This window comes from Prosthecobacter sp. (assembly GCF_034366625.1).
In the GTDB taxonomy this organism is placed as follows: domain Bacteria; phylum Verrucomicrobiota; class Verrucomicrobiia; order Verrucomicrobiales; family Verrucomicrobiaceae; genus Prosthecobacter.
The window spans coordinates 517,983-575,653 of record NZ_JAXMIH010000023.1 but is presented as its reverse complement, the minus strand read 5'-3'; the positions used below and the strand labels follow the sequence as shown (position 1 = coordinate 575,653).

Genomic DNA, 57,671 nt, shown 5'->3' with positions numbered 1-57,671 from the left:
ACCACGAACCTGCCATTGCTGACCAGCGGCTACAATCGCGAACGTTCGGTCATCCTGGTCCGGGCGTCTGAACTTGGCACGGCGGGCATGTTGTCTTCCATGTCGCTACATTTCCTCTCGCCGCCACCCGCGCTGACTCGTTTCATGATTCGTTTGAAGCCCACCGCCCTCACTGCGGTGTCGTCTGCCAGTGCGTGGGACAACAGCGGGTGGCAGACCGTGTATGACGCCCCGCTGAACGTCGGCAGCCCCGGCTGGGTGGATTTCGCCTTCTCCAGTTCCTTTCCATTCGATGGGAACTCCAATGTGCTGATGGAGATCATCCACTCCAACACGGCCAACTCGAACTGGAGTCCATCCCTCACGGCGATCAACGCCGCATATACTTGCGTGGCCTATGCGGCGGTGAGCAGCAGCAGCACGGTGAACGCCGATCCGACGCTGTGGACCAGCACCACCCCGTCGAAGTCTTCCAGCGCCACACGTCCGCTGCTGCGCTTCAATTCCCGCACCATCCGTGACGCCTCCCCCGCAACGCTGACGTCGTTTGCCTCAGGTGTGTTCAGCGGGCCGGTAAGCGCGCCTTACGGCGGCACCGGCCAGACGCTCGGTGTGTGGGATATGGCGGCGAATGTACTGACTGAGACGAGCTCATTCAATGTGACGAGCGCCGCCCTCCGTGGTGTTGCGGGCATCACTGGCACCGTCACTGCGAATGCGGCGCCTGCGGCAGACCTAACCGTGAACCTCACGGCGATGGATGCCGCAGATGTGACGCTACCGGCCAGTGTGACGATCCTAGCAGGCAGCAACACAGCCACTTTTGCGGTCACTACCGTCGATGATCCGCTGATCGAGCCGACGGAGACGGTCACAGTGACGGCCGCAGGCGCGGGCTATGATGCCGGCGGCGGCAGTTTCACGATCACGGACAACGATGGGGCGACACTGACCGTGACCTTGCCCGCAAGCGTGACGGAAGGCGGCGCCAGTGACACGGGCACTGTGACCGCGAGTTCCGCGCCGCTATATCCCGTGACCATCAACCTGACTGCCACTCCCTCGGGGCTGGTAACTGTGCCTGCCAGCGTGACGCTGCCCGCCGGGCAGACCAGCGTGACGTTCAGCGTCTCTGCCGTAAACAACACCGCCATCGACGGCACGCGGAATGCCACCGTCACCGCGAGCACCTCCGGTTGGACGAACGGCAGCGCGACGGTAGACGTGCTGGACAACGAAACGCTGAATCTTGCCTTGAGCCTGTCCACCACCACGCCACGCGAAGGCGCGGGGACGATCTCCGGCACCGTGGCGCTCAGCGGCACGACTTCGTCGGCCATGACGGTGAACCTCACGAGTGACGACACGAGCGAGGCCACCGTGCCCGCGACGGTGACGATCCCGGCAGGCGCGAGCAGCGCGGGCTTCACGCTCACAATTGTGGACGATGCGCTGACGGACGGCACACAGCCGGTAACGCTCACGGCTTCTGCTTTGGACTTCACGAACGGCACGCTGGCGCTCCAGGTGCTCGACAATGATGTGGCGGGCTTCGCTTCCGCCACAGTGCCGAATCCGCAGATTCGCAACGCGCCGTTCTCCATCACCGTGAACGCGGTGGACGTGAACGGAGCCCTGATCCCAGGTTTCGCCGGCACAGTGGCGCTCAGTGCTGCCAATGGCGTCGGGGCCATTGCGATGACTCCGGCCACCAGCGGCAGTTTCGTGAATGGCACATGGACGGGCAACGTCACCGCGACGCAGGCCGGCACGGGCGTGGTGATCACGGCGGACGGTGGTGGCGGGCTCACCGGCATGTCGAACAGCTTCGACGTGCTCGCGGCGGGCTCGATGACACAGTTTGCGGTCTCCACGATCAGCAGTCCGCAGATGTCAGGCACGGAGGTGCCGCTGACGATCACGGCACAGGACGCCGCCGGCAACACGATCACAGGCTACAACGGCAACGTGAGCTTCTCCGCCGCCGGACCGTCGGGAGCAGACGTGGTGACCGGCACCGGCACATTCACGACGACCACAGTGCTGGGATCCACCAGCCACGACTCGCGCAATCAAAGCATCTTCACGCCGGCGGAAGTTGGTGCCGCACGCACGCTGCGATCCATGGCCTTCGAAGTCGTCACGCTGCCGGACCGGGTGCTCAGCAACTTCACCCTCCGCCTGAAGCACACGACGAAGACGGATTATTCCGCCGCCGGGTCAGGCGTGTTCGAGACGACGGGCTGGACCACGGTTTACCAGGCGAACCAGAGCCTCGTGTCCGGCTGGAACACCTTCACCTTCCCAAACGGCTTCTCCTACGATGGTGTGAGCAACCTGATGGTGGACATCAGCTACGACAACCCGGCCGCTGGCACCATCAGCGGAACAGTTCGTTACACCTCCGCCGCCGCCTCGAAGGCCCTATATGCGACATCGAGCAGCACGAACGGTGATCCGCTCACGTGGAATGGCAGCACCAGCCCCTTATCAAGCTCGACCACGACCCGCCTGAACCTGCGCTTCTCCGGCCACACTCCGGTCACCGTCACTCCGGCGGCTTCGGGATCATTCGCGGGAGGTGTGTGGAACGGAAGTGTTACCTTTGCCAGCAGCGGCCCAAGCGTGATGCTCAAGGCGGTGAATGGTGCGGGCATCCAAGGCCAGAGCGGCTCGTTCACGCTCAATGGCAGTGTGCCGGATCACTTCGAATTCGCATCCATCGCCTCGCCACAGACCGTGGGAACTGCGGTGCCAGTGACCGTCACGGCCAAAGATGCCAACAACATGCCGGTGACTGGCTTCACCGGCCCGGCGGTGCTCAGCGGCGCGGAGCAGGCACTCAAGGCGCAGGTTGGCACCGGTTCAAACACCACCAGCACCCCGCTCGGCTCGCAGAACAAAGCCCAGCGCATGCAGGTCATCTACACAGCGGCGGAATTGGGCGCGGCGCGGCGGACACTCACCGGCCTGGACCTCAACGCCACCACCGCGCCGGGCAGCACGCTGACAGGCTTCACCATCCGCGTGAAACACACCACAAAGGCAGACTTCACCGCCGCAGGCACGGCGGTGTGGGAAAGCACGGGCTGGACGACCGTGTTCCAGAGCGATGTGACGATCCCAGCGGCGGGCTGGACCAGCTTCCCCTTCACCACGCCCTTTGAGTATGATGGTTCGCGGAACGTGATGGTGGATTTCAGCTACAACAACGCCGCCACCGGCACGGTACAGGGATTCGTGCAGTACACCACCGCCGCCGCCAACCGCACGATCCTGCGGCAAACAAACGCCGATGAAGGGAGCCCGCTGGCCTGGCACGAATGGAGCGCGCCCGTTCCAACCGCGAGCACCGCAGTGCCCAACGCCCGCTTCTCCAGCAGCAGCACTGTCAGCATCACGCCGGTGGTCACGGACGGTTTCACGCAGGGCGTGTGGTCCGGCAGTGTGACGGTGAACCAGCCGAAGCCGGGCGTGCAACTCACCGCAAACACCGCCGGATTCTCGGGAACGAGCCATGCCTTCAATGTAAACCCTCTCGGCGCTCTCTCGATCACGCTGGCAGCGGCGGCGGAGGAGGGAGCCGCTCCATTGACCGGCACGATCACACGCACGGGCGCGACGACGGATGCGCTGACAGTCGATCTGGCCTCCTCCGACACCACGGAAGCCGAGGTGGTCATGACGAGCGTCTCCATTCCCTCCGGCGCGGCATCGGCGGACTTCACCGTGAACGTGATTGACGACGCAATCGCCGACGGACCGCAAAATGCCGTCATCACGGCCTCCGCGGCCAATTACACCGCCAGCACGGCCACCGTGAGCGTCACGGACAACGAGGCGCTGACACTGGCGGTGAGCTTGCCGGCGAATTTGAGCGAAAGCACCACCGCGCCCGGCAATGCCTACGTCACGATCAACCAGCCAGCCGCCTCGGCGCTCACAGTCACGCTCAGTTCCAACGACACCACCGAGCTGACCGTGCCGGCCAGCGTGACGATCGCCGCCGGGGCCACCTCGGCCACGTTTGCGATGACGGTGGTCAATGACACGCTCATCGACGGCCCGCAGCCGGTGACGGCCACGGCCACGGCCGCCGGTTATGCCACCGGCAGCGCCTCCACCACGGTGCAGGACAACGAGACGCTGTCATACACATTGAACTCCTCCGCGGCGGGTGAGAGCGCGGTTCCTTATTCCGTCACCCTGACGCTCGGCGGCACCACCAGCGTGGATGTGCCGGTCACGCTCAGCGTGAACGACACCTCCGAGCTGCTCCTGGCTCCAAACACATCAACCGCAGGCGGCAATAGCGTCACAGTGACCGTTCCGGCGAACTCCAGTATCACCACCCTGGCCTTTGTGCCACAGGATGACGCCGTGAAGGATGGCAACCAGTCCGTGACCCTCACCTTGAGCGCGCCCGGCTATCCGACCCTCACACGTTTTGTTTCCGTGGTGGATGACGAGGTGGACCGCTACTTCTTCGGCCCCGTCAGCAGCCCGCAGACGGCGAACGCGTCCTTCAGCGTGAGTGTGACGGCACGAAACATCGACGACAGCATCATCTCCACGAACAACCAGACGCTCAGCCTCGCGGCGGCGAATGCGGCTGGCACCATCGCCATGACACCCGCGTCGGTGACGCTTGTGAACGGCACGGGAACGTTCAACGCACTGTTCACCGCGAGTGCCGCCGACGTCAACATCACTGCCACGGACGCGCAGAACGTCACCGCGCAAAGCGCCGCGTTCGACGTGCTGGGCACGGGTGGTTTGTCGCGCTTCGACTGGTCCGCGTTGAGCGGTCCGCAGTTGGTCGAGAGTCCGGTCACTGCCACGGTGACAGCCAAGGATGCCGCCAGCAACACGCTGGCGTCCTACACCGGCCCGGCGAACCTCAAGGCCTTCAACACAACCGCAGATCTGACCATCGGCGCCGGCACCTTGAGCTGGAGCACGCCGCTGGGCAGCTCGGCGCATGCGCGCACGCAGAGTCTCTATCTCCAGTCAGAGATGGGCGCGGCGCGGCGGCTCACCGGCCTGGCGCTGAACATCCTGACCAGCAGCAGCACGGTGCTGAACAACTTCACCATCCGCATGAAGCACAGCTCCGCCACGTCCTTTTCCAGCACCACCTGGGACAGCAGCGGCTGGACCACGGTCTTCAGCGGCACACGAACTTTCAACACCACAGGCTGGCAGAACACCGTCTTCACCCGCCCGTTCGACTATGATGGGGTGAGCAACGTGATGGTCGATGTCAGCTTTGGTAACACCGCCACTGGCACGGCCTCCACCTGCCAGTACACCACGGCTGCCGCCACGCGTTCCCTGTCATTGAACACCAGCACCACCTCCTCCGGTCTGCCCACGACTTGGGGATCCTCGCCCCTTGGCTCGCTCACGACCAACCTGCTCAATGTCCGCTTCACCAATGCCACGCCGCTGGTGGTCTCTTCCACCAGCTCCGTGCAGAACACTTCGGGCACCGGGACCGTGACGGCAAACTTCCCGCTTGGCACTTTTTACCACGATGAGCGCAGCCAAATGATCTACACGCCCGCCGAGGTTGGCGGCGCGATGACGATCAACTCCGTGGCGCTCGATGTCAGCACCATTCCCGGCCAGGTGATGAATACCTTCACCATCCGCATGAAACACACTGCAACGGCGGACTACAACTCCAGCGCCTCGTGGGATTCCACCGGCTGGACCACTGTTTATTCGACGACACAGACGGTTTCCACCACCGGCTGGAACACCTTCACGTTGACCACGCCCTTCGTGTACAACGGCAGCAGTAACCTCATGGTGGACATCTGTTTCAATAACTCAAACTACACCAGCGAGGGGTATTGTCGCTCCAGCACCACCACGACTCCCCGCTCGATCTGGTATCAAACCGACAGCGGCTATGGCGATCCGTTGCTGTGGAGTGGTACCACCACCCCCACCCCCATCACCTCGACCAACCTGCCCAACATGCGCTTCAGCGGCACCGGCAGCGTCCAGACAGCGGCGATCTCGCCGACCGCCACAGGAAGTTTTGCCAATGGGTCTTGGACCGGTGGCATCGCCGTGCAACAAGCGGGGGCATCCGTCTTCCTCGCTGCGGACGATCCAGCCACCGGGATCTCCGGCTACTCGAATGCCATCGCATTCAACTCCAGCGGCGCGCTCGCCCTGACCTTCCTCGGCACCTTGGCGGAAGGAAACGGCACCGTGGCCAATGGCGGCACTCTCACGCTTCCCGCCGCGCCCGTCTCCGCCGTCACCGTGAGCCTTGGCAACGCGAACTCGGCCCAAATGACCGTACCAGCCACTGTCACAGTACCCGCAGGACAGACCAGCGTGTCCGTTCCCGTCACCATCATTGATGACAGTGTCATCGAAGGCACGCAAACCGTCGCCGTGACCGCCGTCGCGCCCGGATACACCCGCGTGACGACCAGTGCCTCCATCGCCGACAATGACGGCGGCACCTTTACCCTCACCACGCCCGCCAGCGTGGCGGAAGGTTCCTCCAGTTTCACCGCCACGCTCAATGCCAGCGCCACCTCGCCCGTGACCGTCACCGTGTCGCTCAGTTCGAACGACACGACCGAGCTGACCGTCCCCGCCACCGTCACCCTGCCTGCCAATGCCAGCAGCGTGAATTTCACCGTCACTGTCGTGAATGACACCCTCGTCGATGGCCCCCAGAACGCCGTCATCACCGCCAGCGCCTCGGGCTGGACATCTGGCACCGCCACGGTCAGCGTCACCGACAACGATGCGCTGCCCGCGCTCTCCATTTACACCTACGGTTTGTCGGAAGGCGGCACCTACAGCAGTAACTACGTTTACATCAGCACCGCGCCTGCTTCGGCGGTCACTGTCAGTCTTTCCTCTGACTCCAGCTTCTTGACCGTGCCGGCCACCGTCACTGTGTCCGCAGGGTCAAACTACGGCTACTTTACCGCCACCGCCCCGGAGGACTCAGTCTCCACTGGGACGCGCTACGCCACCGTTTCTGCCTCGGCGGCCAGTTACCGCCCGGCCGGAACAATCGTCGCTGTTGCTGACAATGATGTCAGCGCTTACCGCATCTCCACCATCAGCGGCACGCCAGTGGCGGGGGCGCCGGTCAGCGTCACCATCACCGCGATCGCAGCGGATGGCGGCACCGTCACCGCCTATACCGGCACGGTTAATCTCAGCGCCACAGGCAGCAGCGGTGTTGTGCCCGTCACGCCTGCAATCAGCGGCAGCTTCAGCTCCGGTGTTTGGACCGGCAATGTGGCCTTCAACCAGGTCACCACCGGCATCGTGCTCACCGCCACCGATGCGCTGAGCCGCACCGGCAGCAGCAACGCCTTCAACACGACCCACAGCACGCTGGATCACTTCACCTGGGCCGCCGTGCCATCACCGCAGGCCGCCAGCACACCCTTCAGCGCTACGGTGACAGCCAAAGACTTTTATGAGAACATTGTGGCAGATTATGCAGGACCGGCCACGCTCCAGGCCGCCAAGGATTACACCACTGCGACTGCGGGGACGGGCACAAGTTCCGATTGGTATCCTTTCGGCGGCTACTACCCGCAAAACCGCTGCCAGATGATTTATACTGCGGCGGTCGTCGGCGCCAGCGCCCGCAAGCTACAGGGGCTGGCTTTCGACATGACCACCCCCAGCGCCAGCTATCCTGCGGTCACACTGACCAACCTGATCATCCGCCTGAAGCACACGTCTTTAACCAGCACCAGCAGTTGGGACAGCACTGGCTGGACGACTGTGTTCCAAGGCACCGTCAACATGAACAAGACTGGCTGGCGTGAGTTTGTTTTCAGCACGCCGTTCGACTACAACGGCACCAACAACCTGATGGTGGACATCAGCAGCAACAAAGCAGGCTTCCACAACCGGATTGAGGCTAGATACACGTTCAGCGGTGGTTCGGCCCTTTATGGATTTACATCGGGAAATCTGCCACCGGACACTTGGAGTGGCTCAACTCCATTGGGAACATCGAGTTCGCAGATGCCCAACCTGCGATTGATCTCCTACAGCCCCATCAACCTGAGTCCGCAGCAGGCCTCGCCGTTCACGACAGGAGCTTGGAGCGGCCAGTTGTCCTATGGCGCCTCTGGCAGCAACGTCGTGGCCATCGCCACCGACACCTCCTCGGGATCGCGTGGTGTCACCAACACAGTGAGCGTCACCACCACTGGCATATTAACTCTCACCATGGCGCCCACCGCCACCGAAGGCACCGCGCCGCTCACCGCCACAGTCGGCATCGCTTCCGCGCCTGCTGCCGATCTTGCCGTGACGCTAAACTCGACCAATACGGCCGCCGCCACCGTGCCTGCCACGATTACCATCCCGGCCGGGCAGACCAGCGTGACCTTCCCGGTCACGGTCGTCGATGACGCCCTGCTGGACGGCACGCAGAGCGCCGTCATCACGGCCTCCGTGATGGGTTACGACGCCGGTGTGAGCACATTGAGCGTGCTGGACGACGAAACGACGACGATCACGCTCAGCCTGCCCGCCACGCTCGCGGAAAACGCTGCCGCCACCACGGGAACGGTCACTCTCAGCACTGCCGCCGGCTCTGATGTCACCCTGCCGCTGACTTCCAGCGACACCACCGAGCTTGGCGTGCCAGCCAGCGTCACCATTCCCGCCGGAAGCACCAGCGCCACTTTCCCCATCACGCCCGTCGATGACTCCTTCATCGACTTCGCCCAAAACGTCACCGTGAGCGCCAGCATGGCGGGGTGGACAGGCGGCAGCACCGCCATCTCCATCACCGACAACGAAACCACTGTGCTCAGCCTCAGTTTCACCAGCAGCGTGGCGGAAGGTAGCGGCACTCTGACCGCCACACTCACGTCCTCCAATCCGGTGCAGGACGCCACCACGGTCACGCTCGCCTCCGCCGACACCACCGAGGCCACCGTTCCAGCCACCGCCACCATCGCCGCTGGGTCCAGCAGCACGACCTTTGCCATCACCATCATCAATGACACCGGCAAAGACGGCTTGCAGACCTTTGCCATCACGGCCGCGGCATCCGGCTTCACCGCCGGCACGCGCAACCTGACGGTGACCGACAATGACGTTCACAACTTCCTCATCTCGGCCATTGGCGCCACGCAGATTCGCAACGCCCCCTTCAATGTCACCTTCACCGCCCGCGACGTGAACAACGTCACGATCACGAACTACAGCGGCACACCCTCGCTTTCTGCGATGGATGGAGCCACCTCACTGGTGGTCACGCCAGCATCTTTGTCCGGCTTTTCCGGTGGTGTGAAGACTCAGGGCATCAGCATCGGCAGTTTTGCCACGAACGCGGTGATCACTGTCACGGATGCGGCCGCCGCGGCCTCAAGCAACAGCAACGCGTTTGGCGTGACGTATGGGATCCACACCAAATTCGGCTTCAGCACCATTGCCTCGCCGCAAACCACCACCGTGCCGTTTTCCACCACCATCGTGGCGCAGGATGCCCAGGGGAACACGGTGCCCACTTACACCGGCACGGCGACGCTTGCCGTGCCAAACCTAGTCAGTTTGGGCACTGCGGGCACCACCTTCAGCTCCCCGCTCGACACATATTACGACGACGTCCGCACCCAAGTCATTTACACCGCCGCGGAGGCGGGCGCCGCGCGCAACATCACCTCCATCGCGCTGGACGTGACCAGCCTGCCGCCGGTGGCGATGAGCAATTTCACCATCCGCATGCGCCACATCACCAAGTCAGACTACGGTTCCGGCGGTGTGTCATGGGAGTCCGGCGGCTGGACCACATGCCATCAGTCAAATCAGACCCTTTCCAGCACCGGCTGGAACACCTTCACGTTTACCACCCCCTTCGCCTACAACGGGGTGCAAAACGTCATGGTGGACATCAGCTTCAACAACGCCAGCTCCTCCTATGCCACGGGAGGCTACGTACGCGCCACCACCGGCTCCTTGGCGCGCACCATGTACTACTCGGGGGCTGCCGTCGGCGATCCGCTCGCCTGGACGGGAACTTCGCCTTGGTATTACACCACGACCACCCGCCCGGACATCCGCTTTGGAGCGGCTTCCACCATCATTCCTTCTCCGACTGGAACAGGTTCCTTCACGGCAGGCGTCTGGACCGGCAACGTGACGATTCCATCCGCCGCCTCGAACATCCAGTTGCAAGCTGCGGGAGGCGCTCTTTCCGGCCTCTCGAACACCTTCTCCGTCATTCCGCCTCTCACTTTAGGAGTCACGCTTCCTGCTTCCGCGGCCGAGTCCGCCGGCAGCGTCTCCGGCACCGTCACCATCTCAGCGGCCCAAGGCGCTGCCACCACGGTGAACCTGGCCTCCAACGACACTACCGAGGCCTCGCCCACCACCGCCACAGTTACCATTCCCGCGGGATCAACCTCCGTCGGCTTCACGCTCAGCCTGATGGACGACACACTCAAAGACGGCACGCAAAGCGTGACCATCACGGCCAGTGCCGCCGGTGCCGCCAGCGGCGAGACAAACATCTCCATCACGGATGACGATGTTCACAACTTCCTGGTTTCCACAGTTGGCGGCACGCAGGTGCGAAATGCCCCGTTCAACGTCACCTTCACGGCGCGTGATGTGAACAACGTCACCATCACCGGCTACAACGGCAGTCCTGTTTTGACTGCATCGGATGGCGGCACCTCGCTTGCCGCCTCGCCGGGCACGATCTCCGGCTTCAGCTCAGGAGTGAAATCACAGCCTGTGACGGTCGGAAGCTTCGCCAGCAACGCCGTGCTGACGCTCACGGATCCCGTCACCGGCGGCAGCGGCAGCAGCAACGCTTTTGCCGTCACCGTTGGCGCGATGTCCAGGTTCGCCTGGGACACGATCTCCCCGCCTCAGGTGGCGAACGACGCTTTCCCGGTCACCATCACTGCCCAGGATGCTGTGGGGAACACCGTGACTTCCTACTCTGGTTCAGCGGCGCTTTACGCCCCTCTCAGCACCTCCACCCGCACTATCGGCACCGGATCAGTCACCGACCTTGCCATTCCATTCAACACGCTCTTCACCAAGTGCCGCAGCCAGCAAGTGCATCTCTCCAGTGAGATCGGCGTGACGGAAGGACCAATCACCTCAGTGGCCCTCAATGTCACCGCCGCGCCGACGGCGGTAACCTTCACGGACTTCACCATTCGGTTGAAACACACCGCCCGCACTGGTTACAGCCTAAACTTGAACGACCTGATCTGGGAAACCGACGGTTTCACCACCGTGTATCAAGGTAATATCACGGTCAGCACGACAGGATACCGCACGTTCACCTTCACCACTCCTTTCACCTATGACGGCGTGAGCAACCTCATGGTGGATTACAGTTACCGCGTGGCATCCCCCACTACCTTAAACCGGCCCACGGTGTACGGCACCGACCGAGGCAGCAGACGTTCCATCAACTACTACACCAGCACCACCACCTATGGCGAACCCCTGACCTGGAGCGGCATCACGCCACCCGCGTTCGGTGATTCACGGATCGCCGACATTCAACTGGGCATGACAACCTACCACCCGCTCAGTCCGGCGACCACCTCGGCCTTCACCAACGGTGTCTGGACCGGAAACCTCACCCTCGGCTCCACGGCGGACTCAGTAACGGTGACCGCGACCGACGCCGCCTTGACGGGAACCTCGAACAGTTTCGAAGTCATCCCCACCGCTTTCGTGCTCACGGCTGAACCCGCCTTCACTGGCGGGCTGGCAAACACGCTTGCATGGAATCTGCCCGCAGCAGGTCTGGAGTATGAACTGGAGCGCTCCGCCACGCCGGACTTCGCCGCCCCGGTCTCCAGCGGCTTCCTGGTCGGCTCCACCACCACCTTTGGAGGCCTGGTGGACGGGCAGACCTATCACTACCGCGCACGCATGCGCCGCCAGGGGGTGCAGCCTTGGACGAGCGCCTGGTTTCCGACGACCTCCTCCACCCAGGACGCCAGTCCGCCGGTGCTCAGCATTCCTGATCTCACCACCGCAAACGCCAGTGCCACACTCACCGGCACCGCGACGGACGCCACCAGCGGAGTCTCCACGGTGACTGTCGCAGGAAACGCTGCCACCACCGCCAATGCTTTCGCCAACTGGACGCGCAATGTCACCGGCCTTGTGGACGGCAGCAATTCCATCACCGTGACTGCCAGCGACAATGCCGTGCCGCCGAACACCGCAAATGTGACAGCCATCGTCTATCGCATCACCACGCCGGCAGGCGATCCAAACAACAATGGCATCAATTCTCTCGTCGAGCATGCTCTCGGCATCCCTGCCGGGGCTCCCAATGCGCACTCCATGCTTCCTGCCGCAACTGTGCAGACAGATTCAGGAACCAACGCCAAATACCTCAGCATGCAGTTCCGCCGCCGCATCCAGCGCTCCGGCCTGGCTTACACGGTGGAAACCAGCACCAACCTCACGAACTGGGATGACACAGGGGCCAGCGTTCAGGAAATGTCCATCGCGCCGACGGGTGACGGCGTCACTGAAACCGTTACCGTGCGGGTCACTCCGGCGATGAGCGCCTCCAACACGAAGGGTTACGTCAGGTTGCGCATCGCCACATACTGAAGCCTTGCGGAAAAAAGAACCCGACTTGATCACGCCCTACAACAGCCGCCATTCGCGACCGTCGGCGCGGAGCAGGTCGTCGGCCTCCTTCGGTCCCCAGCTTCCGGCGGGGTATTCGTGCATCGGCGGCGGCGTGGCGGACTTGTGCCAGGCGTGTTCGATCTCGTCGATGAACTTCCAGGCGTTCTCCACTTCATCGCGGCGAGCAAAGAGCGTGGCGTCGCCAGCCATCGCATCGAGCAGAAGGCGTTCGTAGGCCTCGGGGCTGGCCTTGCCGAAGCTGGAGGAGTAACGGAAGTCCATCTTCACCTGCTGCACATTCTGCGCCTGACCAGGTTGCTTGCACAGGATGCGCAGGGCGATGCCCTCGTCCGGTTGAATGCGGATGACGAGGGTGTTTTCGCTGTTCTTGAGCATGTTGCTGGTGGCAAAGGGCACCTGTGGCGGCTTTTTGAAATGCACGCTGATCTCAGTGGCCTTTTTCGGCAGTTGCTTGCCCACACGGATGTAAAACGGCACGCCCTGCCAGCGCCAGGTGTCGATCATGACTCGCAATGCGACATACGGCTCGGTCTTGGACTCGGGATTGACGCGATCTTCCTGCCGGTAACCGACGCGCGGCACGCCATCGACGCTGCCGGCGGTGTACTGGGCGCGGATCACGTTCTTGCCGACGGCCTCGGGGCCGACGAGCGGGCGCAGGGCGCGGATGACCTTCACTTTTTCATCGCGCACGGAGTCGGCGCTCAAATCGGTCGGCGGTTCCATCGCCACGAGGGTGAGCAATTGGAACAAGTGGTTCTGCACCATGTCACGCAGCGCCCCGGCGGTGTCGTAGTAGCCGCCGCGGCCGCCTTCCATGCCGAGGTTTTCGGCGCAGGTGATCTGCACATGATCGATGTAACGGCTGTTCCAGTTAGGCTCGAAAATGGAGTTCGCAAAACGCAGCACCATGATGTTCTGCGCGGTTTCTTTGCCGAGATAGTGGTCGATGCGGTAAGTGTCCTTTTCCTCGAAAGTCTCGGCGACCACGGCGTTCAGGCCGCGCGCGGTGGCGAGATCCTTACCGAAGGGTTTTTCACACACGACACGCGCCCATTTGCCGCCCACGCCCTCGTTCAAACCGGCAGCACGAAGCATTTCGAGGATAGGCTTGAAAGCCTCGGGAGCGGAAGCGAGGTAGAAAAGACGGTTGGCAGGGGTGCCGCGCTCCACATCGAACTGATCCAGCAGACGGCCGAGAGACTTGTACCCTTCGAGGTCTTCGAACTCACTGCGGTGGTAGTGGATGCACTGTGCGTAACTATTCCACAGCTCGTCGTTGTGGCCCTGGCGGCTGTTTTTGCGGTTCCCCTCCTCCAACTCGGCACGGAAGCCCTCGTCGGTTTTGTCCCGGCGGGCAAAGCCCACCACCTTGAACTGCGGCGGCAGATCGCCACAGGCGGCGATGTTGTAGATGGCTGGGATGAGCTTACGGTGCGTGAGGTCGCCAGTGGCACCAAAAATGACCACGGTGCAGGGTTCCGCACGATGACGTGAGAGCAGGGTCTCTTGAAAGGGATTTTCCAGTTCAGGCATGGTTTTAAAGCAAGGACTACGCCACAAAGCCGGGCGCAGGACGGCCAGACTAACCCGCCCCTCCCTGATGGCAACCCGCGATGCTTTGTCCCGCTGGCTGGGAGGATGAAATGACTTCATGAGTGATATGAACGCAGGTGATCAACCGCCCGAATGGCAAACCTGACGGCGATGCAGGTGACGGCGCACAAGGCCGTGCAGGCGCTCAAGTAAAGACCGGCAGCTTCAGGCCGGTGCGAAAATGCTGTGCAGCACTGCGGCGAGCTGGTCTTCAGCACAGGGTTTGTCCAGAAACGCGTTCACCCCCAGCGCTTGGAATTTCTTGCGCATGTCATCTTCCAGACGCCCGCTGGAAACAATGACCGGAATGTCCGGCAGAATTTTCTTGAGGATGCTCACGAAGACCAGGCCGTCCTGGTTGGGCATGTGCTGGTCGGTGATGACGGCACGCAGGATGGACTGATGCTCGTTGAGCCACATCAGGGCCTCGATGCCATCGCTGGCCAGCACCACGCGGAAATTCATGCGTTGCAGCACTTCGCGTGCGACTTCGCGCACCGCAGGCTCATCATCCACAAACAGGATGGTTTCTCCCTGCCCTTGAAAGGACATTTTCCATTTGGTTTGGGGCGCGGCCTCGGCGGCGGAGATTGCGGCGGGCAGGTAGGCGGTGAAGGCCGTGCCCTGGCCGGGTGCGGAATCCACTTTCAGAAAGCCGTCGTGGCCCTTGACGATGCCCATGACGGTGGAGAGGCCCAGTCCGGTGCCTTTGTCAGCGGCTTTGGTGCTGAAAAAGGGGTCGAAAATGCGCTCGCGGATTTCCAGCGGGATGCCGGTGCCGGTGTCCCGCACACTCACTGCCACATGGCAGCCAGTCTTGGCGTTGGGGGGCATGCCCGCCTGCACGACACTGACTTCCACTTTTGTTGCCGCGAGGGTGAGCGTGCCGCCTGTGGGCATGGCGTCACGGGCGTTGACACACAGGTTCAGCAGCACCTGATGCAGTTGGGTGGCATCCGCCAGCACGGTTGGCAGGTTGCTGTCAGCATGAACCTGGACGGTGATGTTTTTGGGAAAGGTGCTTTCGATGATGCCCTGCATTTCCATGATGAGGTAGCTGAGCTGGACCGGGCTTCGTTCCCCCGCCGTGCCTTTGGCGAAGGTCAGCAACTGCCGGATCATGGCCGCTGCGCGTCTGACGCTGGAATCAAACAGATCCACGATGCCGGGCGCGCCGGGATACTTCGCTTTGAGCAGCTCCACGCCCATGAGAATGGGGGCCAGGGCGTTGTTCAAATCGTGAGCGATGCCGCCGGCCAGGGCACCGAGGGTTTCCTGCCGCTGGGAGCGCAGGAGCTGCTGTTCGAGGGCTTTGGTTTCGGTGAGGTCATGGTTGACGGCGAGCATGCCGCTGGGCAGGCCGTGGGCGTCCGTCAGCAACGTGAGACGGCTGAGAACGGTCAGCGCACGTCCGTCCTTGGTCTGGTGACGTATCTCACCATTCCAGTGGCCGACGCGGAAGACCTCTTGGATGAAGGCTTCGCGCTTTTCAGCAGGCTCGCGGCAGATGCTGTCCATGATCGGGCGTCCAAAGACTTCTTCCGTGGCAAAACCATACAGGCGCACCGCTCCTGGATTCCAGAAGGTGACGCGTGACTCCAAATCAAAGACACAGATGGCATCGTTGGCCTGGTCAATGAGCGCGGCCTGGTGGCGGATGTGCTCATCGGCCTGCCGCTGCGTGGTCACGTCATTTTCCACGCCGATGAAATGCGTCAACTGGCCGGAGGCGTCCCGCACAGGGGAGATGGTCACTTCACACCAGAAGGGCGTGCCGTCTTTGCGGTAGTTGCGCAGCGTGACCTGGCAGTCGCGGCCGGCCTGGACGGCGTCCCGCATCACGCGGACGCTCTCCGGGTCCGATTCCGGCCCCTGGAGGAAGCGCGGGTTTCTGCCGATGATTTCGGCCTCAGAATAACCCGAGATGCGTTCAAAGGCCGCGTTGCAGGAGATGATGGGAAGGTCTGGCTGGGACGCGTCGGTGACGAGCATGCCCACTGTGGTGGCGGAGATGGCCCGCTGGTAGAGCCGCTGCCGTGCGTCGGTCTGGTGCCGGTAGGTGGCCATCTCGATGGTGGTGAGCAGCTCGCGTTCCTCGAAGGGCTTGACCAGATAGCCATAGGGCAGGACGCTCCTGGCGCGCTGGATGGTGGCCATGTCGGAGTGCGCGGTGAGAAACACCACCGGAATGTCATGCCGAGTGCGCAGCTCGAGTGCGGTGGCGATGCCGTCGCGATCCCCTTGGATGATGATGTCCATCAGGGCGAGATCCGGCGGATTTTCCACTGCCAGACGCAGGGCATCCACCGCATTGTCCGCGATGCCGGAGATCTCAAAGCCCTGCTTTTCCAGGCGGCGTTTCAGGTCACGGGCGACGATGCCCTCGTCTTCGACAATAAGCACTTTGGTCCTGGCTTGCGGCGGGGGGGCGTTAATTGCGGTCAACATAGAGCAATTCGGTGAAATCGAGACGGAAGCTGGCACCCGCTGTGCTGGCGATGGTCAGCCGGCCCTTGATCTGGGTGGTGAGGGTCTCCACCAGTTCCATGCCCAAGGACTCGGTCTTCCGGGTTTCAAAGCCCGCAGGCAGCCCCGGCCCGTCATCAGCGACGGTCAGGCTGACGCCTGCGTCCGTTTGTTTCAGCAGCACGGAGAGTTCGTGGGGCTGCCCGTCGTTGAAGGCGTGCTTGAAGGCGTTGGAAACCAGCTCGTTGAGGATGAGTCCGGCCGGGATGGCGGTGTCAATGTTCAGCATCACTTCTTCGTCCGCATCCACCAGCAGCCGCACGAGGCCGCTGGTGGCGTAGTTGCGGTGGAGGAAGGTGGCGAGCTGGCTCACATAGTCGCTGAAGTCCACCCTGGCCAGTGAGTCAGACTGGTAAAGCCGTTCATGGATCATCGACATGGCACGCACCCTGTGCTGGCTCTCGATCAGCAGAGCGCGGGCGCTGGCATCCGCCACGGTGTCCGTCCGCATGGCCAGCAGGCTGGAGATGACCTGGAGGTTGTTCTTCACGCGGTGGTGGATTTCTTTGAGCAGCGTTTCTTTCTCCTGCAAGGATTGCTGCACTGCGGACTCCGCCTTGACACGTTCGGAGATGTCACGCACGGCGGCAGCCACCATCATGCCTGCGTCCGTCTGCATGGGGCTGAGGCTGATGTCCACCGGGAAGACGGAGCCGTCTTTGCGCAGTCCCTGCAGGTTGCTGCGGCCGCCGCCCATGTGCCGGGGCATGGCGGTCTCCAGGTATTGCTGGCGCAGGCTCACGTGACTCCCCCCTGTGACCGGTGGCATCAGAATTTCCGCTGGCTGCCCGACGAGCTCGGCACGCGTGTAGCCAAACAGCTGCTCCGCCTGCCGGTTGACGAGGGTGATGATCCCATCCCGGTTGGTCATGAGGATGGCATCCGGGGCGAACTCAAAGAGATCGTGAAAGCGCTGCTCGCTCTGCTGCCGTTCCATTTCAGCCGAAAGACGCACGCCAAAGAGCTGCAGAATGGACAGCAGTTGCGGCGAGGCTGGCAAAGGCTTGCGACTCATCACCCCCAGATGCGCCTTGTGGCCGCCCTTGGAATCGACCACGGGCAGGGCGGCATACGCTTCCACGCCCATCTCCGCCAGCATGCGGTCCGCCGGGTAGCGCCGCGCCGCGCCGCTGGGCACCACATGGGGTTTGCCGTCGCCGACTTCCGCGCAAGGCGTCCCTTCCGCCAAATATTCGACGTTGGGCAGCGGCACCCCATCTACCGCAAACGCCAGGGTTCGAAAACGAGTGCGTTCTTCATCCAGTGGCACGCAAACAAACGCCGATTCAACCTCCAGAATAGCAGCCAGCTTTAGCGCCGCCTGAACAAAAAACTCTTCGCCAACCAGACTGGAAAGCTCCGAGGAGAGGACGCGCAGCGCCGCCTCCGTCTGCTTGCGCTCGGTGATGTCGGTGATCACCGCCAGACCGTAGGTGTCGCCGCCGGCGCCTTCATCCACCACCGAACCGCGGAGATGGACCCACACAATGGTGCCGTCCTTGCGCGCATAGCGCTTCTCCAGCGTGTAGGAATCAATCACGCCGCTGAACAACTGCCCGGCCTGTTCCAGATCCCGAGCGAGGTCGTCCGGATGCGTGATTTCTTGAAACGTTTTCCTGACCAGCTCCGCGTGCGGATGGCCCACGATCTTGCAGAACTGCGAGTTGAACCGCAGGAACGTCCCGTCTCGTGCCACATGGGCGATGCCCACCGCCGCACTCTCAAAGGTGGCGCGGAAACGACGCTCATTGGCCGCCAGACTTGCCGTGCGGTCGGCCACGAGCTGTTCCAAGTGCAGGTTCATCTCGCGCAGGGCCGTCTCCGCCTTGCGCCGCCGCTCCTGCTCGATCTCCATCATCACAAAACAGGCGGCAGACACGGCAAACTTGCATTCCTCCCCCGTCCACTGCCGGGCCGGGCCGGTGTGCTCGCAGCAGAGCACGCCGACCACCTCTCCCTCGCGGACGGGCACATCCAGCATGGAGGTGATGCCCAGCGGATCGAGGTAGCCTGCGGTGAACTCATGGGTGGCCGGGTGGGTGCGGGCCTCAGAGGCCACGATGGCGTCCAGCCGCTGGAGGGCGGCAAAATAGTCCGGATAATCTGCTGCCGCCAGCCGCGCACCGCTTTCATGGCACCCCGTCGAACGGTGCACCAAATCCCGGCACTCGATGGCGGCCTGCGCCTCGTCAAACAGCCACAGGCTCACCCGCTCCACTCGCAAAGCCTCGGCGATCTGGGCGGTGGCATGGCGGAAAAACGCCTGCGCATCCTCGCCCTCATGATCCCGCATGGCCAGCAGCGCGGTCTGGAACCGGGCGGTCCGCTCCCGCTGCTCGCGCTCGAAGCGCTCCACCTGGCGCGCATCAGTCACGTCACGAAAGACCAGCACCACGCCACGGATGCGCCCGGTCAGGTCCCGGATGGGAGCGGCGCTGTCCTCGATGGCCCGCTCGGTGCCATCACGCGAGATGATCACGGTATGGTTGGCCAAGCCGTGGATTTCTCCGGTGGCCAGCACATCATCCACCGGAATGACCGCAGGCTGGCGTGTTGCCTCATTGATGATGCGGAAGACTTCCTCGATGGGCCGCCCCAACGCCTCGGCCTGCGTCCAGCCGGTGAGTGTTTCCGCCACGGGGTTCATCCGTGTGACCTTGCGCTGCGGATCAGTGGCCAGCACGGCGTCGCCAATGGAGTGCAGCAAGACGGCCAGGCTTTCCTCACTGTGCCGCAGGGCCGCCGCCGCCGCCCTCTCCGCCGTCACATCACGCGCAGTGGCGTAGAGAGTGCCGTCCTGCTGCGGCATGGTCCGCCACGCCAGTGTCCGCCACGAACCATCCTGGCACTGATAGCGGTTTTCAAAATGCAGCGTTGGCTGGCCGGTGCTGAGTTTGCCCACTTCGGCCAGCGTGGCGGCCTGGTCGTCAGGATGCACGAAGTCGAGGAATGGCCGCGCCATCAGCTCCGCCGCGCTCCAGCCCAGCGCCGCTGTGAAGGCGGGGTTGAGGCGTTTGAAATAACCGTCCGTTTTGGCAATGCAGAGCAGATCCAGCGAGAGGTCGAAGAAGCGGTCGCGCTCCGCCGCCGCGCGCTTTCGCTCCGTGATGTCCCGGACGACGCCAAGGAAACCGGTGATGCCACCTGTCTCATCACGCATGGCGGTGATGGTGAGCAGGACGGGGAATTGCGAACCGTCTTTGCGCACATAAGTCCACTCGCGCGTTTCCGCCTGCCCCAGCCGGGCCTTCGCCACAAAGACCTCGAAGCCTGGAGTGACCACCTGGTTCAATTCCTGGGACACTTCCGCCGCCCGCGCCACCACCTCCGCCTCGACGTGAAAGATGCCGGGGCTGAGTTTGCCCAGCAACTCGTCCGCTGTGTAGCCCAGCATTCGCCCGGCCTCTGGATTGAACAGGCTGATGACACCCTCCGGCGTGGTGGAGATGATGCCAGCGCCCGCGCTGCTGAGCACCGCCTGCTGGAAAGCGGCGAGACGTTCAAGTTCATTTTGCGGCACAGAAGTAGAAGTCACGCAGGGAGGGGGATGGCCATTTACGGCCTCTTTAATAAAGTTCTTGCCCGGAAGTCAGGCGCGCGTCAGCGGCTGCGTCCGGCTGGCAAATGTCACCGTCATTTCCAGATCCGACCCGTTGCCGGTAAGGATCTTCACCTCCGTGATGCTCACAAAGTCGTCTCCCAGCTTCAGGAAGCCGGCCTGGGATTTCAGTTCCATCAGCTTCGGCAGGCCCGGTTTCGCCCGGCCCGCCAGTCGGAACGCGCAGCGCCGCCGCTGGGCATCCGGCGTGGGGAAGAAAAACACACTTCCCTCGGCGATGAGCTTCCGGTCCCGGCCAAACACGGCCGCCGGCCATTCCTTCATCTCATGGATGTTCTTCAGGTAGCGCTGTTCAAATTTGCGGATGGTCATCGGGGTGCTGCACACAACGGCGCGGGGGCACAAACGCAACTAAGCCTGTCCTTATTCCTGCCTTCCATCATTCCACATTCGTCATTCTCAAAGTCTCAAAGTCACCCCGTCTCCGCCCTCCTCCTCTCCCCTGTCACGCATCGTCACCTGCCTCTTTCCTGTCAGCCAGTTGCAGCCTGACATCGTTTCTCACTTTTGAGGCCAATCAGGCGCTCCAAGAGCATTTCCAGGGGTGAAAACCGAATTTCCATACCTGGTTCTGGCCGTACCATGCATGGTACTGACGCTACCATGGATGGTACCGGCGCTACTTTGCATGGTACTGGCGTTTCCATGGATGGTATCGGCGCTGCCTTGCATGGTTCTAGCGTTTCCATGGATGGCTCTAGCGCGACCAAAGATGGTGCTGGTCTCACCCTCTTTTGTTTTTGGCCGAGCACAGACGGCGCGCAGAAATAGTTGCCTCTGTAATGCGCAGGCATTCAATGAATTAGGCAAAAGAGCCGAGGATGGCAAAATATATTTGTTGTTTCCTAGTCAATAATTGAATTAAAACACGGCCCGACTGGCAACGAATGTCACCTAGTGTGGCTCGGCCCTTCCGGGTGCCACGCCACATCCAACGACCAACCCACGGGACGACGGCAATGGCGTATTTCGGGCAAGCGCAGTTCGATAGTTCAGCGCGCTTCGATGAAGCTCCGGTGCCACCTGCTCCCACCAAACGAAAGCATACCATGGCCAGAGCTAAACTCGGAATTGACGGTAAAAACCCGGAGCAACTCTTTGCTTACTCCACGAACCTCATCGCCACCATCGCCTTGCCTGCGGGGGTGGCCATCTACGCCACGCCGGAGCCCAGCGTGGTGGATTTCAACCTGACGCACAATGCGCTGGGGACGGGCATCAACCTGATCGCCTCATTGGAGTCAGCACTGGAAGCCGCGCGGGCGAATCTGCCAGTGCTGGTGGAGAATCACGAGGACAGCATCCGCGACCGCGCCGCCTACGTGGATGAAACGAGCGAGGGTGATCCGACCAAGATCCCGCTGAGCGGCTTTGCCGTGGCAGGCACCCCCGGCACGCCCATCGGCCCGCTGACCGCGCCGGAAAACGTGACGGCGGTGATGAGCAACTTCCCCGGCGTGGTCAAAACCGCCTGCAAGCCAAAGGACGGTGCCAAAACCTACCTCACGGAGTGCCGCGAACACATCGACGGCACGGCATGGGTGCAATGCAGCGTCGGCCCGCGCAAATCAGACAACGGCGGCCTGACCAGCGGCAAGAAGTACGCCTTCCGCATGGCCGCCGTGGGCGCGGCAGGCACAAGCCCCTGGAGCAGCGAAATCGTCTGCATGGCACCGTGAGTTAAGAGAGACTTGGAGAAACGCTGCGCGGGAGACTTGGAGACTCGCTTCGCTCGGGAGAAGTTCTCCTCTCCAAGTCTCCCAGTCTCCACGTCCCCCTAGTCTTCAACCATCATGCCCTACGACCCCAACTTTCCTGCCGATCATGCGCTGATCGAAGCCCCGCCATTTCGCGGCCAGTTCAACGGCCTCAAAGACCTCATCGACGCGATCCAGACAATCACGGCGGCTCAAGTCGATGCCACCAACACGCTGCCTGCGGGAGAACCGGCGGCGGTGACGCTCAGCGTGGTGGGTGGCACGATCCAATTCACGTTTAGCATCCCAACTGGGCCGCAGGGCAGCAGCGGCAGCGATGGCGGCCAGGGTCAGCAGGGAATCCAGGGTGAGCCAGGCCTGCCGGGCGCTCCCGGTGAGGTCTCGCTCCAGCAGCTCACCTACGCCATCTCCACCACCAGCAGCAACAGCAACAACGTGGCCACGCTCGGGATAACAGTGAGCGATCCACCCACGCAGAGCGAGGTACAGCAGATCGCGGACAAGATGGATGAGCTGATCGTGATGCTGCGGCGCTGATGCATGCCTGAAGCCGTCCCCCGCCATGCGAGGCATTTCTCTTTCGTCAAAATTCTCTGCGCCTGTTGAGTTCCTAAGGTTTGACAGGGCGGCTCATCCGCTGAGAATCAGCGCGCAATGAGCAAGCCGGAGCCAGAACCAGACATTCCGATCCCGGAAGACGTGAAGAAAGAGAAAGGCCTGTGGGAGAAAACCCGCAAGAGCCTGATCGAGCGTCTGAACAACTGGGAGGACCAGAAGACGTGGAATGAGTTCTACCAGACCTACTGGCGCCTGATTTTCAGCGTCGGCACCAAGGCGGGCCTCACCCGCGAGGAAGCATTCGACGTGGTGCAGGAAACCGTCATCGCCATCGCCCGTCAGGTGCAGAAGGGGCAGTACGATCCGCGCGCCGGCTCGTTCAAGGCCTGGCTGCTGCAGATGACGCGCTGGCGCATTCTCGATGTGTTCCGCGCCCGCAAGCGCCAGCCCTCCCTCGCGGACCAGGGCAATGCCGACAGCGAGGACACCAGCGGGCAGGTGATCGACCGCCTCTCCCAGGACAAGGACAACATGCTGGAGAAAATCTGGGACCGCGAATGGCGTGACAACATCACCGCCGCCGCGCTCGAACGCGTGAAGGCCAAGGTTTCCCCACGGCAATTTCAAATTTTCGACTGCTACGTGATGAAGGGCTGGGGTGTGAAGAAGACCTCCGAAGCCCTCGGCATCAACGCCGCCCAGGTCTATCTGGCCAAGCACCGCGTCGGGGCTCTGGTAAAGAAAGAAGTTCAGGGGCTTGAGAACACGATGCTTTAGTGGGAGACTTCCGGGCGCTTGCGCTGGCTGAACAGGCCAGGGCATGCCGCCCCCCTCCTCCCACGCCAGCTTCATGAGCGATCCCGCCGTCCTGCCAGCCGCACCACCTCCCCCGTCCGAGATCGCGGACGAGGAAGCTGACGTGCCGTTGCTGGCCGGAGCAAACGACGAGGACGGGGAATCATCACCGCCGACAGACTCTGCCAGCATGGAGCTGCCCGCGCCGCCGATCGCCCCGCCCACGGCCCAGCAGAAGGTGAAAAGCCGTGACAAGAACGGTCCGCCCTCACACCGCGATGACATCGTCATTCCCGACTACACATTGATCAAACGCATCGGCTCCGGTGCCTACGGTGAAGTGTGGCTGGCACAAAGCGTGACCGGAGCGCTGCGCGCGGTGAAGATCGTCTGGCGCGAGGATTTTGAACTCACACGCACCTTCCACCGCGAGTTCCAGGGCATCCAGCAGTTCGAGCCGATCTCCCGCGGCCATCCATGCCTCGTGCATATTTTGCACGTCGGCTGGAATGAAACGCGCGGCTTCTACTACTGCGTGATGGAGCTGGCCGATGACGCGGAAGAAGGCGCGAACATCTCCAGCACCCAAACTTACGTCCCGCGCACACTCACCACGGACATGAAGCGCCACGGGCGGCTGGACCCGTTCTTCTGCCGTGATGCCGGCGTGTACATGGCCGACGCGCTGCATTACATGCACAATCACGGCCTCACCCACCGTGACATCAAGCCCTCGAACATCATCTTCGTCGGAGGTGTGTGCAAACTGGCGGACATCGGCCTCGTCGCCGCGTTCGGGGAGCGCACGTTCGTCGGCACTGAAGGTTTCGTGCCGCCCGAAGGCCCCGGCACGCCGCAGGCGGACATCTACAGCCTGGGCAAGGTGCTCTACGAGATGAGCAGCGGCAAAGACCGCATGGAGTTCCCCGAGGTGCCGGACAATCTCTCCGATGAAGAATGGCCCTTCTGGCTGGATCTCAATCGTGTCATCTGCCAGGCCTGTGAATGCGATCTCACGCGCCGCTTTGCCACCGCAGCGGAGTTTGCAGAATCACTCCAGCATGTGGGTGACAAAAAGCCGGAGAACTTCATCCGTCGTTTCAGCCGCGCGGCCATCATCACCCTGCTCGCCTCATTCACCGCCGCCAGCGGCCTCGTGATGGCGAAGCATCAGCGCGAATGGGCCTATGACATTCCGTTGCCGGTCAAACCGCAGCCAGTGCTTCCCGCGCGTCCCCAGCCGCCCACACCGGGCAAACCGTGGCAGAACCGGCTCAAGCAGTGGTTCACGTACAAACAGGACCGCCATGTCGCCGATCTGCCGCTAAACGCGGATCTGTTCCGCACCTTCCTCGACGCCACTTATGGCGCCGCCGAGTACGAAGTGACTCCCGTCACAATGCCGGACAAGACCACGCTGTACGCTGCCGTGATTCCCAAGGACGAGGCTGACGCATTCTGCGCCTGGATGACCGCGATGGAACGCCAGTCCGGCCGGCTCGATACCGACCACGAATACACCTGGCGTTTGGCGAACATCCCCCTCATGCCGGGTGCTTCCAAACCCAAGCCCGGCCACAGTGCCATCCGCTGTGAGATCATCAGTGTGAAGTTCGGCAGCCTGAACATTGCCAGCACACCCGCAGGCGCGGACGTGTTTGATGGTGAGCGTCTCATGGGCCGCACGCCGCTGTCGCTGCCCAAAGTGCGCGCGGACAGCTTCAACTACGAAGTCCGGCTGCCCGGCTACAAACCGGACGCGGCCACCGGCAAGCTCAAAGAAGGTCAGAGCATCAGCTTCAATCTGCGCCTGAAAGCCACCGGCTCCGTCGTCTTTGGCAAGCCATGGCAAAACAGCCTCGCCATCAAGTTTGTGCCGCTCGGTAAGGCCATGCTCGCCAGCACCGAAACACGCCGCAAAGACTTCGCCGAATTCGCCAAAGCCACGAATCAGCCGCCCATCGATGGCCGTGTGCTCGATGCCAGCCCCGATTTTCCCGTCACCATGGTCAATCGTTCCGAAGCGGAGCAGTTCTGTCGCTGGCTGACCGATCGCGAACGCGCGCAAGGCCTGCTCGAACCCGACCAGGAATACCGCCTGCCCACCGATGACGAATGGAGCATGGCCGCCTACCTCTCCCGTGAAGTGGGCAAAACACCCGCCGAGCGCAGCCTGAAAATCGAAGGCATCTACCCTTGGGGCTTCATCTGGCCGCCTCCGGCCAAATCCGGCAACTACCTCGACAAAACGGCCGACAGCACCGGCAAGAAAGCCATTCCCGGTTACACCGATGGCGCTGCCGAGGCATCGCCCGTCGGCTCCTTCCGCGCCGATGGCCGTGGTTTGTTCGATCTTTCCGGCAACGTGTGGGAATGGGTCTCTGATCCTTGGAAGGACATGCCGGACCTGGGCGTGCTGCGCGGCGGATCATTCACCACCGCCGAGCGCCAGGAGCTTCTCGCCTCCTTCCGCCGTCAGGCGAATGCCGCCGACCGCCACCCCGATGCCGGGTTCCGCCTGCTGCTCTGGAACATCGGCCAGATGGCACGTGCAGATGAGGATTGAGGCCGCCTCTTTTGCGGGAATAAGCAATCTTCGCCCCCTCTCCCACGTATCAGCAACCCCAACGCCATGAAACTCCGCCTCGCCCTCTTTTCTGCTCTCCTCGCCGCCATCTGCATCGTAAATGCCGAGGACAAACCCAAATCTGACCCCAAAGCCATGCCCAAGCCTGAAGTCGTGAAGTCTGAAGACGATTGGAAGAAACTGCTCACGCTCGAACAATTCGAAGTGACTCGCGGACGCGGCACCGAGCGTCCCTTCGGCAAGATTTATGAGGAATTTGAGAAGCAGGGAGAAGGCACCTACTACTGCGTGTGCTGCGGCGCCGAGCTCTTTACCTCCAAGGAAAAATTCCACTCCGGCTGCGGCTGGCCGTCCTTCTATGATTCGTCCAAGGCCAAGGGCGTCCTCGAAAAAGTGGACATCAGCCACGGCATGCGCCGCGTCGAGACCGTCTGCAAACGCTGCGATGCCCACCTCGGCCACGTCTTTGAAGGCGAAGGCTTCAAGACCCCCACCGACCGCCGCTTCTGCATCAACGGCGTCGCCCTGAAATTCGTCGCCAAAGGCGGCGAAGCCCCCAAACTCCTCGAAGTCGCCTCATCTGAAGTGCAGAAGAAAAAGGACGAAGTCGCCAAAGAAGGCGGCGTCGAGCCGAAGAAGTAAACGGAGCGTGGAATTTATTCCGCAGCAGGTCGTCGGAGATGACGGCGCTCAAATAGAATTCGGCGTAATGATGTTTGGCGGCGTGCTGCGGGCTGAAGCCCGCGCTCCCTGCTTCACATCTTCCCCGTTTTCACGAAGTCGATGATCTTCCGGTCATCGTCCCCTGCCGCCCACGTCACACGCAGAAAATCCGCCGGGTGCAGCTTGTGCTCTTCAAAGAACGCACGATCTCCTCCGCAGCCAAACATCGTGTCCGGGTCCATCTCGCCCTTCAGCTTCGCCCGTGCCTTCACGATCAAGCGTGGCAGCCACGGAATCCCGTCCACCATCGCCGGTTTGGGGGGCAGCTCACTCGGCGACACGATTTTGCCGCTGCGTTTGCCGTTTTGCACCACGCGGAAGTAATCTCGTCGCACCGCCGCGACGAGCAGCGCCGTTTCCAGCGTCGGCCCCTCGGCTCCATAGCGACAGTGATCGTCCACAAAGTCGAAAAACTCATGCGTCGTGTAGCCGATGCCATCCAGAAACGCCTTGTCCGCCGCCGTGAACCACTTTGTTCCTTTCGAATCCCCTCCCCGATGCAGTTTCACGCAGCGTTCGAAGAGTTCGCGGAAAGTCGTGTCCCAAGTTTGATCGTTCATCGTTCCCGAAACTAGCGGTGCCTCAGGGAGCGTCAAACTTTCGTGCGCAACCATTCCACACCTCCCGTGGTTTACAGCGCTCATGACCCTCGCTAGCATGGCGCTCACACTGCCAGCCTACCTCATGCCCGAACCGGAACGGACCGCTCCCATTTCCCCGCCGCAGGCTGCCGCCGACGGCGTGGAGGAGTCTTCCGATCAGGAAAGCGTCCGGCTCATGCTTCGCGTCAAAGAGGGCGATGTGAAAGCATTCGAGCGTCTCGTCGAGCTGCATCAAAGCGCCATCATCGGCACCTGCGCACGCATGCTCAACAACATCGACGACGCGCACGACATCGCGCAGCAGGTCTTCATCCGCGTCTGGCGCAGCGCCCCGCGTTACGAGGTCACCGCCAAGTTCACCACCTGGCTCTTCACCATCACCCGCAATCTCGTCTTCAACGAAACACGTCGCCGCTCCCGCCGCAAGGAGGTCAGCATGGAGCAGGAAAACGAGGACGATCCGCCGAAGCACTTCGCCGATCACAGCATCCTGGGTGCCGATCACATCACGCAGCAGGCCGAGCTTGAGCAAGCGCTCGACAAAGCCATCGCCGCCCTGCCCGAAAAGCAGCGCCTCGCCGTCATCATGCGCCGCCACGAAGAGCGCCCCTATGAGGACATCTGCGCCGCATTAAAGATGTCCCTCCCCGCCGTGAAGAGTCTCCTCTTCCGCGCCCGCACCGAACTCCGCAAACACCTCGCCGCCTACCTCGGCGAGGATGTGAAGTAAAGTGGTCCGCACACTCCGTGTGCGGTCTGGTCAAGCACCGCTTGCAAAAGCTGCGCCAGACCTACGACCACTTGTCCAGCTCACAAACCGCATCCCCAAGCCCAACGGGCTTGCGTCATCCAGCCCAAGGGTGCCGAGCCTCGGCGAGTGCTCCCTTGGGTTCACCCCCAGCGCTCCTTTTCCCCCAAGGCCGAACACCAACGGTGTTCCGTCCACCGCCGCCGCACCCCATATCTCCGCGATAGCGCACTCCGCATACCTGCGTACTCTCCGCCCTCGCATGAAATCCATCCTGCTCGCCCTCCTCGCCCCCGCGTTCGCCATCGCCGCTCCAAAGCCGCTTTTCCAATCCAAGGTCATCGACGAAAAGACGCCGAACCACAGCGTCGAGATCGACGTCGATGTCAGCAACGCGAAAGAACTCTTCCTCGTCGTCACCGATGGCGGCAACGGCTTCGGTGCCGATTGGGCGGACTGGGCGGAGCCGCGACTCCTCCTGGCCGATGGCAGTGAGAAAAAACTCACCGAGATCGAGTGGAAGTCCGCCCAAGCCGGTTTCGGCGACGTGCGCGTCAATTCCAACGTCAAAGGCGGTGAACTGCGCTCCGCAGGCAAAGCCATCGAATACGGCATCGGCACCCATGCCAACAGCGTCATCACCTTCAACCTCCCCGCAGGCGTGAAACGCTTCAAAGCACGCGGCGCACTCGATGAAGGCGGCACGAAGCAGGGCGGCGGTACCAGCGTCGAGTTCCGCGTTTACACGGAGAATCCCGGCCCGCTGAAAGCCAGCGCCGTTGCGGGAGCCTCGCACGAGCCTGCGGACTCCACCGAGCAGCTCGACGTGCATCCTGAACTCGTGGTCCAGCTCTTCGCCAGCGAGCCGATGATGGCCTCGCCCGCCAGCATCGACATCGACGCGCGTGGCCGCGTCTGGGTCTGCGAGGTCGTCAATTACCGCAAGCACAACGGCGAACGCGCCGAGGGCGACCGCATCCTCATCCTCGAAGACACCGATGGCGACGCGAAGGCCGACAAATCCACCGTCTTCCATCAGGGCCGCGATGTGGACAGCGCCCACGGCATCTGCGTGCTCGGCAACAAAGCGCTCATCTCCTGCGGCGACGATGTGTTCTGGCTCATCGACGACAACGGCGACGACAAAGCCGACCGCAAAGAACTCATGTTCACCAAGATCGGCGGGGCGCAGCACGACCACGGCATTCATGCCTTCCACTTCGGCCCTGATGGCCGCCTCTACTTCAATTTCGGCAACGCCGGCAAACAGCTCTGCGACAAGGACGGCAATCTCATCACCGACATCCACGGCGTGAAGTGCACCAATCAAAACAACCGCCCCTACCAGCAGGGCATGGTCTTCCGCTGCGAGCTGGATGGCAGCAACGTTGAGGTGCTCGCCTGGAACTTCCGCAACAACTGGGAAGTCGCCGTCGATAGCTTCGGCACCCTGTGGCAGAGCGACAACGACGACGACGGCAACAAAGGCGTGCGCATCAACTACGTCATGGAGTTCGGCAACTACGGCTACTCCGACGAAATGACCGGCGAAGGCTGGCAGATCCCGCGCATCGGTTGGGAAAGCGAGATCCCACAGCGTCACTGGCATCAAAACGACCCCGGCGTCGTCCCGAACATGCTCATGACCGGCGCAGGCTCTCCCACCGGCATGCAAATCTATGAAGGCGATCTCCTCCCCAGCGTCTTCCACGGCCAGCCGATCCATTGCGATGCCGGACCGAACGTCGTCCGCGCCTACATCACCCAGCCCGACGGTGCCGGTTACAAGGCCGAGATCGTCAACATCCTCGAAGGCACCAAGAACCGCTGGTTCCGCCCCAGCGATGTCGCCGTCGCCCCCGATGGCTCTTTAATTGTCGCCGACTGGTACGATCCCGGCGTCGGCGGCCATGGGATGGGCGATGTGACGCGCGGGCGGTTGTTCCGCGTGACGACGAAGGCTGCTCTGAAATATCAAATCGCTGATTTCAAATTGGACACCGTTGAAGGCGCTGTGGCGGCTTTGAAGTCTCCGAATGAGGAGCAGCGTTACCTCGCGTGGAAGAAGATCGAAGAAATCGGCTCCGAAGCCGAGCCTGAGCTTTATAAACTCTTCGACGACAAAAAATCACTCCCGCAGCATCGCGCTCGGGCGCTGTGGCTGCTTGCTGGTCATGAATGGGAGCGGATCAATCCCGGTGCCGACAAACCGAACCCGCATGACCTGACTCTGCCCGACTCGCTCACGAAAGCCCTCGCCGACACCGCCCCCAACATCCGCATCACCGCCATCCGCGTCGCTCGTCGTCTCGTCCAGCAAGCGCATCCCGAAATGCTGCGTGAGGTGATCGCTAAGGTCGTAAAGGATGCTTCGCCTGCGGTTCGCCGCGAAGCGGCGATTGCGCTGCGATTTGATGTCAGTGATCGGTCGAATACACTTTGGGGACAACTTGCACGAAAACATATTCGACCTGATCGCTTCATGTCAGAAGCCATGGGAATTGGAGCGGAGAAGTGCTGGCCTGAACGACTGGCCTCGACATCCACAGGAGAAGCACCTGAAATATCCGAAGCATTTGAATCAGCAATGGTTGATTTAATGCTTCGAGCCCGCGGAAACAATATCCCGAACATCCTGGCTAATGCATTAACAGATCCTGCGGATAGCGGATATAAATTGGCTAACCGGAATGGTGTAAGATTTCTTCGAAGCCTTCAGTTCCAACCTGCAACGGCCTCTAGTGAAGTAGCCAGGGCCGCTTTGACCATCTTTCTCAAAGCCGATGCCGAAACCGCCCTCGCCTCCACCGCACTGCTCGACCGCAATGTCATCGCGTCCAATCCCGAGGCCAAGGCGCGGCTTGATTCACTCCTAAAGCCCGTCATCGGCAAACCCGAATTCATCGACCTCGTGCAGCGGCTCAATTTGACCGGGTTCGAGCAGGAACTCGTCGATTACATCACCGCGCATCCCGATGCGGGCGAGTCCATCACCGCCGCACGCATTCTCGCCGCGAACACCGGCAAGACCGTGGCCTTCCTCACAAAGGCGGACGCCGCATCAGCGAAGAAGCTCGTCGCCGCGCTCGGCAAGGTCAGCGACCGGCCCAGCGTGGCCGTGTTGAACCAGGCCTTCTGGCCCGAGAAGCGCGACGACGTGCGCCGCAGCATCGTCGAGGCCCTCGCGCTCAGCAGCGAAGGCGGACGCGCCCTGCTGAAATGGCAGAGCGAGAAAAAACTGCCCGACACCGTCAAAACCACCGCCGCGCTCGCCCTCAGCCGCAGCACCGATGCCGGCCTGCGCAATCAAGCCGCCACCGAACTCCCGCTGCCCGCCGCCCTCGGCGCCGAGAAATTCCCGCCGCTCGCTGACTTGATGAAGCTCAAAGGCGATGCCGCCAAAGGCCAAGCGATGTTCATGCAGGCCGGTTGCGTGGCCTGCCATCAGGTCAAAGGCCAGTTCATCAACTTCGGCCCCGACCTCACGCAGATCGGCAACAAGCTGAGCAAAGACGGCCTCTTCACCGCGGTGCTCTATCCCAGCGCTGCTGTGGAGCACAGCTTCGGCGGCCTCACCGTTACCACGAAGGAAGGTCAAACCGTCCTCGGCTATGTCGTGAGCGAGACCGACGTCGAACTGACGCTCAAAATGGCCGGTGGTGCCACGCAGGCGATCAAGAAGACCAGCATCGTCAAAAAGGAGGAGATGAAGGACTCCCTCATGCCCCCCGGCCTCGCAGCAGCCATTGGCCCGCAAGGCCTGGCCGATCTCGTCGCCTACTTGCAGACGCTCAAGTAACGCAACGCCCCGCCGCATGGAGCGCGAGTATGGCTTTAGCCTACTCGCCACTTGTCAGTCCCAGCGCCAACGCATCACCGAAAAACAGGCGAGTAGGCTTCGCCATACTCGCGCGCCTGCAACTTCGCACCTTCCCCATCGTTTCACCCGCACCATGCGCCTGATCCTGCCACTCCTCCTCGCCTTCTCACTGCCCGCTTTGGCCCAAAAGGGCGACAAGAAGAAGCCCACGATCAAACTGACCGATGCCGAGGTCACGACGAAGGAGATCGTCTATAAAACCACGCCGCAGGGCGAACTGAAGCTGCACGTCTTCTCTCCAGCGGGCGAAGTTCAAATTGCGGCCCTGCGCCCATGCATCGTGTTCTTCTTCGGTGGTGGTTGGAAGAGCGGTTCTTACCTGCAATTCGTCCCGCAGGCCGAATACCTCGCCAGCCGAGGCATCATTGCCATCAGTGCCGATTACCGCATCGCCAGCATCCACAAAACGACACCGGACAAATGTGTCGAAGACGCTAAGAGCGCGATCCGCTGGGTGCGTGGCCACTCCACCGAACTGGGCATTGATCCTGACAAAGTCATTGCCGCTGGAGGTTCCGCCGGCGGCCATCTCGCCGCCTGCACGGCGCTCGTCACGGCCTACGACGCTGAATCCGACGACAAATCCATCTCCGCCAAACCGAACGCGATGGTGCTCTTTAATCCCGCGTTGAACATCGCCACGCTGTTCAAGCAACGCGAAACGGGCGACAGCCCGATCACGCTCGACATCGCCGAGGCCATCACGCCGAACAACTTTGTCAGCAAAGACACGCCTCCGGCCATTCTGTTCTTCGGCACCGCCGACAAACTTAAGGTTGGCGGCGATGAATATGTGAAAAAAGCCACCGAGCTCGGCCTGCGGGCCGAGATGTGGTCCGCCGCCGACATGCCGCATGGCTTTTTCAACAAGGAGCCGTGGATGCAAGTCACGGCAAAGAAGATGGACGAGTTCCTTGCTTCGCTCGGCTACCTTGGCGGCGAACCGCTCATCAAGGTGCCAGACGGTGCGCCTGAACTGAAGCGAGAGAACTGAGATCGATACCAAATCACCCCTCACCCTAACCCTCCCCCCTAAGGGGCGAGGGAACCAGAATCTCCCCCTCTCCCCGCCGAAGAATTCATTTCATCCAACGGTTCTTCGGGGAGAGGGCCGGGGTGAGGGGCGTTGGTAGATTGCCGAATCGCCTCATCCCTTCATCTTTCCCCACATGCTCACCGACTCCTCCCGCGCCGCCGACTTTCCCAGCCTCCACGGCATCCACTACCTCAACACCGCCGCCGAAAGCATCCCGCCGCTCTGTGTGAATGAAGCGGTGGCCGAATACATGCAGCACAAATCGCTGGGCATGCGCGGGCGCGACTTTCATTTCCCACGCGTCGAGGAATGCCGCGAGATCACCGCCAATCATCTCGGACTCGCCACGGACGAGGTTTCCTTCTGCTCGTGCAGTTCCGAAGCCTACAACCTGCTCGCCAACGCCCTGCAACTCACGCCAAAGGACGAAGTCGTCGTCACCGATCTCGATTTCCCCGCCGGTGCCACGCCCTGGCTTACCGCGCCGGAAGCTTCGCGACCTGTCACCAGGCTGTGGAAGAATAGCAATGGCGCCCTCAACCTCGTTGACCTCGCATCCTTGCTCAACGAACGCACCGCGCTGGTGCAGGTCAGCCTCGTGAGCTTCTACAACGGCCACCGCATCGCGTTTCCCCGCCTTCGCGACATGATTCGTCTGCTCGCACCGCAGGCGCTCATCGCCGTCGATGTCACGCAGGCGCTCGGACGTGTCGCGCTCGACTGCCAGGACGCGGACATCCTCATCTCCAGCACGCACAAGTGGACGCTCGGCATTCACGGTGGCGGCATCATCGGCATTCCGAAAAAATCCGCCGCACGTCTCACCACCAGCGCCGGCGGCTGGTATCACATCGCAAATGCCTTCGATGCCGACCGCTTTGAAAGCGCCCGCATCAAGCCCGGCGCGCTCAGTTTCTCCGTCGGCATGCCCAGCTTCGCTGCTCTCTACGCCTTGAATGCCTCGCTGCGCTATCTCGATGCCATTGGCGTCGCCAGCATCGCCGCGCATGCCGATCCTCTCGTCGCGCGCGTGCATGCAGGTTTGAAGGAGCTGGGCATCACGACGTTGTGTGCCGCGCAGCCCGACTGCTCCAGTGGCATCGTTGCCTTTCGCCACGAAAACACAGCGGCGATCAACGATGCCCTGCTCGCCCAGAACATCCACGTCATGCACCAGGTCGGCCGCATCCGCATCGCCGTCCACGGCTACAACACGGCAGAGGACATCGAGAAGCTGCTGGCAACGCTGCGTTGCGCGCTCTAAATAGCGCCCGCCACCGAACCTCACGCATCTCTTGGACTGGGAATCACCAAAACTCCTCCTGCTCATCCTGCCCGCAGTCGCGCTGCTGCTGTGGATCGAGTCGCGTTCATCGCATCCGATGTCCGGTTTGCGCAAGCGGCTGCTGCTCGTGGCGCGTGCCATTGGCGTGATGCTGGCGCTCGCCGCACTGGCGGGTCCGGCGCGTGTGACACAGACGGGCCGGAAGGCGTTGGGCATCGTCGTGGATGCCAGCCAGAGCATGGGCACGGAAGGATTGGCCAAATCCCTCGCCGAAGCCGCCCGTGTGCGTTCGGCTCTCGGCAGCGGGATTGATTCGTTTGTCGTCCAACTTGGCTCGCAGCCGGAACTTCTGCCCGAAGCGAGCAACCCGGCGATGCAGATTGAGTGGCAGAAGAAAAACGGCGGCGACAGCCACTACGCCGCCGCCATCGAGTATGCGGAGGCCATGTTTCCTCCCGGAGTGAGCCGCAACATCCTGATCATTGGGGACGGCCACGAGACACGCGGAAGTTTGCTCAATGCAGCACGCGAGGCGGCTGTTTCTGGCATCAAACTGCACGCGCTGCCAGTTTCCGGGCAGCGCAGGCCGGATGCGCGCATGATTGCGCTCACACCGAACCGCACGCGCTTGTTTGAAGGCGCGAGCTTGAGTCTGAAGGCCGTGTTTGAGAGCACCATCGAAGGCAGCGGCACGCTGAAGCTGTACGAAAACGGCATCGAGGTCGAAAAGCGGCCTGTGACGCTCAAACCCGGCGCGACGCAGGAGATCATCTTCACTCGCACACCTTCGACGCGGAACACCTTCCAATACCGCGCCGTGCTGGAGGGCATTCAAGGCGACACGCTGCCTGGAAACGACAGTGCGCTGGCCATCGTGGATGTGCGCGGGCGGTTGCGACTGCTTTACATCGAGTCCGATGCCAGCGAGGCACGCTACCTGATGCAGGCGATGGAAAAGGAGGGCATCGAGCTTGATCTGCGCCAGCCGGGCAATCTCGCGATCACGTTTGATCAACTCGGCGGTTACGACGGCGTCATCCTCTCCGATGTGCCCGCGCATCAGTTGGGCGAGCCGCTCATGAACGCGCTGCGCGATTATGTCGATAAACTCGGCGGCGGCCTTGTGATGCTTGGCGGACCGGGGTCGTTCGGCGTGGGAGGGTATTACCGAACGCCGATTGAAGATGTGCTGCCCGTGCGCTTGAAAGCACCGGATGAAGAGGAGAAACAAAGCGCGGCTGTCGCCATCGTGATGGACCGCTCCGGCTCCATGGCCGGTGAGAAACTCGAAATGGCCAAGAGCGCGGCGATTGCGACGGCTGAAGTGCTCGGACACAACGATTCGCTCGGCGTGTGGGCCTTCGACTCCGAAGCGCACGTCGTCGCGCCGATGACACGACTGACTTCAACGAACGCCGTGTCGGGACAGATCGCCGCTGTGGCCTCCGGTGGCGGCACGAACTTGCAGCCCGCGTTTCAACTCGCCCGTGAGGCGCTGCTGCGAACAAAGGCACGCGTGAAACACATGATCATCCTCACCGACGGTCAGACCGCCGGTGCAGGTTACGAACAGCTCGCATCGCAATGCCGCGGCGAAGGTCTCACCATTTCTACTGTCGCGATCGGCGAAGGTTCGCACGTGGCGCTGCTCCAGGCCATCGCCTCCAGTGGTGCTGGCCAGTCCTATTCCACCATCGATGCCAGCGGCATCACGCGCATCTTCACGCAGGACACGCTCATGCACACGGGCCGCATGATCCGGGAGGAGCCGTTCATTCCTGAACTGAAGGAAAAACACTCCATCCTCGCCGGATTCGAGAAGTGGGACTCGCCCACGCTGCTCGGCTACGTCAAAACCACGCGCCGCACCTCGGCGCAAGTGCCGCTCGTCACTGAAACCGGCGATCCGCTGCTCGCGCACTGGCGTTTTGGCCTCGGCAAGGCGACTGCGTTTACTTCCGATGCGAAAAGCCGCTGGGCCTCACTGTGGATCGCGCGTTGGAGCGGTTACGGACGCTTCTGGTCGCAGGTGCTGCGTGAAACAGCCCGCGCCTCGCAAGGTCGGCTCATGGATTTGTCCGCACGCATGGAAGGTGATGACGCGCGCATCAGCGTCGATCTCCTCGCCGATGCCGGCACGCGGGCGAACAACGCCGTCGTCGAAGCCGAGGTTTTTCATGTGGCCGCCGATGCGCTCGGCGCACCGATGAAGGCCGTGCAAAAGCTCGCGCTGCGGCAGGACGCGCCCGGCACCTACACCAGCGATTTCAAACCGACTCAGGCAGGCGTGTATCTCATCCGCGCCCAATCGGGAGCCGAAATGGTCACCACCGGCCTCATTCACAATCCCTCCACCGAATCCAGTCTCGGCACCGTGAATGAAACACTGCTCCAAGAAGCCGCCCGCATCACCGGAGGCGATTATCTGGTCGATTCATCGCGTCTGCCCAATCTCGAAACCACCAAGGCCGTGCAACACGAAGAACTCTGGCCGCCGCTGCTGCTCGCGCTGCTGTTCATCTTCCTCATCGACACCGCCATTCGCCGCTGGGAGCATGTCGTCGGGTTGTGGCAACTCGTCCCGATTCGCAAGGCCGTTTAGGCCAGCAGCGGTTCGACGCGTTCGCGAATCAGCGCGACCAACTCCGGGTGCATGAACGGGTAATCGTCAGGAATGTCGAGAACGTCGATGCGCAGATCGTGAGCGATGGCTGGGAACTGATCGCGCAACCGCCGCTTGTGCTCGTGTTCCATCACCAGCACCCGATCCGCCCACAACAGCAGCTTTTCCGTGACACGCTGTCGAGCAGAAGCACTGACTCCCGCGCTGCGAACCTCAACACGTGGATCATTTTGATAAACGGCCTCCGCAGTCGGGCTGCGCCATTGGTTGCGGGAGCAGAGGAAGAGAAGGCGGGTCACTTGCGAATGAGCAAACTCTTCCCCGTCATCTCCGCAGACTTCGCCACGCCAAGCATATCGAGCAGCGTCGGGGCGATGTCAGCGAGTTTGCCGTTGTCGACGGTGTAATTCGATGAATCGGCGGCGACGTAGATGCCGTGGACGAGATTCGTGGTGTGCGCGGTGTTGGGGCTGCCGTCGGGGTTGCGCATGAGTTCGCAGTTGCCGTGGTCGGCGGTGATGAAGAGCTTGCCGCCGAGTTCGAGCACTTTTTCGACGATCATGCGCACGCCGAGATCGATGGTCTCACAGGCATGAACGCCCGCCTCGACGACGCCAGTGTGGCCGACCATGTCGGGGTTGGCGTAGTTCATGATGACTGCGTCGTATTTTTCCAAGCGACGCAGCACCTCAAAGGTGAGGTCGGGGGCGCTCATCTGCGGCTTTTTGTCGTAGGTGGGCACTTCTTTGGGCGAAATGGCGAGGTAGCGGTCTTCGCCGGGGTTTGGCTCTTCGACGCCACTGTTGAAGAAGAAGGTGACGTGCGGGTATTTTTCGGTTTCAGCGGCACGGAGCTGCGTGAGACCAGCGGCGGCGATGATCTGGCCAAGGTTGTTGTTCAGGCTCTCGGAAGCGAAAATGACGCGGGCACCGAAGTCGGTGTAGGTGGCGTCGTATTCGGTGAGCGTGTAGTAGCCGGTCTTCGGCGTGACTTCGCGATCGAAGCCCGCGAAGTCGGCCTTCAAGAAGGCATCGCTGAGCTGGCGGGCGCGGTCGGCGCGAAAGTTGAACCACAGAATGACATCGCCATCGCGAATACGCTGCTCGTTGGCGTTCGAGAAGATCATGGGCTGCATGAACTCATCGCCACGCGGGTCGCTCGGATACGCGGCCTGCACGGCGACACTCGGCAAATCGGTGCGGACTTCACCACGACCGAGGACGATGGCGTCCCAGGCGAGCTTGTTGCGCTCCCAGCGCTTGTCGCGGTCCATGGCGTAGTAGCGGCCAATGACGGTGGCGATTTTCGCGCCGCTCGGGGCGAGATCTTTTTCCAGCTTCGCCATGTAGGCAGCACCGCCGGTGGGGGAGGTGTCTCGGCCATCGGTGATGGCGTGGACCATCAAATCGGTGACGCCAGCGGTCTTCGCGGCATTGCAAAGCGCGGCTAGGTGATCCTGATGCGAATGCACGCCACCATCACTGATGAGGCCGAGGAAGTGCAGGCGCTTGCCTTTGGCTTTCTCGAAGGCTTCGACGAGCACGGGCATCGTGGCGAGTTCGCCGTCGCGGATGCTCTTGTTGATGCGGGTGAGGTCTTGATAAACGACGCGACCGGCACCGAGATTGAGGTGGCCGACTTCGCTGTTGCCCATCTGGCCTTCGGGCAGGCCGACATCTTCGCCGCTGGCGCTGACAGTGCCACTTGGGTAGGTGGCGTAGAGGTGGTCGTGAAAAGGGGTCTTGGCGAGCAGCGTGGCGTCGCCATTGGCAACGGCTTGAGCTTTGCCGCCAGGGTTGATGCCCCAGCCATCACGGATAATCAGAACAACGGGTTTTTTGGTCATGGATGAATGGTCAATGGGTCAAGGCGGCTTCGCCGTCAAGGCCGGGTCAAGGCTGCGCCGGTCAAGCGGGCCAAGGAGCACCATTTTGACCACCTTGACCACTACTTGACGAATCCTTGACCTCCCTGCCTTGTTTCCCCCCCGCCCGCGTCAGAACGTTTGCGCTCGGGGCCGACTCGGACTATAAAAGGCCGCCTTTCCACATTTTCGCCGTCATTCCCGTCATGACTTCCGAACTGCACTCCAAACTCCCCCAGGCCGTCATCGCCACCCTCGTTTTCGCTTTGGCGTCCGTGTCATTCGACACGGCATGTGCGGAGGAGAAGCCGGGGTTCTTCAAAAAGCTCTTCGGAGGCGGCAAGGAGGAGACTCCGCCCGCACCCGAAACTAAGCCGGTGCCCAAGCCTGCCCCGACGGTCAAGCCCAAGTCGGAACCGGCCAAAACCACCACGAAGACTCCCGCACCGACGACCAGCAGGCCGCCGCGTGTCATCATCACCACGACCGGCGGAACCAAGAAGAAGGTGGAGCTCAACAAGCCCACGACCGCCCCCAAAGCAGAAACGCCCAAGACACAGCCAGAACCGATCAGGGATGTGACGAAGTCCGTGGCGAAGGACAACGAAGCCCCGATGAAGGGTGAATTCAAAGCCGACGACGATGACAAGACCGCCAGCACGGTGAAACCGGACGCAGTGACGGTGCTTCCCGCCAATGGCGGCTGGGAAATCGTGAAAATAGGCGGACGCGACTACGTGACTGCCGAGAGCATCCGGAACTTCTACAACCCGGTCTATGGTTTCACCACCTTCCGCCTGCAGGGCAATCATTTCTGGCTCGGCTCCTCGAAGCTCATCCTCAAGGCGCAGATCGGTTCGCAGGATCTGCTGATCAACAATATCAAGTTCATCCTGAGCTTCCCGGTGCAGTCCTACAACGGCAAGGTGCTGTTCTCGCGCCTGGATCTGTGCAAGCTGATCGACCCGGTGCTGTATCCCAGCCACATTCAGAACGCCGAGTACTTCGACACCGTGGTCGTCGATGCCGGACACGGCGGCCATGACGCGGGTGCGCGCGGTGTTTACGGCTATGAAAAGGACTTCGCGCTGAAGATGGCGATGTCTGTGCGCACGGCGCTCATGCAGCGCGGTTTCAAGGTCATCATGACGCGCGCCGATGACAGGTTCCTCACGCTGGGCGGACGCGTGGCCATCGCCAACCAGACGCCCAAGAGCATCTTCCTCAGCTTCCATTTCAATTCCGGCGGTTCCGCCGCGTCCGGCATCGAAACCTGGGCTCTGACACCGCAGAGCGCCGCAGCCACCATCCCGCGCGGCGGCGGCTACAATGTGAACGGCGTCACTGGCAACAAACAGGACTCCGCCAACATCGCGCTGGCGACGGCGGTGCATGCGAATGTCATCAGCCGCTTCAAGTTCGTCGATCGCGGCATCAAACGCGCGCAGTGGAGCGTGCTCACCGGCTGCAAACGACCTGGTATCCTGTTTGAGGGCGGTTTCGTCACCAATGCCAAGGAGTGCCTCCTCGTGGCCTCCGACACCTACCGCCAGCAGGTTTCCGCTGCCATCGGTGACGCCGTGGTGAACTACCGCAAGGCGCTCGAAACGGCGATGGCGAAGCGTTGAGCTAAAAGAGCGCGGCCATCCTGGCCCGTTTGGGTGGATGCTGGGATCAGGATGATCCCGCTCCTGCCGGAAGTTCTGCCGCTAGCAGTGCTGCAAGCTCCGCGGTGCTCTCCAGCGTGAAATCGGCCGCCACCTGGGGCTCATGATGGCTCAAGATGCGGATTGTACGTGGCACGCCGGCATTGCGCGCCATTTGTATGTCCCGGTCGTGGTCGCCAACGAGCCAGCTTCGCTTCAAATCGAGGCCATGATCGCTCTGCGCGCACTGAATCATCTCAGGACTCGGTTTGCGGCAGGTGCAGGTGCCGGAGAGATGCGTGCAGGCATAGACACCATCGAAGGCGGCGGTGTGCCGACCCAGTTCTTCCTGCATGCGCGCATGGAGATCGTTCAAATCGTCCTGTGTCATGAGACCTTTTCCCACGCCCTGCTGGCTCGTCACCAGGATCGTGGCGTAACCACGTGAACGGCACAGCGCGAGGGCTTCGGTGATGCCAGGAGCAAAATGGAAATCCTCCCAGCGCAGCACGTAGCCATCGCCAGGTGAAAGGTTGACGACGCCATCACGGTCAAAAAAAACAGCGGGGCGAGGCAGGGTTCCGGTGGGCATGCAGGCGCACGCATAGCCGCTCGGCAGCGGCAGGGAAACACATCTTTGCGGACATCATCACCTCTGATTCGTCATGCAAATGCGCTTAGTGACGGCGCGCTAATCCCCTGCCCCGGTATTCTCATAGTCCACCGCCAAGTTCAGACCCATGAGCACGTAATCATGCGGCTGCGCCTGCATGTCCCGCAGGTAGTCGGGCAGTCGCAGCAGCTCCACGAAGCCGCATTTCATGAAGGACTGCACCGTGTTCTTCCGCTCGCCGTTGAACTCCGCCTCCAGCCGCGTCAGCCCGGCATGGGTGGCCGCCTCCACCAGACCGCCCAACAGCGCCCGCAACACGCCCAAGCCGCGAAAATCTGGGTGAATCAACGCATCCACCATGCCGATGTGCCGTTTCCAGCCTCCGGGCCGCTGGTGCAGCGTCGCATGCCCCACCACCTGACCGTCTGCCAGCGCCAGCAGCGTCAGACGCTTCTCGTAGTTCAGGTCATGGCACCAGGCCTCGATTTCATCCGTGCCGTTCAGACGGTGCTTGAGGAGAAAGCGCTCACCGCTGGGAATGGCGTCATGAAACCGCGTGAACGCCGGTCCATCCTCCTCCTGTAGGGGACGGATCAGCGTCTGCACGCCGTTGGTCAACGTCTGGCGGACAGGGTATTGCTCCAGGGCAAATTCAATCATGGCATGTCAAATCCTCCACTAGCACAGCATCAGGCGTGCCAGAATCTCGATGATGCCGAAAGTGAAAGGAACCGCTTGGGAGCGCTACGTTCCTTCCGGCCAGATGGGAAAGCCATGCACCATCACATTGTCGCCCATGGGACGGACGGTGACGTGATCGAGTTCAATGGATCGTGGCAGCGCCGATCCAGCGAGCGAAGGGCGACCACCACCGCACAACCTGGGCGCGATGTACCAATAAACCTCATCGACGAGTTTTTCACGGAAGGCCTGACCGAGAATGATACCGCCGCCTTCAATCAACACCGTCATCACGCCGCGTTTGCCGAGGTCTTTGAGCACTTCGGGCAGATCCTTGCCGAGCATGATGAGCGTGCGGTCTTTGAACTCATCCGTCAGAATGCGGGAGTGCGGCGGGATCTCGCCGCTGCGAGTGAGAACGACGCGCCAGGGCTGCAGCTTGCCACTCCCCGCACTGCCATCACGCAAGGTGAGTTGTGGGTCGTCTTTCCGCACCGTTTCCGCACCAACGATGATGGCGTCCACGCGCATGCGCAGCCTGCGGCCATGAGCGCGCGCTGCATCGTTGGTGAGCCACTGACTTTCGCCCGCAGGACGCGTGATGCGACCGTCGAGGCTCTGGCCCGCCTTGGCGATGACATACGGCATGCTGGTGGTGATCCATTTGGTGAAGGGCCGGATCAGCGCCTGGCACTCGGCCTCCAGCACACCGCCGGTCACTTCGATGCCAGCGAGCAGAAACATATCACGGCAGCGCCCGGCGTGCTGCGGGTTCGGATCATTCGCGCCATAGACCACGCGTTTGAGGCCTGCGGCTTTGATCGCTTCGGTACAGGGCGGCGTGCGGCCATGCGTGCAGCAGGGTTCGAGCGTGACGTAGATCGTGGCTCCAGGCAACAGCTTGGAATTGGACTGCTGCGCATCCCGGATCGCCTCCACCTCGGCATGCGGCTCACCGGCTTTGCGATGATAGCCCTGACCGATGACCTTGCCCTGCGCGACGACGACGGCTCCCACAGGTGGATTCGGACTCGTCAGACCGACGCCACGCTGCGCCTGATCGAGAGCCTGGTGCATCCAGCGCTGGTCGGGTGTTTCTTTTTTGTCAGTGGGAGGCGGCATGCGGGCATGCATGATAAGCACTGCCGCAGCGCTGAGAAGTAAGAAGTTTATGCTCGCCGCAGATGGTGTGGCGGCATTACTTTGCCGCTGCGGATGAAACTCTCTGAAAAAGCCCTGCTCTATCGCGAACTGGCCAAGTTGGTAAGCGCGGACTTTCATCTCGACCGCTCGATTGACCTTCTGCTCAAGCAGCAGCCTTCACACGCGCGCCAGACCTGGCTGCTAGGCCTGCAACGAGGACTTGGCGAGGGCAAAGGCATCGCCGACTCGCTCACCGCCCACTGCGGCGCCTTTTCCGGCACGCTGGAGTTTGCGCTGATTGATGCAGGTGAGCGCAGCGGGCGTCTCAGCGACGCATTCAGCCATCTGTCGCGCTATTTTGAGGCCTGGGATCTGGCGGTGCGGCAAGCGGTAGGGGCCATGATCTATCCGCTGGTGCTGGCTCATCTCGGCATCGTGCTGCCGGAACTGCCTGCGATGGTGACTGCCTCCATGCAGGGCGAATCTGCTTCACTGCGGGGCGTGTTCATGCCGCTGGCGGTGTTGTGGTTGATTTTGCTGTCACTGTTCCTGCTCTGGCGCTGGCTGTCGCGGCTGGGAGCTGAATCAGCCACCGTGGATGCCTGGCTTGGGCGCATTCCGTTCATCGGCAGTGTGCGCAGGCATTGGGCGCTGGCCCGTTTCGCCCAGGTGTTTCATGCCTGCCTGCTCGCCTCGATGCGCATGACGGAATGCATGTTGCTCGCGGGAGGCGCTTCGCACAGCGGGATGTTACGGCGCGCCTCAGAGGATGCGGCGCAGCGCATTGCCGCCGGGGAAACCATCGCCGGTGCCATGGCGGATGTGCATGGTTTTCCCATGGTGTTTGTGCATGGCACCGCCACAGCGGAGGAGTCAGGCACGCTGGATCATGAGATGAACCGCTGGGCCGCCGCCGAAACCATCGAGGCGGGCGATGCCGTGCAACGTGCGGCGCAATGGCTGCCCAAAATCGCCTACGGCATCGTGGTCGTTTATGTGTCCTACCGCATCATCGCCATGATGGGCGGCTACTACGGCGGGATGATGAAGCAGATCGAGGGGCTTTGAGGGGCGCTTGGCACAAATAAATCGCGATCAGCAGGTGAAAGTGCTTTACGGCATGCTTCAAATGCGCTTTCTGTTCGACCGAACAGCTTTTATTCACTCCCCTACCACCCACGACCATGGCCAGATCCCCCTCCAAAGAATCCGCTGAACCCACCGCCGCCAAGACCGACAAACTCGCCGAAGCACGCGGTCGCAATCTGGATCTCGCCATCCAGCAGATTCAGAAAGACTACGGCGAAGGAGCCATCCTGCGCATGGGCGGCGAAGGCTTGAAGTCCGACATCAGCGTCATCCCCACCGGCAATCTCTTGATCGATCAGGCGCTCGGCACGGGTGGTTTTCCACGCGGACGCGTGGTGGAAGTTTACGGCCCGGAATCCTCCGGTAAAACGACCCTCACGCTCACCGTCATCGCCCAAGCGCAAAAAACTGGCGGCCTCGCCGCCTTCATCGACGTGGAGCACGCCCTTGACCCTGCTTATGCCCGCCGTCTTGGTGTCAAAATGGATGAATTGCTCGTCTCGCAGCCCAGTTCCGGCGAGGAAGCCCTGCGCATCTGCGAAACACTCGTGCGTTCCAATGCGCTCGATGTCATCGTCATCGACTCCGTGGCCGCGCTCGTCACCCGTCAGGAACTCGAAGGCGACATCGGCGACTCCACCGTCGGCGCCCAGGCACGTCTCATGAGCGCCGCGTTGCGCAAGCTCACCGCCATCATCGCCAAGGCACGCACCTGCTGCATCTTCACCAACCAGATTCGTGAAAAGATAGGCGTCATGTTCGGCAATCCTGAAACGACCCCTGGTGGCAAGGCGCTCAAGTTCTACGCCAGCGTGCGCGTGGACATCCGCCGCATCGGCGCCATCAAAACCACCGACGGTGTCGTCACCGGCAACCGCACCAAGGTCAAAATCGTCAAAAACAAGCTCGCACCTCCTTACACGGAGGCCGAATTCGACATCATGTACAACGAGGGCATCTCGAATGTCGGTTCCCTGCTTGATCTGGCAATGGACTTCGAGATTCTGCAAAAGCGCGGCTCCTGGATCAGCTACAAAGGCACCCAGCTCGCCCAAGGCCGTGATGCCGCCAAGGAAGTCCTCCGCAACGACGCCACCGTCTATGCCGAGATCGAAGCCGCCGTGAAAGCCAAGCAGGCCGAGAAAGGCGCTGCTGCGGAGAAGGGTTCGTCGAAAGCCGCGCCAGCCGCCGATGCTGACGAGTGAAGCCTTCTTGACCTGCGTGACTCCATGACCGTCTCCCGCTCGGCTCTCCACGTTTGACTTTCCGCGCCTCTTGCGCCTCCTTTCGCGGTCATTCCGCGATTCGTATGGCTAAACACGGCCAGCAACAGCAGGAAACCTCCGCGAACGAGAACCAGTCGTCCAGCGGAGGCAGGCAGACCATCGTCGAGCTTTGTGACATTTCAGCCTGCGGCCTCGTCTTCTGGTCACGCCAGCGTTTTGACATCGGTGCCGAGGTTCAGGTGCGCATCAAACGTTCCGCCCTGCCACCAGCCCTGCACGCCATGGCAGGGTTGGGACAGAAGTGGGTCATGCTGAAGGGGCTTGTCGTCGCCTGTCCTCCACTGCGCCGCACCGATGGCTCGACCGGCTTCGAAGTTTCGTTGCTCATGGAGCAAGCTCTTGGAGAATGCGTGCAGGCAGCGAAGTTCCGGTCAAAGATGCGCTGGTTCAAGCCATCGCTGCCGGGTTTACGGCGTTTCGGGTTGAATTGAGAGCGCTACACGAACTCAATGCCAAAAAAATCCAGCATCACCTGCCGATAGACGTGGCGTTTGAACTTCGGCACCCAGTCCATTTGAAACTCGGACGGTTTGATCCAGCGAAAGCTGGCAAACTCCTGGTGGGTGGCCGCGAGATTGAAGTCAGTGTCCTTTCCCAGGAAGCGGCACAAAAAGTATGTCTGTTCCTGTCCGCCGTAGATGCCGTATTTCAGCCGCCCCTTCGTGAACGCATAGCGATAACCCTCACGCTTCTGCACGATCTCCAGCAACTCACGTTTCACCCCGATCTCCTCAGCCAGTTCGCGAAACATCGCCTGCTCCGCGTTCTCGCCCTCGTCAATGCCACCCTGCGGGAACTGCCACGCGCCAGGAATGTTGATGCGCTCGGCCACAAAGATGTCGCCGTTCGCCCGCTGCAGGATGGCGGCGACGTTCGGGCGATAGACGATGGCTTCGGCGGGAATCATGGTTTGAAAATCATCACAGGCCGGAAGGATGCCTCATGGAATACCCCTTCGTGGGGCGTGAACGGCTGCTCCAGCGCGGACCGTCGCTGTCGGCGTCACTGTAACCTGTGTCGAGTCGTAATCCGGCCACCTCTAGAAACACATGTCCCTTGCGCGCATACACCGTGATCCATTTGCCCTTGCCACTGCGGCCGTAACTGCGAAAAGCCGATGAAACTGTCGGTTCGTCGAGTTCGCCCGCCGCATGCAGCACATACGACACCGTGCCGGAGCAATCATACGCGCTGTCTTCAAATTTGGCGTGGCCGCCGCCGCGACGATACGGTTTCGTGCAGATGCGGTTGCCCGCTGTGATCGCCCGCAGCACATCGGCCGGCGCATTGGCCGGCGGCACGGCCCGGCCGCCGATGATGACCGCGGTCTTGCCCGGCGCATATTTGTACTCCCAGCGATTACCGGCGCTGGAGCCACATTGGCAGAGCAGCACGCACAGCGGCAGTAGAAGAAGATTCAGGAAAAGTCGCATCATCGCCGCCATCGTATTACGCACTTGTGAAATGACAAGGCACGCAACACTGCCTTGCCTTGTTTTCAAAGCTCCGCCAGAATCGCCCGCCATGCTGAAAAAACTCGTCGCCCCTCTGGTTCTTGCCGCTGTCGTCTGCGTCGCCGCGTTCGCCGCCGCTCCCGCCAAGCGTAAAATTCTCTTCTTCACGAAATCCAGCGGCTTCGAGCACAGCGTCATCTCATGGAAGAACGGCCAGCCCAGCCATGCGGAAAAAGTGTTGCTGGAACTCGGCGCGAAAAACGGCTGGGACTTCGAGTTCTCCAAGGACGGCTCCAAGTTCAGCAAGGATTACCTGAACCAGTTTGACGCCGTGTTTTTCTACACCACAGGCGATCTTTGCAGCGAAGGCACCGACAAGCAGCCGCCGATGTCCCCCGAGGGCAAGCAGGCGCTGTTTGATTATGTCAAAGCGGGCAAAGGCTTCGTCGGCACCCACTCCGCCAGCGACACCTTCCACACCGACAACGAGTCCAAAAAAGGCCCTGAGCGTTATTTGAACCACGGTGACAAGGCTGATCCCTATGTGCGCTTCATCGGCGGCGAGTTCATCAAGCATGGCGCTCAGCAGGTCGCCAAAAACACCGTCACCAACCCCAAATTCCCCGGCTTTGAGAATGTCGGAGCCGAATACGGCTTTCAGGAAGAGTGGTACTCGCTCAAAGACTTCACGCCTGACATCCATGTGCTCAGCGTGATCGACTCCCCAGCCATGACCGGCAAAGAATACGAACGCCCCGCCTTTCCGAGCACATGGGCACGCAAAGAGGGCGATGGCCGCGTATGGTACACCGCCATGGGCCATCGCGAGGACGTTTGGACCAATCCCACCTTCCAAAACATCCTCGTCGGCGGCGTGAAATGGGCGCTGGGCGACGTTCAAGCCGACATCTATCCCAACCTCAAAGAAACCGCCCCCGGAGCGCTCACCAACCCGCCCTACGTCGAGCCTCCACCGCCAAAGCCTGCGAAGAAGTAAGTAGTCCAGTTGCGCCGCAACTGGTCCCTCCTCAGTTAGCCCTTTTCTTTTTAGAGTCCAATTCTGCCCCAGTTGCAGCGCAACTGGGCTACTTTCCAAGCCATGTCAAAGCCACCACCAACTCTCATTGAGGCCGAAATCCTCGACAATAGCCTTTCTGTCACGACTCGGCCCAATCGAGTGCCAGTTACGCCTGGGCTCACCCCCTTGAAAATTCTCATCTGGATCGCCATCTCCGCTCTCGGAGCCGGTTCCGTCGCTTTTTCCGCTTTCCACAAAGGCGAAACGATCAACGCCCTGTGGCTCGTCGTCGCCGGTTTGTGCTCGTTCGCGGTTGCCTATCGCTTTTACAGCAAGTGGCTCATCACCAAGGTGCTCGTGCTGGATGGTCAGCGCGCCACGCCCGCGCACACGAAGCAGGACGGCAAGGACTTCGTGCCCACGAACAAATGGGTCGTCTTCGGCCATCACTTCGCCGCCATCGCAGGGCCAGGACCGCTCGTGGGACCGGTGCTCGCCGCGCAGTTTGGTTATCTGCCGGGCATGCTGTGGATCTTGATCGGGGCCACGCTCGGCGGCGGTGTGCATGACGCCATCGTGATGTTCGCGTCCATTCGTCGCGGCGGCAAATCGGTGGGGCAGATGCTCAAGGAAGAAGTCAATCCCCTCGTCGGCTTCGTGGCGATGGTTTCCGTGCTGGCGATCATGACGATCCTGCTCGCCGTGCTCGGCCTTGTGGTGGTCAAAGCGCTCGCCGAAAGCCCCTGGGGCCTCTTCACCATCGCGATGACGATCCCGCTGGCCTTCATCATGGGCTTCGGTCATACCATCTTCAAAGTCAGCGTGCGAAACATCACCATCTTCGGCATTGTCGGCCTGATTGTCAGTGTGTGGGCTGGGAGCAACCTCAAGGAATGGGGCATCGAGCACTTCTTCGACTACAAAGGCGAGACCATCGCGTGGTCGATCATGATTTACGGTTTTGCGGCCTCGGTGCTGCCGGTGTGGATGCTCCTCGCGCCGCGTGACTACCTCAGCACCTTCATGAAGATCGGCACGGTGGCCGTTTTGGCCGTGGTGGTGATCTGGGTGGCTCCCGAGTTGCAGATGCCGAAGCTCACGCAGTTCATCGACGGCACGGGCCTCGTCTTTTTGGGAACTGTCTTCCCCTTTGTCTTCATCACCATCGCCTGCGGCGCCATCTCCGGCTTCCACGCGCTCATTTCATCCGGCACGACGCCGAAGCTGCTCGACCGCGAGGACCAGATCCGCAGCGTTGCCTATGGCGCGATGATCACGGAAATGCTCGTCGCGCTGATGGCGCTTGTCGCCGCGTGTGCGCTGCAGCCCGGTGAGTACTTTGCCATCAATGCCGGTGCCGCCAAGATCGTTCAAACCGATCCTTCCCAGGCTGCTGCCGTGACCCAGATGATCACCACGGCAGGTTTTCCCGTCACCGTTGCCGGCATGGACAAACTGGCGGCCGACATCGGCGAGAAGACCATGTTTGGCCGTGTCGGCGGTGCGCCCACCTTTGCCGTCGGCATGGCGCAGATGTTTGCACGCGCTTTTGGTCCGGGGTGGATGGCGTTCTGGTATCACTTCGCCATCATGTTTGAGGCGTTGTTTATTTTGACCACCATTGATGCCGGGACGCGTGTCGGGCGCTTCATCCTGCAAGACTTCCTCGGTGGCATTTGGAAGCCGCTGGGCAACACGCGCAGCCTGCCTGCCAATGTCTTCGCCAGTGCCGTGCTCGTCGCCGCCTGGGGCTTCTTCCTCTATCAGGGCGTGGTCGATCCGCTCGGCGGCATCAACACGCTGTGGCCTCTGTTTGGCATCGCCAATCAGCTTCTCGCTGTCATCGCCTTCTGCCTTGGCACCACCATCCTCATCAAGATGGGCAAGGCGCGTTACCTGGCCGTGACCGTCATCCCGCTGCTGTTCCTCATGAGCGTCACTTTCGCCGCCGGTTACATCAAGCTCTTCGATGCCAACCCCAAGATGGGCTTCATCTCCGCCACCAAATTCTACGCCGGCAAAATCGCCGGTGGAGGCACGCCAACGGAAATGAAGGAGTGGGCCGCCCAGCAGTTCAACTTCACCGTCGATACCATCGTCACCGCCTTCTTCCTCCTCGCCGTCGCCATCATCTTCCTCGGCTGCCTGCGCGAGTGGATCAAGCTCCTCAGCGGCTCGAAGAAGATCGTGCTGAATGAGGCGCCGTATGTGGCGCTGCCGGAAGGGGCGTGATTCGATCCCGCCAGGGATCACCGCCGGTAGCCAGGGGTCGAATGACCCCTGGAATGCCGAAACGCACGAATCATCCTTCGAGGGCGCATCCCGGCAGGGATGCCAGCAGCGTTTGTGGTTCCTTCGTCAGCGCCGGGAATGCCAAGCCTCTCGCATACCTCCGGCATGCGACCTTGAGCAGACGAATGTGCGATATGAATCCGGGGGTTGGCACTCGCTTCGCGAGTTGACCCCCGGCTACCATCTTCGATCCCTCCGGGATCATCTCAGGTGCATCATTTTTGATCGTCAACCGCTCCATCTTTCGTATGAAGCGCCGCATGATTTCCAAGCCCACTCTCTTTGCCGTCACCAGTCTCACGCTGGCTCTTGCTGCCAACCTCTCCGCCGCCGACTGGCCGGAGTTCCGCGGTGCAGCCGCCCAAGGCCACTCGGACGCCACCAATCTGCCGCTGACTTGGAGCCCGAACTCGCATGTCGCATGGAAAACGCCCGTGGCAGGCATTGGCTGGTCTTCACCTGTGGTCGTTGGGACGCGCATCTTCCTTACTTCGGCTGTCTCACTGAACGGCAAGGAGGAGGCCACAGCGGATCGGTCACTTCGGGTGATTTCGCTCGATGCCACCACCGGCAAGACCGTTTGGGACGTGGAACTTTTCACCGCCACGGCACCACGAGCACATCGCAAAAACAGCCATGCCAGTCCGACGCCGGTGTTTGAAAATGGTCGGCTCTATGTCCACTTCGGCCATCTTGGCACCGCCTGCCTTGATGCAACCACCGGCAAATCCATCTGGGCCACGCAGGAGTTCGCGTATTCGCCCGTGCATGGCAACGGCGGCAGCCCCGTGCTGTTTGAAGACCTCCTCATCTTCTCTGCCGATGCCGAAACCGCACCCAAAGTCATCGCGCTCGACAAAAACACCGGCAAGCAGCGCTGGACCTTTGCACGGCAGTCGGAGGCGAAAAAGAAGTTCTCCTTCTGCACCCCGCTCATCATCGACGTGAACGGCCAGAAGCAGCTCATCACTCCCGGCAGCGGCGTCGTGAACGCTCTCAACCCCAAGGACGGCACCGAAATCTGGCGCTTCAACTACGACCAGGGCTATTCCGTCGTCCCGCGCCCGATCTTCGCCCACGGCCTCATCTTCATCAGCACCGGCTTCGACAAACCGCTCGTCCTCGCCATCAAACCGGATGGCAAAGGCGATGTCACCGCCACGCATCTCGCCTGGAGCATCGACAAAGCCGCCCCGCACGACCCCAGCATGGTTGTCATCGGCGATGAACTCTACTTCATCGCCGACAACGGCATCCTTTCCTGTGTCGATGCCAAAACCGGCCAAGTCCACTACCAGGAACGCTGCACCGGCCCCATCTCCGCCTCCCCACTCGTCGCCGACGGCAAACTCTACCTTCAGGATGAAAAAGGTCTCGGCGTCGTCGTCAAACCCGGCAAGACCTTCCAAATCCTCGCCAAAAACGATCTCGCCGAACGCTCCCTCGCCTCCTACGCCGTCATCGGCTCCGATCTCCTCATCCGTACCGAGGCGAATCTGTATCGGATCAAGAAGTAGGTGGCCAACAGTACGCGGATGCCCCATCCGTTGATGGAAACCTGTTCCTTAGCAGTATGTCCGACTTTATCGCCGCCATCATTGAGCTGTTCGCGACCATCTGGTCCGCAGACAAATCAATGACCGAAAATTCCAGAGTCGGCGAGTCAGAGTGGGATCGGAACGCAAGGCGATCATGGGTACGCTGTGGGACGGGTTGCCTTATTTTGCTCATCCTGCTGGCCGTGGCCGGAGGAGCTTTTTGGTGGTGGAACTGACCTATATTCGCCAAATCTCTTTTTTGACCAAAACATTCCAATTTGGTCATTATGGCCATAAAAACATGATTTTACACCCTACCAACTAGCATGATGACTTGTTTTATCCAAAAATGACCAAACTTCACCTTGCTGTTTTGGCTTTTAACCCCACTTTGACCGTCCAAATCGCAATTTTGACCCAAACCATCATGAGCCAGCAAAAAATGGACGGCGCGCAGGCGCTCATCAAAACCCTCGCCGATCTCGGCATCGAGTACGTCTTCGGCTACTCCGGTGGCGCGGCCATCCCGATCTTTGACGCCCTCCAGACCGTGAAGACGGACATGAAGTTCATTCTCGTCCGCCATGAGCAGGGTGCTGTTCACATGGCGGACGGTTACGCGCGCGCCACCGGCAAGCCGGCCGTCGTTCTCGTCACCTCCGGCCCTGGGGCTGGCAACACCGTCACCGGCATCATGACCGCGCAGATGGACAGCGTGCCCATGATCATCCTTTGCGGCCAGCAGGTCACCTGGATGCTTGGGAAGGATGCTTTCCAGGAAGCCGACATCTTCAACATCACGGCCCCCGTCGTGAAGCACAACTTCCTCGTCAAGCAGACGAACGCGCTGCCCCGCGTCGCCAAGGAGGCCTACCACATCGCCACCACGGGCCGTCCGGGTCCGGTGCTGATCGACATTCCGAAGGACATCAGCCAAGGGCCCTTCACCGGCACGTTTGACGAGCCGATGGATCTGCCCGGCTACCATCCCGAAGAGAACTTCAAGATTGATCAGGCTGGTATTAAAGAAGCCGCGCGCCTCATTTCCCAAGCCAAGCGCCCCGTGATCCTCGCCGGTCAGGGAGCGATGATCGCCCGTGCCGACAAGGAACTGCTCACGCTGGCTGAAACCATTGGCTGCCCGGTCACCACGACCTTGCTGGGCAAAGGCGTGTTCCCAGAAACACATCCGCTTTCCCTCGGCATGCTCGGCATGCACGGCACCGCTTATGCCAACAAAGCCATCTGCGAGGCCGACCTCATCTTCAATGTCGGCTCCCGCTTCGATGACCGCATCATCGGCAAGCCGCACATGTTTGGCCGCAACGCCAAGCTCATCCACATCGACATCGACGCGGCTGAGTTCAACAAGATGATCAAAGTGGACGTGACGATCAAAGGCGATGCCAAGGCCGCGCTCAGCGATCTGCTGCCGCTCGTCGAGAAACTCCCCACTGAAGACTGGCTGGCCCATCTCGACGGCTACAAGAAGAAGTTCCCGCTCGGTTACAAGAAGCAGGGCGGTCTGCGCATGCAGCAGGTCATTGATGAACTCTATCAGCTCACCAAGGGCAAGGCCATCGTCGCCACCGACGTGGGCCAGCACCAGATGTGGGCCGCGCAGTTCTACAAAAATGACAGCAGCTACCACTGGCTCAGCTCCGGCGGTGCCGGCACCATGGGCTTCGGCTTCCCTGCGGCCATCGGTGCCCAGCTCGCCTACCCGGACAAGCTGGTCGTCTCCATCTCCGGCGACGGCGGCTTCCAGATGACCCTGTTTGAACTGGCCACCGCTGCGATCCACAAGCTGCCGATCAAGATCATCATCCTGAACAACAGCTACCTCGGCATGGTGCGCCAGTGGCAGGAGCTGTTCTTTGAGAATCGCGAGAGCGGCGTGGATCTCATCGGCAACCCTGACTTCGTGAAGCTCGGTGAGGCCTACGGCATCAAGGGCTTCCACATCCGCCGCCCGGCCGACGTGGAGCGCATCCTGCAGCAGGCCCTCGATTACAACGACGGCCCCTGCATCATCGAAGCCGAGTGCATCAAGCTCGAAAACGTCTTCCCCATGATCCCTGCTGGTGCCGCCCTCGAAGACATGCTCACCGAGACGCCGAAAACGAAAATGGAGAAGCCCACCGGTTCGACCTAGCAGTGTCGGCGCGCTCGCGAGAGCGCGTCACGATGGCCGATGAAAACCAACCAAGTCATCCACGGCGACGCCCTCCAGGAACTTCAAAAACTCCCCGATGCCGTCGCCCAAGTCATCATCGCCGATCCGCCTTACTTCAACGTTCTCGAAAATGAAGCCTGGGATACTCAATGGAAAACAGCCGCCGACTACCTCGCCTGGTGCGAGGAGTGGGTGGCTCAATCCATGCGCGTCCTCCGCGATGACGGCCTCGCCTTCATCTTCGGCCAGCTAGGCAAACGCGAGCACACCTTCCTGCACCTCATGTCACGGCTCACTCAGCAGCATCAGTTTCACGATCTCATCATCTGGGACCGTGCGGTGGGCTATGACGAGCGCCGCGACAGCTTCACCCCGCAGTATGAAATGGTGCTCGTCATGCGCAAAGGCGAGCGCGTGAAGTTCAACAAAGACGCCGTCCGCATCCCCTACGATGCCAAGACCATCGAGACCTACCTCAGAGACAAACGCTACAAAGACATGGACGCCCGTCGCGCCCATCTCGAAGCCGGCAAATTCGCCACCAACATCCTCCGCGTACCCAGCTTGAAGGGGAACTCGAAGGAAAAATGTGGCCACCCCTCGCAAAAGCCCATCGACCTCATCGACAAGCTCATCGCCTGCTCCACCGACGCCGGAGACCTCGTCATCGACCCCTTCCTCGGCTCCGGCACCACCGCCGCCGCCGCTCAGCGCCTCGGACGCCAATGGATCGGCATCGAAAAAGACTCGGCCTACGTCCACATCACCCAAAAACGCCTCAAAACGCCCATCTCCCCCAAGTCGGCCGCGAAGCCAAAGCCCCGAAAAGCCTCCTCCCGGCCAGAAGCCGATCTTTTCAGCTAATCCTCCTCTTCCTCCTACTCTTACTCCTCCTCCCGGATGGAGACGCCCGAAAGGGAGGAAGAGTAGGAGTAAGAGGAAGAGAAAGATTCAATACCTCCAACTCCACCCGAAACCACCATGAGCGACCGCATCCCCGCCACCTCCGATAAAAAGCCCGCCCCGCTGGCTGACATCATCAACATTCACACGCTCAGCGTCATGGTGAACAACCAGCCCGGCGTCCTCGGCCGCATCTGCGCCGTGTTCAGCCGTCGTGGCTTCAACATCGAGTCCCTCGTCGTCTCCCAGACGCGTGATCCGCGCTTCAGCCGCATGACCATCGGCATCAGCGGCCATCCAGAAGGCCTGCACCAGATCATCATGCAGGTGAACAAGCTTATAGACGTCATCCACTGCATCGAGCACACCGACCGCGACGCCGTTTCCAAAGAACTCGTTCTCATCAAAGTCGCCGCCAGCGCTGCCGAGCGCACCGAGATCCTCCAGATCATCGAGCACTACAACGGCAAGACCGTCGATCTTCAGGAAGACAGCCTCATCGCCCTCATCGCTGGCAACACCGACAAGCTCGACGCTGCCGTCCGCCTCCTCGGCAAATTCGACATCGTTGAAACCGTCCGCACCGGCAAAGTCGTCATGGCCCGCGGCCTCACTGAGACGTAAGTCCAAATGACGAATGCGGAATGTCGAATGACGAATGGTTTCCGACATTCAGGATTCGTCGTTCATTCGTCATTCTGAATTCCGTCATTCGTCATTTTCGATGCGCATCCTTCACCTGACCCCCGGCACCGGCAATTTCCACTGCGGAAGCTGCTTGCGTGACCATGCGCTCATCAAGGCGCTCCGCGCGCGCGGTCACGATGCCATGATGCTGCCGCTGTATCTCCCGCTCGTCACCGACCGCGAATTCGGGACACAGGAGCTGCCGGTGCAGATCGGCGGCATCTCGCTGTTTTTGCAGCAGAAGTTCACCTGGTTCCACAAGCTGCCGAAGTTCGTCCATCGTTGGCTGAACACGCCGGATCGTTTGCGAAAAGCCGCCCGCCGCATGGGCATGACCAGCCCCAAGGCCCTTGGTGAAATGGCTCTCGGCAGCCTGCTCGGCACTGAAGGCCGCCAGTGGGGCGAGTGGCAGAAACTCATCGAATGGATTCGCAGTGAACCGAAGTTTGACGTGGTCTCCTTCTCCAACAGCCTGCTCACCGGCCTCGCGCCCACGATTGAAACAGAACTCGGCCTTCCCGTCGTCTGCTCTCTCCAAGGCGAAGACTCCTTTCTCGACACGCTGCCCGATCCGTATCGCGAGCAGTGCTGGGACGCCATGCGCACCAACGCCCGCAGCATCCGCCGTTTCATCGCCCCGAGCCAGTACTACGCTGATCTCATGCGCCAGCGCCTCGCTGCAGAGCCCACTCAAATCAAAGTCATTCCCAACGGCATTGATGCGTCGTCCTTCACCACATCATCACCGGACCCGAACTGGCCGGTGATTGGCTACTTCGCCCGCATGATCCACGGCAAAGGGCTCACCACCCTCGTCGATGCCTTCATCGATCTCGCCAAGCGCGGCACCGTGCCGCGCGTGAAACTGCGCATCGGCGGCGCCAAGACACCCGTCGATGAGAAATATGTCGCCGGACTCGTGGACAAGCTCAAGGCCGCCGGACTCGCGAATCGAGTCGAGTTTCATCCCAATCTCAGCTTCAAGGACAAAGTTCACTTCTTCCACGACCTTACCGTCTTCAGCGTCCCTGCCACCTATGGCGAGGCGTTTGGACTCTACGTCATCGAGGCCGCCGCCAGCGGAGTTCCCGTCGTGCAGCCCGATCACGCCGCCTTCCCCGAACTCATCGCCGCCACCGAAGGTGGTGTGTTGTGCAAGCCGGATGACCCTAAAGCTCTCGCCGACGCCCTGGAAGCGCTGCTCAACGACGACGAACTGCGTGAGAAATTATCCAAAGCCGCGATGGCAAAAGTGCGCCAGGAATTCAGCGCCAGCCGCATGGCCGAGCGTTTTGAGGCCGTGCTGCTTGAAGCCCGTGCTTCCGCCGTTTAAAGCTCATGGCAATGCATCCATCTGCCCGCTCATGACTTCCATCAGCTTTGGCGAGGCCGTCCGGCGCTCGATTCATCAAGACCCACGCTACCATCCGGCCGCGTATGAGCTGGTGCGTGATGCGCTGCACATCGCGGCGAAGAAATTTCGCGATGAAAACGCCGACGATCAGCACGTCAGCGGCCAAGAACTGCTCGCCGGCTTCCGCGACCACGTTTTGGCCGAATACGGCCCCATGTCTGCCATCCTCCTCAATCAATGGGGCCTCCAGCGCGGCGAAGACGTCGGCAACATCGTGTACAACCTCATCACCGTCGGCTACTTCGGCAAAAACGACGGCGACAGTCTCGAAGACTTCGCCGGCGGCTATGATTTCGCCACCGCCTTCTCCGAACCCTTTCTTCCTTCCTCCGCCCGGCTTGGTCGTGAGGCCAAATCTTCATGAAAAAAGTCCTGCGCCGCGCCAGTTCCGCATCCACCGCCATCACTGTTCCGCCGCTGGATGCCAGCGTGACCACGTTGGACAATGGGCTCGAAGTCATCGTGCGCGAAGATCACGCGCATCCGCTCGTCAGCGTGCAGGTGTGGATCAAGGCCGGCAGTTTGCATGAGGAGCAGCACTGCGGCGCCGGCATCGCGCACTGCGTGGAGCACATGTTGTTCAAGGGCACCGAGAAGCGCGAGGCCGCGCAGATTTCGCAGAACATCCAGGCGCTCGGCGGTTATGTGAACGCCTATACGTCCTTCAACCGCACGGTGTATTGGATCGACGGCCTCGCCGAGCACGCGGACGGCTATCTCGATATTCTCGCCGACATGATCCGCCACTCGAAGATCGATGCGGAGGAACTCACGCGCGAAAAGGACGTCATCCGCCGCGAAATGGCGATGGATCACGATGATCCCGGCAGCACCATCCAGCATCTGCTGCAAGCCACCGCCTTCCGTCAGCATCCGCTGCGTCATCCCATCATCGGTCATCGTGCCGTTTTCGATCA

Annotated in this window: 36 protein-coding genes (2 of these 36 cut by a window edge); 24 read left to right on the top strand and 12 right to left on the bottom strand. The window is 61.4% G+C overall.

What is annotated here, in order from left to right; all coding sequences use genetic code 11:
- Positions 1–12,612, top strand: partial view of a M36 family metallopeptidase gene (locus U1A53_RS22915; protein ID WP_322284194.1) — the 3' portion only. 6,840 nt of this gene lie to the left of the window's left edge; the window shows 12,612 of its 19,452 coding nt (coding positions 6,841–19,452); its start codon lies beyond the left edge, outside the window; the stop codon is at positions 12,610–12,612.
- Positions 12,613–12,648: 36 nt separating this feature from the next.
- Here the strand turns inward: U1A53_RS22915 and zwf are convergent, their stop codons facing one another.
- The 4 genes from zwf to U1A53_RS22895 all read right to left on the bottom strand — a co-directional run bounded on the left by zwf (position 12,649) and on the right by U1A53_RS22895 (position 20,707).
- Positions 12,649–14,190 carry a glucose-6-phosphate dehydrogenase gene (gene zwf, locus U1A53_RS22910; RefSeq protein ID WP_322284193.1) on the bottom strand — a complete coding sequence of 514 codons (1,542 nt, stop codon included), beginning with the start codon at positions 14,188–14,190 and terminating at the stop codon, positions 12,649–12,651.
- Positions 14,191–14,415: 225 nt separating this feature from the next.
- Positions 14,416–16,698 carry a response regulator gene (locus U1A53_RS22905; RefSeq protein WP_322284192.1) on the bottom strand — a complete coding sequence of 761 codons (2,283 nt, stop codon included), beginning with the start codon at positions 16,696–16,698 and terminating at the stop codon, positions 14,416–14,418.
- Positions 16,682–20,296: a PAS domain S-box protein gene (locus U1A53_RS22900; protein ID WP_322284191.1), complete on the bottom strand. Its 3,615-nt coding sequence runs from the start codon at positions 20,294–20,296 to the stop codon at positions 16,682–16,684. Before U1A53_RS22900 ends, U1A53_RS22905 begins: the two co-directional genes overlap by 17 nt.
- 69 nt (positions 20,297–20,365) lie before the next feature.
- On the bottom strand, positions 20,366–20,707 hold the full coding sequence (locus tag U1A53_RS22895; protein ID WP_322284190.1) for a hypothetical protein: 342 nt from the start codon (positions 20,705–20,707) through the stop codon (positions 20,366–20,368).
- Between the two features lie 737 nt (positions 20,708–21,444).
- On the opposite strand from U1A53_RS22895, the gene U1A53_RS22890 reads away from it, so the two are divergent.
- From U1A53_RS22890 to msrB, 5 genes are all read left to right on the top strand, one after another.
- Entirely contained in the window at positions 21,445–22,074 is a 630-nt protein-coding gene (locus U1A53_RS22890) for a fibronectin type III domain-containing protein (protein ID WP_322284189.1), read from the top strand.
- A gap of 114 nt (positions 22,075–22,188) precedes the next feature.
- Positions 22,189–22,650, top strand: coding sequence for a hypothetical protein (locus U1A53_RS22885; RefSeq protein WP_322284188.1), 462 nt, complete (start codon positions 22,189–22,191; stop codon positions 22,648–22,650).
- A 117-nt stretch (positions 22,651–22,767) separates the two neighbouring features.
- Positions 22,768–23,448 carry a sigma-70 family RNA polymerase sigma factor gene (locus tag U1A53_RS22880; RefSeq protein ID WP_322284187.1) on the top strand — a complete coding sequence of 227 codons (681 nt, stop codon included), beginning with the start codon at positions 22,768–22,770 and terminating at the stop codon, positions 23,446–23,448.
- Between the two features lie 43 nt (positions 23,449–23,491).
- Positions 23,492–26,032, top strand: a complete 2,541-nt coding sequence (locus U1A53_RS22875) for a bifunctional serine/threonine-protein kinase/formylglycine-generating enzyme family protein (protein ID WP_322284186.1) — start codon at positions 23,492–23,494, stop codon at positions 26,030–26,032.
- Between the two features lie 66 nt (positions 26,033–26,098).
- A complete protein-coding gene (gene msrB, locus U1A53_RS22870; RefSeq protein WP_322284185.1) occupies positions 26,099–26,695 on the top strand; it encodes a peptide-methionine (R)-S-oxide reductase MsrB in 597 nt (198 codons plus the stop codon).
- Positions 26,696–26,808: 113 nt separating this feature from the next.
- On the opposite strand, the gene U1A53_RS22865 is transcribed toward msrB, so the two are convergent.
- Complete coding sequence (locus U1A53_RS22865) at positions 26,809–27,336, bottom strand: hypothetical protein (protein ID WP_322284184.1); 528 nt, start codon at positions 27,334–27,336, stop codon at positions 26,809–26,811.
- Positions 27,337–27,418: 82 nt separating this feature from the next.
- On the opposite strand from U1A53_RS22865, the gene U1A53_RS22860 reads away from it, so the two are divergent.
- From U1A53_RS22860 to U1A53_RS22840, 5 genes are all read left to right on the top strand, one after another.
- Positions 27,419–28,108 (top strand): sigma-70 family RNA polymerase sigma factor, encoded by a 690-nt coding sequence (locus tag U1A53_RS22860; protein WP_322284183.1) that lies wholly within the window; start codon positions 27,419–27,421, stop codon positions 28,106–28,108.
- Positions 28,109–28,388: 280 nt separating this feature from the next.
- Complete coding sequence (locus tag U1A53_RS22855; protein WP_322284182.1) at positions 28,389–31,925, top strand: PVC-type heme-binding CxxCH protein; 3,537 nt, start codon at positions 28,389–28,391, stop codon at positions 31,923–31,925.
- Between the two features lie 154 nt (positions 31,926–32,079).
- A complete protein-coding gene (locus U1A53_RS22850; RefSeq protein ID WP_322284181.1) occupies positions 32,080–33,000 on the top strand; it encodes an alpha/beta hydrolase in 921 nt (306 codons plus the stop codon).
- Between the two features lie 175 nt (positions 33,001–33,175).
- Positions 33,176–34,306, top strand: coding sequence for an aminotransferase class V-fold PLP-dependent enzyme (locus U1A53_RS22845; protein ID WP_322284180.1), 1,131 nt, complete (start codon positions 33,176–33,178; stop codon positions 34,304–34,306).
- Positions 34,307–34,337: 31 nt separating this feature from the next.
- Positions 34,338–36,929, top strand: coding sequence for a VWA domain-containing protein (locus tag U1A53_RS22840; protein ID WP_322284179.1), 2,592 nt, complete (start codon positions 34,338–34,340; stop codon positions 36,927–36,929).
- Here U1A53_RS22840 and U1A53_RS22835 read toward each other — a convergent pair.
- Both U1A53_RS22835 and gpmI read right to left on the bottom strand, forming a co-directional pair.
- On the bottom strand, positions 36,926–37,249 hold the full coding sequence (locus tag U1A53_RS22835) for a phosphotyrosine protein phosphatase (protein WP_322284178.1): 324 nt from the start codon (positions 37,247–37,249) through the stop codon (positions 36,926–36,928). The genes U1A53_RS22840 and U1A53_RS22835 overlap by 4 nt on opposite strands.
- Complete coding sequence (gene gpmI / locus U1A53_RS22830; protein ID WP_322284177.1) at positions 37,246–38,796, bottom strand: 2,3-bisphosphoglycerate-independent phosphoglycerate mutase; 1,551 nt, start codon at positions 38,794–38,796, stop codon at positions 37,246–37,248. The genes U1A53_RS22835 and gpmI overlap by 4 nt, the downstream gene beginning before the upstream one ends.
- A gap of 224 nt (positions 38,797–39,020) precedes the next feature.
- Between gpmI and U1A53_RS22825 the strand changes: the two genes are divergently transcribed.
- Positions 39,021–40,442, top strand: a complete 1,422-nt coding sequence (locus tag U1A53_RS22825) for an N-acetylmuramoyl-L-alanine amidase (protein ID WP_322284176.1) — start codon at positions 39,021–39,023, stop codon at positions 40,440–40,442.
- A gap of 46 nt (positions 40,443–40,488) precedes the next feature.
- Here U1A53_RS22825 and U1A53_RS22820 read toward each other — a convergent pair whose 3' ends face one another.
- The 3 genes from U1A53_RS22820 to ribD form a co-directional block, all read right to left on the bottom strand.
- Entirely contained in the window at positions 40,489–41,052 is a 564-nt protein-coding gene (locus U1A53_RS22820; RefSeq protein WP_322284175.1) for an HAD family hydrolase, read from the bottom strand.
- Positions 41,053–41,151: 99 nt separating this feature from the next.
- Positions 41,152–41,733 (bottom strand): GNAT family N-acetyltransferase, encoded by a 582-nt coding sequence (locus tag U1A53_RS22815; protein ID WP_322284174.1) that lies wholly within the window; start codon positions 41,731–41,733, stop codon positions 41,152–41,154.
- A gap of 84 nt (positions 41,734–41,817) precedes the next feature.
- Positions 41,818–42,876, bottom strand: a complete 1,059-nt coding sequence (ribD, locus tag U1A53_RS22810) for a bifunctional diaminohydroxyphosphoribosylaminopyrimidine deaminase/5-amino-6-(5-phosphoribosylamino)uracil reductase RibD (RefSeq protein WP_322284173.1) — start codon at positions 42,874–42,876, stop codon at positions 41,818–41,820.
- Between the two features lie 93 nt (positions 42,877–42,969).
- Between ribD and U1A53_RS22805 the strand changes: the two genes are divergently transcribed.
- From U1A53_RS22805 to U1A53_RS22795, 3 genes are all read left to right on the top strand, one after another.
- Entirely contained in the window at positions 42,970–43,965 is a 996-nt protein-coding gene (locus U1A53_RS22805) for a type II secretion system F family protein (RefSeq protein WP_322284172.1), read from the top strand.
- A gap of 116 nt (positions 43,966–44,081) precedes the next feature.
- Entirely contained in the window at positions 44,082–45,191 is a 1,110-nt protein-coding gene (gene recA, locus U1A53_RS22800) for a recombinase RecA (protein WP_322284171.1), read from the top strand.
- A gap of 104 nt (positions 45,192–45,295) precedes the next feature.
- The gene (locus U1A53_RS22795) at positions 45,296–45,703 is read left to right on the top strand and encodes a hypothetical protein (RefSeq protein WP_322284170.1); all 408 of its coding nucleotides are present in this window, start codon (positions 45,296–45,298) and stop codon (positions 45,701–45,703) included.
- A gap of 5 nt (positions 45,704–45,708) precedes the next feature.
- Here the strand turns inward: U1A53_RS22795 and U1A53_RS22790 are convergent, their stop codons facing one another.
- Both U1A53_RS22790 and U1A53_RS22785 read right to left on the bottom strand, forming a co-directional pair.
- On the bottom strand, positions 45,709–46,179 hold the full coding sequence (locus U1A53_RS22790) for an RNA pyrophosphohydrolase (protein ID WP_322284169.1): 471 nt from the start codon (positions 46,177–46,179) through the stop codon (positions 45,709–45,711).
- A gap of 13 nt (positions 46,180–46,192) precedes the next feature.
- On the bottom strand, positions 46,193–46,708 hold the full coding sequence (locus U1A53_RS22785; RefSeq protein WP_322284168.1) for a peptidoglycan endopeptidase: 516 nt from the start codon (positions 46,706–46,708) through the stop codon (positions 46,193–46,195).
- Positions 46,709–46,796: 88 nt separating this feature from the next.
- Here U1A53_RS22785 and U1A53_RS22780 point away from each other — a divergent pair, with 88 nt between their 5' ends.
- The 9 genes from U1A53_RS22780 to U1A53_RS22740 form a co-directional block, all read left to right on the top strand.
- Positions 46,797–47,723, top strand: a complete 927-nt coding sequence (locus U1A53_RS22780; protein ID WP_322284167.1) for a ThuA domain-containing protein — start codon at positions 46,797–46,799, stop codon at positions 47,721–47,723.
- A 207-nt stretch (positions 47,724–47,930) separates the two neighbouring features.
- On the top strand, positions 47,931–49,976 hold the full coding sequence (locus U1A53_RS22775; RefSeq protein ID WP_322284166.1) for a carbon starvation CstA family protein: 2,046 nt from the start codon (positions 47,931–47,933) through the stop codon (positions 49,974–49,976).
- Positions 49,977–50,296: 320 nt separating this feature from the next.
- A complete protein-coding gene (locus U1A53_RS22770; protein ID WP_322284165.1) occupies positions 50,297–51,553 on the top strand; it encodes a PQQ-binding-like beta-propeller repeat protein in 1,257 nt (418 codons plus the stop codon).
- A 448-nt stretch (positions 51,554–52,001) separates the two neighbouring features.
- Positions 52,002–53,729 (top strand): biosynthetic-type acetolactate synthase large subunit, encoded by a 1,728-nt coding sequence (ilvB, locus tag U1A53_RS22765; RefSeq protein WP_322284164.1) that lies wholly within the window; start codon positions 52,002–52,004, stop codon positions 53,727–53,729.
- Positions 53,730–53,768: 39 nt separating this feature from the next.
- Complete coding sequence (locus U1A53_RS22760) at positions 53,769–54,614, top strand: site-specific DNA-methyltransferase (protein ID WP_322284163.1); 846 nt, start codon at positions 53,769–53,771, stop codon at positions 54,612–54,614.
- 117 nt (positions 54,615–54,731) lie between these two features.
- Positions 54,732–55,277 carry an acetolactate synthase small subunit gene (gene ilvN, locus U1A53_RS22755; protein ID WP_322284162.1) on the top strand — a complete coding sequence of 182 codons (546 nt, stop codon included), beginning with the start codon at positions 54,732–54,734 and terminating at the stop codon, positions 55,275–55,277.
- Between the two features lie 100 nt (positions 55,278–55,377).
- Positions 55,378–56,673, top strand: a complete 1,296-nt coding sequence (locus U1A53_RS22750) for a glycosyltransferase family 4 protein (RefSeq protein WP_322284161.1) — start codon at positions 55,378–55,380, stop codon at positions 56,671–56,673.
- 31 nt (positions 56,674–56,704) lie between these two features.
- A complete protein-coding gene (locus tag U1A53_RS22745) occupies positions 56,705–57,118 on the top strand; it encodes a Minf_1886 family protein (protein WP_322284160.1) in 414 nt (137 codons plus the stop codon).
- Positions 57,115–57,671 carry the start of a pitrilysin family protein gene (locus tag U1A53_RS22740; RefSeq protein WP_322284159.1) on the top strand. It continues 2,008 nt past the right edge of the window, so only the first 557 of its 2,565 coding nucleotides appear in the window; its start codon is at positions 57,115–57,117; its stop codon lies beyond the right edge, outside the window. Before U1A53_RS22745 ends, U1A53_RS22740 begins: the two co-directional genes overlap by 4 nt.

Bases quoted from the DNA above. Each gene is read 5' to 3' on its own strand.
- U1A53_RS22855 (WP_322284182.1), top strand. From the start codon at position 28,389: ATGAAATCCATCCTGCTCGCCCTCCTCGCCCCCGCGTTCGCCATCGCC.
- zwf (WP_322284193.1), bottom strand. From the start codon at position 14,190: ATGCCTGAACTGGAAAATCCCTTTCAAGAGACCCTGCTCTCACGTCAT.
- U1A53_RS22890 (WP_322284189.1), top strand. From the start codon at position 21,445: ATGGCCAGAGCTAAACTCGGAATTGACGGTAAAAACCCGGAGCAACTC.
- U1A53_RS22850 (WP_322284181.1), top strand. From the start codon at position 32,080: ATGCGCCTGATCCTGCCACTCCTCCTCGCCTTCTCACTGCCCGCTTTG.
- U1A53_RS22750 (WP_322284161.1), top strand. From the start codon at position 55,378: ATGCGCATCCTTCACCTGACCCCCGGCACCGGCAATTTCCACTGCGGA.
- U1A53_RS22905 (WP_322284192.1), bottom strand. From the start codon at position 16,698: ATGTTGACCGCAATTAACGCCCCCCCGCCGCAAGCCAGGACCAAAGTG.
- ilvN (WP_322284162.1), top strand. From the start codon at position 54,732: ATGAGCGACCGCATCCCCGCCACCTCCGATAAAAAGCCCGCCCCGCTG.
- U1A53_RS22815 (WP_322284174.1), bottom strand. From the start codon at position 41,733: ATGATTGAATTTGCCCTGGAGCAATACCCTGTCCGCCAGACGTTGACC.
- U1A53_RS22785 (WP_322284168.1), bottom strand. From the start codon at position 46,708: ATGATGCGACTTTTCCTGAATCTTCTTCTACTGCCGCTGTGCGTGCTG.
- recA (WP_322284171.1), top strand. From the start codon at position 44,082: ATGGCCAGATCCCCCTCCAAAGAATCCGCTGAACCCACCGCCGCCAAG.
- U1A53_RS22895 (WP_322284190.1), bottom strand. From the start codon at position 20,707: ATGACCATCCGCAAATTTGAACAGCGCTACCTGAAGAACATCCATGAG.
- U1A53_RS22885 (WP_322284188.1), top strand. From the start codon at position 22,189: ATGCCCTACGACCCCAACTTTCCTGCCGATCATGCGCTGATCGAAGCC.
- U1A53_RS22825 (WP_322284176.1), top strand. From the start codon at position 39,021: ATGACTTCCGAACTGCACTCCAAACTCCCCCAGGCCGTCATCGCCACC.
- U1A53_RS22790 (WP_322284169.1), bottom strand. From the start codon at position 46,179: ATGATTCCCGCCGAAGCCATCGTCTATCGCCCGAACGTCGCCGCCATC.
- ribD (WP_322284173.1), bottom strand. From the start codon at position 42,876: ATGCCGCCTCCCACTGACAAAAAAGAAACACCCGACCAGCGCTGGATG.
- U1A53_RS22845 (WP_322284180.1), top strand. From the start codon at position 33,176: ATGCTCACCGACTCCTCCCGCGCCGCCGACTTTCCCAGCCTCCACGGC.
- U1A53_RS22745 (WP_322284160.1), top strand. From the start codon at position 56,705: ATGACTTCCATCAGCTTTGGCGAGGCCGTCCGGCGCTCGATTCATCAA.
- U1A53_RS22860 (WP_322284183.1), top strand. From the start codon at position 27,419: ATGACCCTCGCTAGCATGGCGCTCACACTGCCAGCCTACCTCATGCCC.
- U1A53_RS22880 (WP_322284187.1), top strand. From the start codon at position 22,768: ATGAGCAAGCCGGAGCCAGAACCAGACATTCCGATCCCGGAAGACGTG.
- msrB (WP_322284185.1), top strand. From the start codon at position 26,099: ATGAAACTCCGCCTCGCCCTCTTTTCTGCTCTCCTCGCCGCCATCTGC.
- U1A53_RS22770 (WP_322284165.1), top strand. From the start codon at position 50,297: ATGATTTCCAAGCCCACTCTCTTTGCCGTCACCAGTCTCACGCTGGCT.
- ilvB (WP_322284164.1), top strand. From the start codon at position 52,002: ATGAGCCAGCAAAAAATGGACGGCGCGCAGGCGCTCATCAAAACCCTC.
- U1A53_RS22805 (WP_322284172.1), top strand. From the start codon at position 42,970: ATGAAACTCTCTGAAAAAGCCCTGCTCTATCGCGAACTGGCCAAGTTG.
- U1A53_RS22865 (WP_322284184.1), bottom strand. From the start codon at position 27,336: ATGAACGATCAAACTTGGGACACGACTTTCCGCGAACTCTTCGAACGC.
- U1A53_RS22760 (WP_322284163.1), top strand. From the start codon at position 53,769: ATGAAAACCAACCAAGTCATCCACGGCGACGCCCTCCAGGAACTTCAA.
- U1A53_RS22820 (WP_322284175.1), bottom strand. From the start codon at position 41,052: ATGCCCACCGGAACCCTGCCTCGCCCCGCTGTTTTTTTTGACCGTGAT.
- U1A53_RS22795 (WP_322284170.1), top strand. From the start codon at position 45,296: ATGGCTAAACACGGCCAGCAACAGCAGGAAACCTCCGCGAACGAGAAC.
- U1A53_RS22780 (WP_322284167.1), top strand. From the start codon at position 46,797: ATGCTGAAAAAACTCGTCGCCCCTCTGGTTCTTGCCGCTGTCGTCTGC.
- gpmI (WP_322284177.1), bottom strand. From the start codon at position 38,796: ATGACCAAAAAACCCGTTGTTCTGATTATCCGTGATGGCTGGGGCATC.
- U1A53_RS22875 (WP_322284186.1), top strand. From the start codon at position 23,492: ATGCCGCCCCCCTCCTCCCACGCCAGCTTCATGAGCGATCCCGCCGTC.